At 60.1% G+C, this 50,069-nt stretch carries 49 protein-coding genes and 1 pseudogene; 26 read left to right on the forward strand and 24 right to left on the reverse strand.

Annotation, left to right across the window (positions count from 1 at the left end):
- The 17 genes and pseudogenes from U9R81_RS07170 to U9R81_RS07250 all read left to right on the forward strand — a co-directional run.
- Positions 1-209, forward strand: a pseudogene (locus U9R81_RS07170) (hypothetical protein); the annotation flags it as partial.
- Positions 210-256: 47 nt separating this feature from the next.
- A complete protein-coding gene (locus U9R81_RS07175) occupies positions 257-1,480 on the forward strand; it encodes an ArsA family ATPase (protein WP_322494818.1) in 1,224 nt (407 codons plus the stop codon).
- Between the two features lie 67 nt (positions 1,481-1,547).
- Positions 1,548-2,651 (forward strand): ArsA family ATPase, encoded by a 1,104-nt coding sequence (locus tag U9R81_RS07180; RefSeq protein ID WP_322494819.1) that lies wholly within the window; start codon positions 1,548-1,550, stop codon positions 2,649-2,651.
- A 14-nt stretch (positions 2,652-2,665) separates the two neighbouring features.
- Complete coding sequence (locus U9R81_RS07185; RefSeq protein WP_322494820.1) at positions 2,666-3,673, forward strand: alpha/beta hydrolase; 1,008 nt, start codon at positions 2,666-2,668, stop codon at positions 3,671-3,673.
- A gap of 12 nt (positions 3,674-3,685) precedes the next feature.
- Positions 3,686-4,567: a hypothetical protein gene (locus tag U9R81_RS07190; RefSeq protein ID WP_322494821.1), complete on the forward strand. Its 882-nt coding sequence runs from the start codon at positions 3,686-3,688 to the stop codon at positions 4,565-4,567.
- Positions 4,568-4,582: 15 nt separating this feature from the next.
- Positions 4,583-5,359: a hypothetical protein gene (locus U9R81_RS07195; protein ID WP_322494822.1), complete on the forward strand. Its 777-nt coding sequence runs from the start codon at positions 4,583-4,585 to the stop codon at positions 5,357-5,359.
- Positions 5,360-5,362: 3 nt separating this feature from the next.
- Positions 5,363-6,046, forward strand: a complete 684-nt coding sequence (locus U9R81_RS07200) for an esterase/lipase family protein (RefSeq protein WP_322494823.1) — start codon at positions 5,363-5,365, stop codon at positions 6,044-6,046.
- Positions 6,047-6,057: 11 nt separating this feature from the next.
- Positions 6,058-6,771, forward strand: coding sequence for an esterase/lipase family protein (locus U9R81_RS07205; RefSeq protein ID WP_066783720.1), 714 nt, complete (start codon positions 6,058-6,060; stop codon positions 6,769-6,771).
- Positions 6,772-6,804: 33 nt separating this feature from the next.
- On the forward strand, positions 6,805-7,308 hold the full coding sequence (locus tag U9R81_RS07210; protein WP_066783718.1) for a hypothetical protein: 504 nt from the start codon (positions 6,805-6,807) through the stop codon (positions 7,306-7,308).
- A gap of 32 nt (positions 7,309-7,340) precedes the next feature.
- Positions 7,341-8,405, forward strand: coding sequence for a bacteriochlorophyllide d C-20 methyltransferase BchU (bchU, locus tag U9R81_RS07215; protein ID WP_322494824.1), 1,065 nt, complete (start codon positions 7,341-7,343; stop codon positions 8,403-8,405).
- A 60-nt stretch (positions 8,406-8,465) separates the two neighbouring features.
- A complete protein-coding gene (gene bchG, locus U9R81_RS07220; RefSeq protein ID WP_322494825.1) occupies positions 8,466-9,383 on the forward strand; it encodes a (bacterio)chlorophyll synthase in 918 nt (305 codons plus the stop codon).
- A gap of 19 nt (positions 9,384-9,402) precedes the next feature.
- Positions 9,403-9,690, forward strand: a complete 288-nt coding sequence (locus U9R81_RS07225) for a hypothetical protein (RefSeq protein ID WP_322494826.1) — start codon at positions 9,403-9,405, stop codon at positions 9,688-9,690.
- Positions 9,691-9,727: 37 nt separating this feature from the next.
- Positions 9,728-10,165 carry a hypothetical protein gene (locus U9R81_RS07230; protein ID WP_066783711.1) on the forward strand — a complete coding sequence of 146 codons (438 nt, stop codon included), beginning with the start codon at positions 9,728-9,730 and terminating at the stop codon, positions 10,163-10,165.
- Between the two features lie 204 nt (positions 10,166-10,369).
- Complete coding sequence (locus U9R81_RS07235) at positions 10,370-11,539, forward strand: NAD(P)/FAD-dependent oxidoreductase (RefSeq protein WP_322494827.1); 1,170 nt, start codon at positions 10,370-10,372, stop codon at positions 11,537-11,539.
- A gap of 17 nt (positions 11,540-11,556) precedes the next feature.
- Positions 11,557-12,015: an SRPBCC family protein gene (locus U9R81_RS07240; protein ID WP_322494828.1), complete on the forward strand. Its 459-nt coding sequence runs from the start codon at positions 11,557-11,559 to the stop codon at positions 12,013-12,015.
- A 227-nt stretch (positions 12,016-12,242) separates the two neighbouring features.
- Complete coding sequence (locus tag U9R81_RS07245; protein ID WP_322494829.1) at positions 12,243-12,527, forward strand: hypothetical protein; 285 nt, start codon at positions 12,243-12,245, stop codon at positions 12,525-12,527.
- 85 nt (positions 12,528-12,612) lie between these two features.
- A complete protein-coding gene (locus U9R81_RS07250) occupies positions 12,613-13,572 on the forward strand; it encodes a peptidoglycan DD-metalloendopeptidase family protein (protein ID WP_322494830.1) in 960 nt (319 codons plus the stop codon).
- Between the two features lie 153 nt (positions 13,573-13,725).
- Here the strand turns inward: U9R81_RS07250 and U9R81_RS07255 are convergent, their stop codons facing one another.
- Positions 13,726-14,481, reverse strand: coding sequence for an ABC transporter permease (locus U9R81_RS07255; protein WP_322494831.1), 756 nt, complete (start codon positions 14,479-14,481; stop codon positions 13,726-13,728).
- 30 nt (positions 14,482-14,511) lie between these two features.
- Positions 14,512-15,546 (reverse strand): ATP-binding cassette domain-containing protein, encoded by a 1,035-nt coding sequence (locus U9R81_RS07260; RefSeq protein WP_322494832.1) that lies wholly within the window; start codon positions 15,544-15,546, stop codon positions 14,512-14,514.
- Positions 15,547-15,733: 187 nt separating this feature from the next.
- Between U9R81_RS07260 and U9R81_RS07265 the strand changes: the two genes are divergently transcribed.
- Complete coding sequence (locus U9R81_RS07265; RefSeq protein ID WP_322494833.1) at positions 15,734-17,584, forward strand: APC family permease; 1,851 nt, start codon at positions 15,734-15,736, stop codon at positions 17,582-17,584.
- 31 nt (positions 17,585-17,615) lie between these two features.
- Here U9R81_RS07265 and U9R81_RS07270 read toward each other — a convergent pair whose 3' ends face one another.
- From U9R81_RS07270 to U9R81_RS07305, 8 genes are all read right to left on the reverse strand, one after another.
- Positions 17,616-18,467 carry a PfkB family carbohydrate kinase gene (locus U9R81_RS07270; RefSeq protein ID WP_322494834.1) on the reverse strand — a complete coding sequence of 284 codons (852 nt, stop codon included), beginning with the start codon at positions 18,465-18,467 and terminating at the stop codon, positions 17,616-17,618.
- A gap of 83 nt (positions 18,468-18,550) precedes the next feature.
- Positions 18,551-19,216, reverse strand: a complete 666-nt coding sequence (gene jag / locus U9R81_RS07275) for an RNA-binding cell elongation regulator Jag/EloR (protein ID WP_322494835.1) — start codon at positions 19,214-19,216, stop codon at positions 18,551-18,553.
- Positions 19,217-19,263: 47 nt separating this feature from the next.
- A complete protein-coding gene (locus U9R81_RS07280) occupies positions 19,264-20,208 on the reverse strand; it encodes a YidC/Oxa1 family membrane protein insertase (protein ID WP_322494836.1) in 945 nt (314 codons plus the stop codon).
- Positions 20,205-20,612 (reverse strand): ribonuclease P protein component, encoded by a 408-nt coding sequence (rnpA, locus tag U9R81_RS07285; RefSeq protein WP_322494837.1) that lies wholly within the window; start codon positions 20,610-20,612, stop codon positions 20,205-20,207. The genes U9R81_RS07280 and rnpA overlap by 4 nt, the downstream gene beginning before the upstream one ends.
- Positions 20,613-20,704: 92 nt before the next feature.
- Positions 20,705-20,878 (reverse strand): 50S ribosomal protein L34, encoded by a 174-nt coding sequence (gene rpmH, locus U9R81_RS07290; RefSeq protein ID WP_066783693.1) that lies wholly within the window; start codon positions 20,876-20,878, stop codon positions 20,705-20,707.
- A 135-nt stretch (positions 20,879-21,013) separates the two neighbouring features.
- Positions 21,014-22,570: a S1 RNA-binding domain-containing protein gene (locus U9R81_RS07295; RefSeq protein WP_322494838.1), complete on the reverse strand. Its 1,557-nt coding sequence runs from the start codon at positions 22,568-22,570 to the stop codon at positions 21,014-21,016.
- An 87-nt stretch (positions 22,571-22,657) separates the two neighbouring features.
- Positions 22,658-23,647, reverse strand: a complete 990-nt coding sequence (locus tag U9R81_RS07300) for a VWA domain-containing protein (protein ID WP_322494839.1) — start codon at positions 23,645-23,647, stop codon at positions 22,658-22,660.
- Entirely contained in the window at positions 23,644-24,747 is a 1,104-nt protein-coding gene (locus U9R81_RS07305; RefSeq protein ID WP_322494840.1) for an ATP-binding protein, read from the reverse strand. The genes U9R81_RS07300 and U9R81_RS07305 overlap by 4 nt, the downstream gene beginning before the upstream one ends.
- Positions 24,748-25,143: 396 nt before the next feature.
- On the opposite strand from U9R81_RS07305, the gene U9R81_RS07310 reads away from it, so the two are divergent.
- The 4 genes from U9R81_RS07310 to U9R81_RS07325 are packed head-to-tail and all read left to right on the forward strand — an operon-like array spanning position 25,144 to position 29,948.
- Positions 25,144-26,223, forward strand: coding sequence for a rod shape-determining protein (locus tag U9R81_RS07310; protein WP_066783687.1), 1,080 nt, complete (start codon positions 25,144-25,146; stop codon positions 26,221-26,223).
- Positions 26,224-26,226: 3 nt separating this feature from the next.
- A complete protein-coding gene (mreC, locus tag U9R81_RS07315; protein WP_322494841.1) occupies positions 26,227-27,135 on the forward strand; it encodes a rod shape-determining protein MreC in 909 nt (302 codons plus the stop codon).
- The gene (gene mreD, locus U9R81_RS07320) at positions 27,108-27,635 is read left to right on the forward strand and encodes a rod shape-determining protein MreD (protein WP_322494842.1); all 528 of its coding nucleotides are present in this window, start codon (positions 27,108-27,110) and stop codon (positions 27,633-27,635) included. The genes mreC and mreD overlap by 28 nt, the downstream gene beginning before the upstream one ends.
- A gap of 9 nt (positions 27,636-27,644) precedes the next feature.
- Positions 27,645-29,948 (forward strand): penicillin-binding transpeptidase domain-containing protein, encoded by a 2,304-nt coding sequence (locus tag U9R81_RS07325; protein WP_322494843.1) that lies wholly within the window; start codon positions 27,645-27,647, stop codon positions 29,946-29,948.
- A gap of 555 nt (positions 29,949-30,503) precedes the next feature.
- Here U9R81_RS07325 and U9R81_RS07330 read toward each other — a convergent pair.
- The 12 genes from U9R81_RS07330 to U9R81_RS07385 all read right to left on the reverse strand — a co-directional run bounded on the left by U9R81_RS07330 (position 30,504) and on the right by U9R81_RS07385 (position 42,804).
- A complete protein-coding gene (locus tag U9R81_RS07330) occupies positions 30,504-30,827 on the reverse strand; it encodes a type II toxin-antitoxin system PemK/MazF family toxin (RefSeq protein ID WP_322494844.1) in 324 nt (107 codons plus the stop codon).
- Between the two features lie 24 nt (positions 30,828-30,851).
- Positions 30,852-31,115 (reverse strand): AbrB/MazE/SpoVT family DNA-binding domain-containing protein, encoded by a 264-nt coding sequence (locus U9R81_RS07335; RefSeq protein WP_322494845.1) that lies wholly within the window; start codon positions 31,113-31,115, stop codon positions 30,852-30,854.
- 90 nt (positions 31,116-31,205) lie between these two features.
- Positions 31,206-32,273: a sensor histidine kinase gene (locus tag U9R81_RS07340; RefSeq protein WP_322494846.1), complete on the reverse strand. Its 1,068-nt coding sequence runs from the start codon at positions 32,271-32,273 to the stop codon at positions 31,206-31,208.
- A 56-nt stretch (positions 32,274-32,329) separates the two neighbouring features.
- Entirely contained in the window at positions 32,330-33,016 is a 687-nt protein-coding gene (locus U9R81_RS07345) for a response regulator transcription factor (protein ID WP_322494847.1), read from the reverse strand.
- A gap of 407 nt (positions 33,017-33,423) precedes the next feature.
- Entirely contained in the window at positions 33,424-34,068 is a 645-nt protein-coding gene (locus tag U9R81_RS07350; protein ID WP_066783675.1) for a CpsD/CapB family tyrosine-protein kinase, read from the reverse strand.
- An 89-nt stretch (positions 34,069-34,157) separates the two neighbouring features.
- Positions 34,158-34,811 carry a YveK family protein gene (locus U9R81_RS07355; RefSeq protein ID WP_322494848.1) on the reverse strand — a complete coding sequence of 218 codons (654 nt, stop codon included), beginning with the start codon at positions 34,809-34,811 and terminating at the stop codon, positions 34,158-34,160.
- Complete coding sequence (locus U9R81_RS07360) at positions 34,790-35,422, reverse strand: lipopolysaccharide biosynthesis protein (RefSeq protein ID WP_322494849.1); 633 nt, start codon at positions 35,420-35,422, stop codon at positions 34,790-34,792. Before U9R81_RS07360 ends, U9R81_RS07355 begins: the two co-directional genes overlap by 22 nt.
- 111 nt (positions 35,423-35,533) lie before the next feature.
- Entirely contained in the window at positions 35,534-36,679 is a 1,146-nt protein-coding gene (locus U9R81_RS07365) for a glycosyltransferase (protein WP_322494850.1), read from the reverse strand.
- Between the two features lie 68 nt (positions 36,680-36,747).
- The gene (locus U9R81_RS07370; protein ID WP_322494851.1) at positions 36,748-38,100 is read right to left on the reverse strand and encodes an MFS transporter; all 1,353 of its coding nucleotides are present in this window, start codon (positions 38,098-38,100) and stop codon (positions 36,748-36,750) included.
- Positions 38,101-38,187: 87 nt separating this feature from the next.
- On the reverse strand, positions 38,188-39,438 hold the full coding sequence (locus U9R81_RS07375; protein WP_322494852.1) for a M24 family metallopeptidase: 1,251 nt from the start codon (positions 39,436-39,438) through the stop codon (positions 38,188-38,190).
- A gap of 62 nt (positions 39,439-39,500) precedes the next feature.
- On the reverse strand, positions 39,501-41,966 hold the full coding sequence (locus U9R81_RS07380; protein WP_322494853.1) for a PAS domain S-box protein: 2,466 nt from the start codon (positions 41,964-41,966) through the stop codon (positions 39,501-39,503).
- Between the two features lie 61 nt (positions 41,967-42,027).
- Positions 42,028-42,804, reverse strand: a complete 777-nt coding sequence (locus tag U9R81_RS07385; protein ID WP_322494854.1) for an enoyl-CoA hydratase-related protein — start codon at positions 42,802-42,804, stop codon at positions 42,028-42,030.
- A 171-nt stretch (positions 42,805-42,975) separates the two neighbouring features.
- Here U9R81_RS07385 and U9R81_RS07390 point away from each other — a divergent pair, with 171 nt between their 5' ends.
- Positions 42,976-43,683: a metal-dependent transcriptional regulator gene (locus U9R81_RS07390; protein ID WP_322494855.1), complete on the forward strand. Its 708-nt coding sequence runs from the start codon at positions 42,976-42,978 to the stop codon at positions 43,681-43,683.
- On the opposite strand, the gene U9R81_RS07395 is transcribed toward U9R81_RS07390, so the two are convergent.
- The gene (locus tag U9R81_RS07395; RefSeq protein WP_322494856.1) at positions 43,673-44,725 is read right to left on the reverse strand and encodes a CehA/McbA family metallohydrolase; all 1,053 of its coding nucleotides are present in this window, start codon (positions 44,723-44,725) and stop codon (positions 43,673-43,675) included. The two genes, U9R81_RS07390 and U9R81_RS07395, sit on opposite strands and share 11 nt — an antisense overlap.
- A 773-nt stretch (positions 44,726-45,498) precedes the next feature.
- On the opposite strand from U9R81_RS07395, the gene U9R81_RS07400 reads away from it, so the two are divergent.
- Complete coding sequence (locus tag U9R81_RS07400) at positions 45,499-46,602, forward strand: glycosyltransferase family 1 protein (protein WP_322494857.1); 1,104 nt, start codon at positions 45,499-45,501, stop codon at positions 46,600-46,602.
- A 3-nt stretch (positions 46,603-46,605) separates the two neighbouring features.
- Positions 46,606-46,956, forward strand: coding sequence for a DUF309 domain-containing protein (locus U9R81_RS07405; protein WP_322494858.1), 351 nt, complete (start codon positions 46,606-46,608; stop codon positions 46,954-46,956).
- 21 nt (positions 46,957-46,977) lie between these two features.
- On the opposite strand, the gene lon is transcribed toward U9R81_RS07405, so the two are convergent.
- Positions 46,978-49,410 (reverse strand): endopeptidase La, encoded by a 2,433-nt coding sequence (lon, locus tag U9R81_RS07410; protein WP_322494859.1) that lies wholly within the window; start codon positions 49,408-49,410, stop codon positions 46,978-46,980.
- 129 nt (positions 49,411-49,539) lie between these two features.
- On the opposite strand from lon, the gene U9R81_RS07415 reads away from it, so the two are divergent.
- Positions 49,540-50,069 (forward strand): alpha/beta fold hydrolase (locus tag U9R81_RS07415; RefSeq protein WP_322494860.1); only part of this gene is annotated, 530 nt, incomplete at its 3' end.

Below are 50,069 nucleotides of genomic sequence, written 5' to 3' on the forward strand. Positions count from 1 at the left end.
CTGAACCTACCAGCCCGCAACCGGTGCGCCGCGCGATTAGCGTGCGCCGGGCCGAACCGCCTGTCGAGGAGAATGGCTCGTCGATGCCGGTGCGCCGCGTGGTGGTCAATCGCACCGATCGCCCTGCCGCCGTCAGTGGTAGTGGCGCCGGTATGCCGGCGCGTGAGCCGCTCAATGGCCGATCGGATGATGAGCCGGAAGCGCAGTGATCGAACGTGGGCGAGGGAATCAGGTTGCAGCAGGCGAATGAGGTAGTATGACGCGAGTCATTATCTATTCCGGTAAGGGCGGTACTGGGAAGACGACGCTCTCGGCGGCGACAGCGGTGATGCTGGCGCAGTCTGGCCGCCGCACACTGGTGCTCTCGAGCGATCCGGCTCACTCGCTGGCCGATGTGATGGGGATCCCGATCAGCCGCGATCGGCCAACGCCGCTGGCTCCCCATCTCTATGGCCTCGAAGTGGATACGATCTATGAGTGGCGCCAGAATTTGGGCGGGTTTCAGCAGTTCGTGACCGCAACCTATTCGGCTCGCGGGATTGAACGCTCAACGGCTGCTGAGCTGGCCAATCAGCCCGGCCTTGATGAAATCCTCGCCTTGCAACGGGTGATGGATGAAGCGCAGAGCGGGCGCTGGGATGCGATTGTGCTTGATACCGCGCCGACCGGCAATACGTTGCGCTTGTTGGCCTACCCCGAAATGATCATTGGTGGCGAAGCCGGGAAGCGGTTGTTCCGCGTCTATCGCGGGATCGCCAATGTCGCCCGCCCGTTCCGGCGCGATTTGCCCGATGACCGCTTCTTTGAAGAGGTGGGTAAGCTGCTCGAACGGATGGATCAATTGGCCAACTTTTTGGTCAGTTCGGCAGTGTCGGTGCGGTTGGTGCTGAATCCAGAACGCTTGCCATTACTCGAAACGCGCCGGGCCTATACGTTCCTCAGCCTGTATGGCCTGCAACTCGATGCGGTGCTGGTGAATAAGATTTTGCCGCACCGCACCGATCTGGGCCCGTACTTCGATTACTGGGTCAATCTCCAACAGCAGTATCTGGCCGAGATTGATGCGAGCTTTGCGCCAACGCCGATCTTCCGCACGGTGTTGCAGGGTGGCGAACCGATCGGGGTTGAGGCGCTGTTGCATGTTGGCCGGCTGACCTTCGGCGATGTTGATCCGGGGGCGCTGCTCTACGATGAACGGCCGATCTGGCTCGAGCAGTGGAGCGAAGATGGCGAACCCGGCCAGTATGATCTCTGTTTGCGGTTGCCGTTCCTAGATGCCGGTGAGGCGATCGAAGTAAGCCATAGCAGTCCCGATTTAACGATTATGGTTGGGCGGATCGAGCGCACCATTGCCTTGCCGCGGGTATTGTACGACTGTGTGCTCGGTGAACATCGCTATGAAGATGGCGTCTTGCGGCTGGCGTTCTATGAAGCAAGCGCCGCCCGCGCCAGCGGCAAACAGCAAGTCGAGGCGGCCTAACGTGATCGCGGCTGCCTCTCCGTTGTCTATTCCGGTTGCATTGCGCGCCGGTTGCGAGCACTCTAGCATGCGCACGCTGATCTTTACTGCTCATCATCAACTTCAACAGAGCGCAGCTGCGCTCGCGACGGCTTGCCACGCCGCTCGGCGCGGTTATCGCACCTTGGTGGCTTCGAGCGGCCCCGGTCATCTAATCGGTCATCTGCTACACCAGACGCTTGGTTCGCGCCCGCTGGAACTTGAGCCAAACCTCGCGGCGATGGAGATTCATCCCCACGAGGAGGTTGCTCGCCGCTGGGAGCAGGTGCGTCCGTCGCTGCGCAGCGGGCTAGTGGCCCGCCTGCGCGATCTCGGCCCTGATGAGTTGCCGGCATTCCCCGGCATTGATGCGGTGGCGGTGATGTTGGTTGCCGAACGTGCCCGCCAGTCGGGCCGGTTCGATCTGTTAATTCTCGATGGCCCGTCACCTGACGCTCTTATCCGGGCATTGACGTTGCCTGATGTGCTGCGCTGGGCAGTGCGCCTGATCTTCGGCCTTGACCGCGGCCCCGGCAAGTCGCGCACTTCGCAAGAGCAGGCGATGATACCGGCGGCGATCGTGGCGCCGAGCGCGACCGCGCCCCTGCAAGAGTTGCGGATTGAGCTTGAGCAACAACGCGCCCGTCTCGAAACCGAGAGCGGAGCGCGGGTGCGGATGGTAGCGTTGCCGCCAGAATTGCGCCTGCCGCCGTTGCGCGCGGCGTTGACCGCTTTTGGCCTGTTTGGGTTGGCCAGCGATGAAGTGATCGTGAATGGCCAGCCCGACCAAGTCGATGACGAAAGCCGCCACGATTTCAGCCACGAGACCAGTCGGGCGCGCCCGTTGTTGCGGATTGGACAGCTGGAACTGACGCCAGCCAATCGCGATACGTGGGCCTTGCGCGGGGCGGCGCTCTACCGTGATGGTGATGTCTTCACCTCTGAACCGCCGCGCCTTGCCAGCAGCGAGCGTGATCTGCGCCTGCTGATTCCGTTCCTCGATGCCAAATCGCTCGATATTGCCGTGGCCAGCGAAGAGGTCGTCGTCCAACTCGGCCAGTTGCGCCGGCACGTGTTGTTGCCGGGGTTGGTGGATGGCGGTCGCTTACGGGCGCGGGTCGAGGGTGAATTATTGCGGTTGTGGGTAGAGTAGCGAAGGGGGCGCCTATGTCAGTGCTTGCCCAGCCGATCCCGATCGAGCGACCGCCGGCGCGGCCGATCGATGCGCCGCCAACGGCCAAGTATATTGAGTATGCCAATGAGGTGGCGACACGCCTTTCCGGCAAGTTGAGCGCCCGCGAACGGCGCCGGCTGGAAGGTGAACGCGCGCTCTTGGCCCGCGCCCGCTTTATCGAGCTGAACGGCGTCGTGCATCATTATCAAGATGTGGGGCCGCTCGATGGCGAACCGTTGCTACTCATCCACGGCTGGGATTGTTCGTCGTTTTGGTGGCATCACGTGATCGATCCGCTGGCGCAAGCCGGCTATCGGGTGGTGAGCTACGATTTGAAAGGGCACGGCTTTTCGGATAGCGACCCGCGCCAAGATTATACGGTGGCCGGGTTTAGCGCCGATGTGCAGGCGTTGTCACGCGCGCTGAATCTTGGCCCGGCCCACGTGGCTGCCTTCTCGCTCGGGGCGTTTATTGGTCTGCGCGTGGCAGCCCACCAACCTGAATTGGTGCGCTCGCTGATCTTCTTTAACTTTAGCTTGCTGCCGTATAATCAGTTTGCTTCGCAGTTTGTGCCGCGCTTGCTCGATACCGTGTTTAACGGGGTGTTGCGCCCGATCGAGCGGCGTAATTTGTGGTGGCTGCCCTTTATCTATGCCCGGCTGGTGATGGCGCAGAATACGCCGTCGGTCGGTGATATCCGGCTCGGCACGCTCGGTTTGCGCTATTGCGATCCGGCCGCAGTGCGGGTGTCGGCGACCGAATTGTCGCGTCCCGAGATTTTGGCCGCCGTGGCCGAGCAAGCCAAGACGATCCAGCAGCCGCTCTTGTTGGTGGCCGGCGCTAATGACCCGATTATGCGGCCATCTGATGGGCGCAAATTGGTGGCGCTCGCCCCCAATGGTTCATTTTTAGAAGTGCCGAAGTGCGGCCATCTGATCTTGTTTGAATTGCCCGAGCACGTCATTCAAATTATGCGCCTCTTCTTGAAAGGCGTTCGCTAGGGAGGTCGGTGTATGCAGTTGTTGCTTCGTTCCGGCGGCCAACAAATGATCATTGATATGGAGCGCGCTGATGACCGCCCGCTGTCGGTCGGCCAATATACCTACCGGCCTCGCCGGTTGGCCGGCAAGGTGCGCCGGCTGGTCGCCAAGATGTGGCCTGATATGCCCTCGTCAGTGCTCGATGAGCGCCTGACCTTCGAGGCGATGGATAACGGGCGCGAGACAGCATGGGGTGATAGTGGTAGCTTTTCACCGCGCTCTGGTTCAACCGTGCTGCTTGGGCGCTGGGATGAAGACGGCAGCGTGGGGATTGCGTTGCACGAGTTGGCCCATGAAATGCACCTGCGCCACGGCGGCTACGATGATAGCGATGGCGTGGTGCGCGAGGCGCTCGCAATGCTGGCTGAACGCGAATCTGGTCTGCGCCGCACGTTTGAGCGCGAACCATACCATTCCGCGTGCCAGTTGATTGAACAACTCGAGGAGTTGCCGGCCTTTAGCCGGATGGCGTTCAGCAAGCGGTGGGCCGAGGTGGTAAGCGTGACGTCGGCGGCTGGGTTAGCCGATCTAATTAATTACTATCTGGATCGCAGCGAGCGGTTGGGGTTGGCGCGCTGGCTTGATCGCTTGACGAAAAATGTTGATGTGCGGGATCTGTTGTTGGCCCGCTTGGCGAGCACATCGCTGCGTTACAGTCTGGATCTGCGCCGCTGCCTGATTAAGAAGTTGGTGCGGTGCAAACCGGAAACGCCAGTGGATCAACTCATGTATGTGCTTGACTCGATCGCTACGCTTGACCGGCGCTATCCCAATGATGATCTTGAACGCATCATCAATTTCTGTTTCGCGCCGTATGTGCCGCAGCGTCGCCGTCTCTTCGCCTTTGGCTCGTGATAGAGAGGAGCGCGTATGAATCGCTTCGAAGAAGAAAACCCGACTGTTCGTTGGCTGCCCGAATTTGCGCGCCGGTGGTTTGGTCTGACCAATGAAGATCCCCGTCGCAGTATCAATTCCCGGTATCAGTGGATGCCCAGTTGGTTGAAGCGTTTGTTGAATTTGGATGACACACCTGTGCCGTATGCCGGCGAAGCGGAGCCGGCTGCGCCGAGCCGGTCGTCATACGGGTATACGCCGCCGCCACGTTCGTATACACCCGGCGCGCCCTCGTTCACGCCCGGCGCGGCTTCGTATACACCCGGCGCGCCCTCGTTCACGCCGCGCAGCTTTGCGCCGGCAACCTATCGGCCGGCCAGCGAGGAGACGCCTTCCACGCCGGCCCGCCTAAGTCTCGCCGGTGATGAGTTGCCGCCAAATGTGCAGCCAATCGGCTATCTGCTGCGTTCGTATGCGCGCGGGGCCTTGCCGCCGCAGGGGCTTGAGGCCTTCACTCGCGAGACGCGCGCGACGACTGAGAAGCTGCTGAACTTCTATGGCCACTGGATCCGCTTCCAGACGGAGGAGTTTGTACGGATTGGGTGCGATCTGTTTAATGCCGCGATCGATGCCTTGCCCGGCGAGAAGGCTAAGCCTCAGCCGCAGACGATCCGGCGGATTAAGGTGGTGGCGGATAATGGCAATGGTAATGGTTCCTATCAGGCGCCGGTAACGCCGCCGAAGCCGTCATCTATGCCGCTTCCGCCGGCTGATAAACCCGAAGCCGGTTCTGAAGACAAGGATAAAGCGTAGTCTATGTCCCGTCCGGTGGTGATTATGGGCGGGTGGCTGTCGTCACCCGCCGATTACTTCGGTATGGCGCGCGTGCTGGCCTCGCCGCCATACAATCGGATCGTGTATGTGGTTGATTTCAGCCGGTTAGCGTGGGCGCGCTTGCGCGATCCCGATTTTGGGCCGGCGCTCGATGCGCTTGCAGCGACGGTGCGGATTGCGCTCGAAGAAACCGGCGCTGATAAGGTTGATTTGATCGGCCATAGCGCCGGTGGCCGGATCGCGCGCGCCTATTTGTCCGATGAGCCGTACCAAGGGGTGCGCTACGATGGCCATAAGGTGGTGGCAAGCTTAACCACCTTGGGGACGGCCCATGCCACCTCAGAGATCTGGGTGAAACAGTTTGCCGACTGGCTCGAGGCGCGCTACCCCGGCGCTGCTTTTCCGCACGTCAAGTATCGCGCTGTGGCCGGGCGGAGCGTACGTGGCCGTCGTTTCGGCAATCCCGAAGAAATGATTGCCTATCGTTCTTATGAGGTTTCGTTCGGCGATGGGAATCTGGTTGGCGATGGGATTGTGCCAACGGCAGCCTGCTATCTGGCCGGCGCCGACAACTTGATCTTAGAGGGTGCGCGCCATGCACCGTATAACGCGCCGGCGACGTGGTACGGCGCGCGGGATGTGGTGCCGCTGTGGTTTGAGGATTGATCAGGAGTGCTATGGCCCGTCCGCTGGTGATTATTGGCGGTTATCTGACCAGTCCGAGCGATTTTGCGGCACTGGCGCGGACGCTCGAGCAACCACCGTTTGGTTTTCGCGTCTTCGTGACCCCGATCGGTCGTATGCGCTGGGCTTTAACCCGCGATTGGGATTTTCGGCCGGTGTTGCGGATTGTGCGCGACACAGTGGCTCGGGCGTTGCGCGAAACCGGGGCTGAAACCGTGACCATTCTGGCCCATAGCGTCGGTGGCACAGTGGCGCGCATGTATCTTGGCGATCAGCCGTACAAGGGTGAAATCTACGGCGGCCACCGGTTCGTGCATCACTTGATCATGCTTGGTACGCCGCACCATAGCCAAGAGTTCTGGACGCGCCAGACCGTCGGGTTTACCAATCGTTGTTATCCCGGCGCGTATTATGATCATATCCGCTATACCTCGATCATTGGCCGCAGCATTCAGGCCAACCGGCAAGGACGCTGGGTCGAGCGGATGGCGTATAACAGCTACGTGCTGATCGATGGCCCTGCCGGCGCGCAGGCATGGGGTGACGGGATTACAACGCTTACCTGCGCAGCGCTCCCCGGCGCCGAGTATCTGGTCGTATCCGGCTTGCACCACTCGCCCTTCCATGGGCGGCCGTGGTACGGCGACCCCGAAGGGTTAAGAGACTGGCAACGAGTGTTGCTCGGATCATCATCAGTTGTTGTTTGAAATATCGCTGATTTGTACTATAATACAAATTGCATGAAATCATCGCACATTGACCGGTTGATTCTGTATGCTATGGCGGCTGTGTCGGGTGTATCGCTTGCGTGTTATACCGCAGTGCTCTATCTCTGCCGGCAAGAGGTGACTACGCATCATCCAGCGCGGGCAGTATTGCGCAATCGGTTAGCGAATGTCGCGCACGCACTCGATTGGCTGATGAACGTGATGGTGGCAGTGGTCGGGATTGGCCGGCTCTTTCGCGAAGAGCATTTTGGCGGGCAACACCAACCACGCTGGTTGAAGATCTATTTTATGATCACTGGCCCGTTGCCAACCATCGGTATGGTTGGGGCAATGATTACCGGCCATCGCTGGGGCGAGTCAATGCGTGATCATCCGCAGCAGCGCCGGTTGCATCGCTTCTTTGCATGGCTGGGATATGTCAGTTGGTGGCTAAGTTTTATTCCGATCTTCTTCCAGCCGTGGTTGAACCGGCAGGCGGCAGTATCTAAGCAGGGTTCAGAATCGGTTGTCTCTTAAGTAACATCGCACTTGTGCGCGAGGGGGAACGCATGACGACTTCACCTTCGGTTGAACCAACCACGGCGGGCGCTGCGGCGCTTGAGCAACAAGACCTGTTTGCTGCAACCAACCGTGCCTATGATATGGTGTTTAAGGGCACGGTAGATTTCTTCGTGATTAAGGCGGCAAAAGATTTGGGGCTGTTTGATCTGTTGGCTGCCGAACCGCGCACGCTGGCCGATCTGGCCACTTTGACCGAGACGGTGCCGCCGCGGCTGGAGAAGTTCTTGATTACGCTCGAGCAGGTCGGGTTGGCGGCGCGGCAAGATGATCGTTGGCAGCTGACTCCCTTCGCCGAGCAGTTCTTTGCCGATCCCGAACGCCATCGCAATATGACGATGGTGCCGTTCGTGGATTATATTTCTGACTTGATCGAGAATTACTACCTGCGCTTGGCTGATGTGGTGCGCGGGAAGGTTGATTTTACCAGCATTGTGCCGCATCCGCCGTGCACTCGCGAAGATAGCCTGTTCTACGAGACGTTGCACCGGTCGAATATTCAACTCTTCGTCGAGTTGTTGGTCAAGCGGGCCCGGCTGGCCGATGTGCAGATGCTGATCGATGTCGGCGGTGGGATTGGCGATATTGCTGCGGCCCTCTGCCAAGCCTTCCCCAACCTCAAGGTGACGTTGATTAACTTGCCTAGCGCGCTCGATCTGGTGCGCGAGAATGTGGCAGCCAAGGGTCTGAGCGACCGGATTACCCCGGTGGCGATCGATATGTACCGCGAGCCGTATCCTCCCGGTGATGCGGTGCTCTTCTCGCGCATTCTCTACCCGATGAATGCGCAGTTCTGCTCGATGTTGCTCAAGAAGGCCTACGATGCTTTGCCGAGCGGCGGGAAGGTGCTGATCCTCGATATGGTGATCAGCGATCCGCACCATCCAAACTACGATTATCTCACCCATTACCTGTGCGCTATCGGCATGGGCTTCTCGGTGCTTGAGTTTAAGGATCACGCGATCTACCCTGATCTCCTGCGCCAGATTGGGTTTACCGACATCACGTTCGATGAGGGGTACGAACACGTTCTGTATCAGGCCGTTAAACCGTAACTGTAAGGTTCAGCCATGTGTGACCGGTGCAGCTTCTGCCCGGCAATGCGGTAAGCAACTATGATTTCGACTGAACAGCGCGTCTCGCTCAGCCGAAAAATCCGGGCCCATATCGAGCTTGCCGATCCGGTGACGTGGATTTCGCCGGTACTGGTCTGTTTCTGTGGCGCACTGGCGTCAGGCTACGAGCGAGGCTTTGACTGGACGCGGCCCGATCACTGGTGGCTCATGCTGTTGGGCGCATTGATGACCGGCCCGCTTGGCACCGGTTTTAGCCAGAGTATTAACGATTATTTCGATCGTGAACTAGATGCGATCAACGATCCGCAACGCCCGATTCCGGCTGGGATTGTGACGCTGAATGAGGCGCGCTGGAATTGGATCGTACTCGGCACAGCCACCATGCTGGTGTCGCTGGTCTTTGGCCAGCCGTTGATCGTCTACTTCGCCTTTGTCGGTATTATGCTGTCGGTGATCTACAGCATGCCGCCGATCAAGCTGAAGAAACACTTCTGGTTGGGGCCGCCGGCTGTCGGGTTGGGGTACGTCAGTATGAGCTGGATGGCCGGCCACCTGATCTTTGCGCCGCTGACGTGGCAAAGCGTGGTGGTAGCGTTGATCAATGGCGGTTTAGCGGCTGGCTTGCTCTTCCTCAACGATATCAAGAGCGTCGAGGGTGATCGCAAGTTAGGTCTGAAATCGCTCACGGTTGCGATCGGTGTGCAGCGCACGCTGATTGTGGCTTATGCAACGATTAATGGCTTCGAGGCAATGCTGATGATATTGGCGTGGATGTGGGGTCAATACTGGGTGGCGGCGTTTATTCTGCTGGCGCTGGTAGTGCCAATCTATAATCAGGTTAAGCTCTACCGCGAACCAAACCAGCAAAATTACGTGCGTTACCTGCTGGCCTCCAACCCATTTGTGGCCTTAATCCAGATTGTCTCGGGTTTTCTGGTGGGCGGCTATTTTGGCTGACCGTTAAGGAGGTGCGAAGATGACGGAGACTGAAGGTGAGGTCCGAGTGCGCAGCGTCCCGGTGCGGCGCAGCGACAGCTTTGTCGAGTCGGTGATGGAGTTCGGTGGCGGCGTCGTTCGCCTTGGTATGGCGGTCTTTACTCTGCCCCTTGCGCTGCTGCCGTCCGAGTCGCGCCAGCACATGCGCAATGCGACCAAGGAGCTGATGTACGCCTTTGCCTCGTTGCCGCGTGATTTCGCCGACATCGCAGGCAAGAGCATCGAGAAGTGGGCGGCTGAGGGCGAAGAGAAGACTGAGGCGAAGTAACGCCGGTTGCTCTCGGTGAGCAGAGGAGGAGAGTCGTATGAGCAATGAGACGACCAACGAGCGTGATGGCTTGTTTGAGCTGGCGGCTGGCTTTGTCGGCGGGGCAACCCGGATTGGCCTGACGGTTGCTTCGGTGCCGCTGGTGCTGCTGCCGCGCAATTCGCGCCGCCGCGTGCGCCGGGCGATGGCCGAGGTAGCGATGGCTGTGGTGGCATTTCCGAAAGAGCTGGCCAATATTTCAGAGCGGGTGGTTGATGATATCGTCGCGGCTGAGCCGCCGCAGATCTCGCTGCCGAGCCCGAAGCAGGTTGGCGAGCAGGTGCGCTCGTTTACCGAGCGGCTGTCGCGCGCGGCGGAAGAGCTTGGCACGAGCTTTAGCCGCGCTGCCGGACGGGCTGCCGATGCGGTTGAGCAGGGTGCAGCCAAGGTTGATGAGTGGGTTGAGACACCGCCGAAGACGCCGCCGGCGCCGTGATCGCTCGGTGGAGTTATGGCTGACGCAGAGGCGTGGGATGCGCTGTGACGCTCCCATTCCTCTGCGTCCGTCTCTTGCTGCCAAAGGTGTGTGATCTGCGCCTGTTGTGCGGTTGACCGGCAACCGAGCCGTGGTATTCTGTAAATAGGGGATGTAGCGTGTCTACACCCGCCTGTCGTGACCAGTCCACGGAGCTTTGTGACCATGCAGATCGTTATTCTCGGCGCCGGCTATGCCGGTTTGCGCACAGCGCTCGATCTGGCCCGTTTCCGCCGTGAACAAGGGCTTGATATTACTATCCGCTTAGTTGATCAACATCCGTACCACCAGTTAATCCAGTTGTTGCATTTGACCGCAACCGCCGGGATTGCCGATCAGAAGTCGATCTATCAGCTCGATCGTTTGTTGCAGGGTCGTGATATCGAGCGGGTGGAGGGGCGCGTGACGGCAATCCATCCGCTTGAGCGCACGGTGACGCTGGCCGATGGCCGGAGCGTGCCGTACGATCGGCTGGTATTGGCACTGGGCAGCGAGACCTCTTTCAATGCACCCGGCGCCCGTGAACATGCGCTGCCCCTTCATACCTTCGCCCATGCCATCGCGTTGCGCAAACACATCGTCGCTCAATTTACCAAAGCGGCGTCGTTGACCGATCCGACCGAATTGCGGATCACGATGACGACGGCGATCGTTGGCGGCGGCTATACCGGTTGTGAGTTGGCCGGCGAGTTGGCGGCGTGGGCCGATGATCTGTGCCGGCAAACCGGCGCGCCCCGCAAGGAAGTGCGCATTGCGCTGATTGAACGCGAAGATCATTTGCTGCCGCACCTTGGTGAGTGGGCGAGCCACGAGGCTGTGCGCCGCTTGGAACGCCTCGGTGTGAATGTGTTTCTCAAAACGCCGGTAACGCAGGTCGAGCCGCAACGCTTGCGCTTTGCCGATGGCCGGATTTTGCGCGCCGGTACGATTGTCTGGGGCGCTGGCGTACGCGCACCGGCCCTCTTAGCCGAGGCCGGCTTCCCAACCGATCGGATCGGGCGGGTGCTGGTTGACCGCTATTTGCGGGTCAACGGGCAAGCGGTCGTGTTTGCCATTGGCGATTGCGCCGCCGTGTCTGATGGCCGGGGCGGGATCTTGCCACCTGCCGCATCATACGCCATCCGGCAGGGCGCCCATTTGGCTGCGGAACTGGCGGCTGAAGCGCGCGGCGAAGCGCCAAGGCCCTACGAGCCGATTGAGCTGGGCGAAGTCGTTTCATTAGGGCCGAATGATGCGATCGGGAGCGCATTAGGCGTGCCAGTGATGGGCTATCCGGCGATCATGCTGAAACGGGGGATTGAAGAGTATTACCGCGCTACCATTGAGAGCGCCTGAGCGATAGGAGCGTGATTATGATCGTGCAGGAACAGTTTGTCTCGATTAAAGCGCCGCCTGCCACCGTCGAGCGTTACTTGACCGATCCCGAATTAATGGCGCAGTGGCGCTCGCCGCTGGTGGTGCTCGATCCAATTGAGGGCGATTTGATGGCGTTGGGCAGCAAGCACAAACTGCGCCTCAAGTCGCTGGCGCTGGCCGGTGCGACTTATACCGTCACCGAGCGCGATAGCGGTCATATCTTGCTGGCGATCGATGGCCTGTGGCACGGTAAGGAGCTCTGGCGTTGGTTTGCTGATGGCGATCGCACGGTTGTGCAGAACCGGGTCGAGTACGAAGTGCCCGATCCGAGTCTGCGGGTGTTTGTCGTAGGTCTCGGCCAGATCTTTGCTTCGCTCGATATGCGCATCCAGCTTGATCGCTTGCGCATGATTATCGAAGGCAGCGGCCAACCGGCAGCGGCTCAGTCGCGTTGATGGCAGCGCGATCGCCTGCTCGCGATCGGCGCGGGGTTGGGCGATTGAAGGTGCTCGATCGTAAGGGCGGGTTTCACACCCGCCCTTCTTATCTTACGATGGACTTTTGCATAAAAGCACAGATATTGCACAAAAACTGCATCGTTTCATCCACTACAATGCAATCCGGCCCTGTGCTAGCATACAGTTGTCAGGATGGCAGGTTCGTCGGTGATGAGAGGTTGCGTATGGCGCGACAGCAACGGTTTAGCCCGCGCGATGAGGTCTATCTTGCCAGCACCAGCTTTGAAGTGTATATGGCTGCCGGCGGGGTGTTCATCGGCCTGTTTGGGTTGCTCTTTGCGATTAGCATCAAAATCAGCTTTGCATGGTTGATTTGGCCGGCGCTCTTTGTCTCAATTCTGGCCGGCTATATTACGCTCAACCGGCTTGAGAAGCGTGAACGTCAGCGCAAGCTGGCCGAGCTTGAGGCCGAGTACGCGGCGAAAGAACGGCTGGTGAACGGCGATTAAGCTGCATTTGTACGCATCTTGTCATCTTGGGCACGGCAGAGTTGTGTTATCTTCCAACTAACTGTGTTGTGCCAAGAGGAGCGAGATGCAGACACTTCGCCAGCTTCGCCGCACTCGTGATTTAACGTTTGTCGATTTGGCTCTCCTGACCGGGATTCCGGCGCGGGCCATTGCCGAAGCCGAGTATGGGATGCGTCGCCTCAGCCACGGTGAGGCTGAGGCGATTGCATTGGTGTTAGGCTTGTCACCCGCAGCGTTGTTGACACCGCCGCCGCGTCCATCGCCGCAAGCGAACGTCTTGCCGCTCGCCTTGGCCGCCGGATTGGCGGCAACGCTGGCGGCGACGCCGCTGGCAACCGGAGTCGCTCCCACCTTCCAACAGCAATGGCAGGCTTCTCTGCTTAATCAGGCCGGCGCACAGCTGATCGCAGCCATTCCTACCGTGGCCTTGCCGGCAGCAGCGCCGGCGCAACTGGTCGTGAGTGCTGCGCGTTCTGTTGCGCTGGCGACCCCCACACCTGACGCGCTGGCGCCCCTCATTGCTCCTGCGCCGCCACTTGCGCCAAACCCTACGGCGCTGCCCCAATTCTACCTCGATGAAGCTGGCCCACACGGTTGCCCAGTGCAGCCTGCGTCCGGCCAAGTTGTCATCACCCAAGGGTATGGCGTTGGCACCCACACGCCGGCCCATATTTGGGGCGCGATCGATTTGGCGGTTGACGGCGACGGCGATGGGTTGGCCGAGCCGGGGCCGAGCTGGTATGCGCCAGTGGTCGCTACCCACGATGGGTTGGTAAAGGTGACGATGAATAGCTATCCCGCCGGCCATCACGTCTGGGTGGTAGCGCCAGACAGAGTCTGGCGCACTGGCTACTCGCACTTGGTGATTGTGACGGTGATTGACGGGCAGCAGGTGCGGGCCGGCGAGGTGATCGGCTTAATGGGCAGTACTGGCTTTGCCAGTGGCCCGCACCTCGATTATCAAGTTTGGCGCGGCGACGTGAATATTGATCCGACGTCATTGGTGGGGTGTGGTGGGAAATAATCGCCGCAAAAAGACGCAGAACACACGAAAACGGATTGGCTGGTTTGTTAGCTAGTTGCGCCGGCAGTGTTGCTACACAGCAATTGGCTAATATCTGGCTTTGGGCTCAGCCTACAGTCATTTATGTTTTCTGTGTCTTTTCGTGGCCATCCTTCACGCCCGCAACGAACGCTGGAAGAGCGACAGCGCGAAGGCCATGCTCGCCGCAGCAAAAATGGCCAGCACCAGACTGCTGGCCCACAGCGGCAGGGTAGCTTCCACGCCGAACGCCAAAGCGCGCACGGCATCGATCAGATACGTTGCCGGATTGATGAGCACAATCGCTTGCATCCATCCCGGCAATACTGATAGCGGGTAGAGGGCATTTGAGGCAAATAGCAGCGGCAGGTTAAAGAGGAAGATCATACCATGATAGCCGGCGATGCTGCGTGAAATAGCCGCCACGCCGAGCGCCAGCCCGCTGAAGCCGATGGCAAAGATCGCAAGCAACACGAGCGCACCCAGCCAGCCAACCGGGTTGATCACCAAGCGCGCCCCCATGAGCAACCCAATGATTAACATTAGCGTCGCTTGAAAGAGCGCCTTGGTTGCGGTACTCGCCGCACTGCCCAACAAAATGCTCAAGCGCGGGATCGGCGCGGCCAGATACTCTTTCACAATCCCGCGCAGCCGTTCATCCAACAATACCATGCCGCCGCCAACCGCGCCGCCCAATGCGCTGAGGGCAATGATGCCCGGCAGAATAAATGACATATAATCACTGCCGCCGACATCGCTAATCATGCCGCGCATGCCAACCCCAAAGAGCACTACCCACAAGACCGATTGTAATGCCAACCCAACCAATTCTTCGGTGTGCTGGATGAATTTGCGCATGTGCCGCGTCCAGATGACATACGTGGCGTACATAGAGCGCTCCTCTAGCAGTGTGTGTAGGTATTAATCGCGCAGCGCGGCGCCGGTATAGTGCAAGAACACATCGCCGAGCGACGGGCGGGCAAGGGTGACATCTTCGACGGCGAAGCCGTTGTTGCTGATCGCATGCAGCACTGCTGGCAAACGACGGCTGCCGTTGTCGGTATAAATCAGGGCCAAGCCATCGGCTAGGTCAGTCGCGACTTGGCTCACGCCATCAATTGCAGCGGCAACCGTGGCCAGATGCTGCAAATCACCATTCCCGCGCACCCGGATGACATCAGAACCGAGCGAAGCGATCAGATCACCCGGCTTGCCTTCGACAATCAGGCGACCGTGATCGATAATGCCTACGAGGTCGGCCAAGGCCTCGGCTTCATCCATCGCGTGGGTGGTGAGCAAGATGCTCATCCCGCGGCGGCGGTTCAGATCGCGCACATAGCTCCAGATATTAACCCGATTTTGCGGATCGAGGCCCTGCGTTGGTTCGTCAAGCACCAATACCTGCGGATCAGTCATCAGACCGCGGGCCAATTCAAGCCGCCGCTTCATCCCGCCGGAATAGCTCTTGACCGACCGATCGATGGCGTCGGTCAATTGCACCAACTCAACCAATTCAGCAATCCGTTGCCGGCGCACAGCGGATGGCAAGCGATAGAGGCGACCGTGAAAATCGAGCGTCTCGCGCCCAGTCAGCAACGGATCGAGCACCATCTCTTGAAACGTCACTCCAATCCGGCGGCGAACCTCGGCGGCATCGCGCACCACATCGTAGCCGAGAATGCGCGCGCTGCCGGACGTCGGCGGGAGCAAGGTGGTGAGAATGCTGAGCAGGGTCGTTTTGCCAGCCCCGTTTGGGCCAAGCAATGCGTAGATCCGCCCAGCCGGAGCTTGGAGCGTGACATGATCGAGCGCCGTCACCGTGCCGTACCGTTTGACCAGCGCCTGTGTTTCAACAGCTTGTTCGTTCATCACCGTGCCTTTGCCATCGGGCCACAACTCTTTCAGAGCATAACGCGCCTGTGCAGCGATGTCAAGCCCGTCTGTGAGAACTGTCACAGGGATTGACTTTCACGGATGATAGTGCTATGATCGCACGGCAAGCATCAATGACGATGCGCAGGTTGATAGTTATCGACCATGCGTTCGACAGCCGACGGAACGCCGACTGCCGCGCACAGATTGCGTTCCGTCTTTCTATTGCCCAAAACCGTTTCGTTCGCACATTAGCAAGGAACCTGTGGCTATGTTTGCCCAGATCAAGCGCATTCTGGTTGGCCGGCCGATTGCCACCGAACATCAGCACCACGAACGGCTCAATAAAACGACAGCGCTGGCAGTCTTTTCATCAGATGCGCTCTCGTCGGTCTCGTATGCGACTGAAGCAATCCTCACCATTCTCATTCTCGGCGGAAGCGCGGCGCTTGGTCTATCGTTGCCGATTGCCGCCGCGATTGCATTGTTGTTGCTGATCGTTGGCCTTTCTTACCGGCAGACGATCAAAGCGTATCCGCAAGGCGGCGGCGGCTACATCGTCACGCGCGATAATCTAGGCGATCTGCTGGGTTTGGTAGCCGCCGGCGCCTTGCTGATCGACTATGTGCTAACGGTTGCGGTGAGCATCTCGGCTGGCGTTGCTGCCATCACGTCGTTAGCAACGAACTGGGGCTTTCCAGCGCTCCGCGATCATGCGGTTGAGATTGCCCTCGTCTGCATTCTGATCGTCACCATTGCCAATCTGCGCGGCGCTAAAGAGAGCGGCATGATCTTTTCCATCCCGACGTATGCGTTTATCACCGGCATTCTCTCGATGATCGCAGTCGGTATCGGCCATGATCTGGTGTTTGGCGCCAAGCCGGTAACGCATTCGATCGATCCGGATATTCCGCTTACCGGCGAGGCGATCTCGCTGTGGTTGATTTTGCGCGCCTTTGCCGCCGGTTGCACTGCCCTGACTGGAATTGAGGCGATTAGCGATGGTGTGCAAGCGTTTAAACCGCCGGAGTCGCACAATGCGGCGATCACCCTCACGTGGATGATCACGCTGTTGGTCACGATGTTTCTAGGTATTACGTGGCTGGCGCATACGCATCAAGCGGTACCGAATGAGTTCACCCACGAAACGATCGTCTCGCAGATTGCGCGCACGATTTTTGGCGTGGGGCCAGTGTATGTCTTTATTCAGGTGGCTACTGCCTTAATTTTGGTATTGGCTGCGAATACGGCCTTCGCTGACTTCCCGCGTCTTGCTTCCTTCCTCTCGCGCGATCGCTTCTTGCCCCGCCAGTTTTCCTCACGCGGCGACCGGTTGGTCTTCTCGAACGGGATTCTGGTGCTAGGGATGTTCTCGGCGCTGTTAGTAGTTATCTTTCAGGCGAATGAGATCGCGATGCTGCCGCTGTACGCGGTCGGGGTGTTTACCTCCTTCACCCTCTCGCAAGCGGGGATGGTGCGCCGCCATCTGCGTCTACGCCAATCGGGGTGGCTGCAAAGTGCCATGATCAACGGTTTCGGCGCTATCCTCACATCGATCGTGTTGGTGATCTTGATGGTCACAAAGTTCGTCCATGGCGCGTGGATGGTCATTACGGCCATTCCGATTTTGGTTTTGATGTTCCGGTCCATCAACTTGCACTATCGCCGCGTGGCCGAGCAATTGTCGTTAAGCGGCGCTATCTTGCCGCCCGAACTGCGCCGCCACACGGCGATCGTTTTGGTGAGCGGCATTCACCGTGGCGTATTGCCGGCCTTGCAATATGCACGCTCGATTGCGCCTGATAATGTGACTGCGGTGTATGTTGATCTTGACCCAGACGCGACCGAGAAATTGCGCGCGCGTTGGCGCGATTGGGGGTGCGATATTCCGCTGGTTGTGCTCGAATCGCCGTTCCGCTCGCTGATCAACCCGATTGTGCGCTACATTGAAGAGGTCGAGACGCGTTATGGCGATGATGTGATCACGGTAATCTTGCCCGAATTTGTGCCGGCGCGTTGGTGGGAACACCTGTTGCACAACCAGACCGGTTTGTTGATCAAGACGACCCTGCGATTACGCGGCAATGTGGTGACCAGCGTGCCGTACCGGTTAGAGCGGTGATGCTGCTCGTAGGGGCGCAGACCGTGCGCCCCTACGATGTTTGCGTGACGTGATCGACTGCCCGGTTATCTCTGGCCATCCGTTGGATGATCTGCGCCCGATCGGGTAATGCCGTATCACCGACCCCTTCTACGACACAGGCCGCTGCCGCGGCAGCGAAGCGGGCCGCGGCAAAGGGATCGCCTGTTTCCCACAGCCGGATGAGGAAGGCGGTGGCAAAGACATCGCCGGCGCCGGTTGGATCAGACTCTTGGGCTTGGTAGGCAGGGATATGGTGCGGCTTACCGTGCAAGAACATCGTGGCGCCGCGCGCGCCATGGGTGATAATGCCAATCGGCGCTGAGCTGGCGTAATAGGCGGCTAATTCGTCATCGCCTCCCACATCTTCGCTGCTGAGACTGAGCACATGCACGCGCTGTAGTTCTTTGGGCGCGGGTTGCCAGCGGCGCAGCCGAATGGGTGATGGCAAGTCATCGTTCCAATCGCGCAGCCATCCTTGGGCTGTAGCGCCGATCAAGGCGCTCGGAAACGCTGCGGCTAATGCAGGGGTGCATTCATGCACAACCGGGCCGAGCAAGACGATAGGGGCCGCGCGCCAGCCAAGCGGAATATCGGTCACGCTCATCGTTGGCGCGACCGCGTGGAGCCACTGGCGCCGGCCAGTGGGGGTGTAGCGGTTCTCAAAGGTTGAACTCACGCGCGTCGCAATGTTCGCCCATGCCACCCCAGCAGGAGCCGGTTCAGCGCTGGCAGTGACAATAGCCGGACGCAAGCCGAGCCGTTGCGCCAGCAGCGCAGCGAAGCGAGCGGTACCGCCAGCGGCAGTTGCGCCAGCCGGCAACAGATCGCGAGTCACGTGGCCGATAGCAACAAAATCAATCATAGGGTGTCAGCGCAGACGTGAAGGCGAGATGGGTGTAATGCGGGAAGCAACTGGGGGCCGGTGAGCCACCAGCCCCCTACCGGTTACAATTTTGCCGGATAGATCACTATCTTGCGATTCTCGCCCTCGCCGGAACTCTCGGTATAAATCGTCTTGTCGTCGCGCAGGGCAAGGTGAACGATCCGCCGCTCGTAGGCGGCCATGGGTTCCAGCATAATAGGCCGGCCGGTCTGGCGTACCCGTTCCGCCATCCGGCGGGCAAGGCTTTCGAGGGATTCTTGGCGGCGTTGGCGATAATTGCCCACATCAACCACCAACTGCGGCCATGCATGCACGCGCCGGCTCACCAACAGATTCAGCAAAAATTGGAGCGAGCGCAGCGTCTCGCCGCGGCGTCCGATCAGCAACCCCATCGCCTCTTCATCGGCGCCCTCAACGTGCAAGGTAATCGTGTCTTCCGGTTCACCCTGCGGGCCGGGCACCCGCGAGACGACAGCCGTCACATACGCATGGATATCCATGCGTTCGAGTAGATCTTCGAGAATGCGTTGGGCGATAGCGCTCACCTTCTCGATCGACGGTCGCTCTTCTTCATCTTCGACAACGGTGACGCGCACCAATGCTTCATCACCCTTCTCGCCCGGATCAAGCACTTCAATTGCCACTTCATCGCGATCGCGGCCCAGTTGGGCCAACGCCAGCTCGACAGCTTCGGCGACGGTGCGCGCGCTGATCTCGATGCGCTTCATAGACACCTCTCGGTCACTGTGACCGTCTGCTTAAACGTCTCTTGCCCTTAACGACGGCGACGCGGGTTGGGATGCTGGCGCGCTGCGCGATGCTCTTCGCCAGCGGTCTCGCTCGATTCTACCGGCGCTTCAGTCAATGGCCGCATCACCGACCAGAAATCAACCTTTGGGGTTTCGGGTTGCGCTTCAGCCGCCTGACCCGCCGTGGCCGGCGCCAACGACAATGCCGGGGCCGGGCGGTTGTCGGGGGGCAGGAAGCGTAGGTAATTGGCCAGCGACCCCCAGCCCGAGGTGAAATACTGCTGGATCACGCCAATGACGCTGCTAATGACCCAGTATAGCACGGCACCAGTCGGGAAGGTAAAGGCAATGTAGCCGAAGACGAACGGCATAATCAACATGGCCTGCGTAAACGCCTTTTGTTGCGGATCTTGCACCCGCGGCGTCGCCATTAACTGTTGCATCAACTGCAAGACGATCGAGAGCACCGGCAAGATGAGATAGACAAAGCCGGCAAAACCATTCGGGCCAAACGCCGGCATACCGAGATCCATGCCAAAAAAGGGGGCGGCAAGGATCTGGGCCAGCCGTTCGTCTTTGAGCATTTCAGCGGCGGCGGCGCTCAGGTTGACCCGCTGTTCGGGTACCATTAGGTGATACACCGCTTGGTACACGCCGAAAAAGATCGGCAATTGCAGCAAGAGCGGCAAACATCCACCGACCGGGTTAATCTTATGCTCGCGGTAGACGCGCAGCGTCTCTTCTTGGAGGCGCTGGGGATCTTTGCCGTACTTGCGCTGGATCTCCTTCAAGATCGGCTGCACCTCTTGCATACGGCGGCTCGAACGGAGCGAGCTGAGCGTCAGGGGCAGAATAACGAGGCGCGCCGCGATCGTAAAGAGCACGATGCCCAGCGCCATATTGCCGGTCAATGATGAGAAGAAGAGCAGCAATTGTTCGAGCAAACCAACAAATGCCGACCAAATGTTCATGATGATCCCCGTTCGTATTGTGGATGCGAGGTAGCCGATGTTGATGCAGTTGATTTGGATTCCGGCGCGTTCAAGAGGCAAGCCTGCCGCAGAAGTGCGGCAATATCGGCTTGTAACTGGCTAAAGGGCGCTTCAACCACTTCCGGCGAGCGAATCATAAAGACCAAATCGTAGCCGCTCTGCAATGACGGCAGCAGCAGGCGAACTGCCTCACGGACGCGCCGGCGCGCACGGTTGCGTTGGACTGCGCCGCCGATGCGCCGGCCAGCGACGAACCCGCAGCGCACTGCATTGCGCCGGCCCGGCGCGACGGTCAAGGCCAGCCACGGTGACGTAACAGTGCGACCTTCGTGGCGCACGCGGCGAAATTGTTCGGGCCGGCGGAGCCGATTTGCGCGTCGCATGGGTAAAAAACAAACGGGCTATCGGCCACAGATGGCGCAATGGCCAGCCGCTGAGGGCGACACTGTAGGCGATAACCCGTCCCATCCCGTCATTAGCGATGTCCGCGGCGCACCGCTCGCCGCTCATCACTCACCGTCAGCTTCCAGCGCCCCTTGAGACGCCGGCGGCGGAGCACTTCGCGCCCGTCTTTAGTCTCCATCCGCGCCCGAAAGCCGTGTTTGCGGCGGCGCGGGATGCGCTTCGGTTGCCATGTTCGCTTGGGCATTGTATTTACTCCTCAGAGATTATCGCTTTATTGACAAAAACTATCACCATTATACTCGTCGCGCTGGATGCATGTCAAATAGTCGCCTGCCGGCGCCATCGCCGGCAGGCCAATTCCTATCCTTACGCGACGCGCCTATTCATCGTGACCGATTTGCTGGAGGGTGCGCCGGATCGCATCGCGCTGGCGCCGGTTCGATGGGCGCTCAATCTCGTCGTCATCATCGGGGTCGCGGCGGCGGCGATCGCGGTCACGATCGCGGCGGTTGCTCGGCCCGCCGAACTTCGTCAACAGATCTTCGAGGGTCGCATTGCCCTCAAAAGCGTCTTCTTCCTCTTCGCCGACCATATACATTTCAGGGGCCGGTTGGGCATTGCGCCGTTCGCGGCGGTCACGCCGCTCGCCGCGTTCGCTGCGTTCGCTGCGTTCGCCGCGTTCGCTGCGTTCGCCACGTTCACCGCGCTCACGGGCTGCCTGCGCAGCAGCAGTGTAGCGTTCAAAGTTACTGCGGCCACCACGGGCAGGCGCGACCTCTTCCGCCGGCTCGCTCGCCTCAGAGATCGACGCTGCTTCCGGCTGCTCCTCTTCGAGGCGCATGGTCAGGCTGATCCGCTTGCTCTGCTGATCGACGCCGAGCACTTTCACCTTCACCTTATCGCCGACCTTGACCACATCTTCGACCTTAGCCACGCGGTGCGGGGCGAGCGCCGAGATATGGACGAGGCCATCGCGGCCAACGCCAATATCAACGAACGCGCCGAAGGTGGCGATACCGCTCACGGTGCCTTCGACAATCTGACCCGGCTCGAGCTGCTGCATCCGCTGGGTGCGCAGGGCTCGGCGCAGGCTCAGGCTGATGCGAGCAGCATCGCCGTCAATCTCAAGCACCTTAAACTGATAGCGCTCACCAACCTTGACCGCATCTTCCGGCTTCTCAACCCGGCCTTCAGCCAGTTCGCTGACGTGGATCAACCCATCTTTGCCGACGCCGATATCGGCGAAAGCGCCGAAGGGGGCAAAACCGGTAATCACGCCTTCGACGACATCACCGACGCGCAGGCTGACCAGCTTCTCGCGGTCGATCTCTTGGCGGCGCGGCTGTGGTTGTTGCTGCGGTTGTTGCTGCGGCTGGCGCGCGCGGCGCGGCGTTTCCGCCCGCGCAGGGTCACGCATCGTCAAGCTGATCCGGCGCGCATCGGTATCAATGCTCTTGACCCACACCTTCACCGTATCGCCGATCTGTACCAATTCCGAAGGCGTCTCAATCCGGCGATCGCTCATCTCTGAGATATGGACGAGACCGTCGCGGCCCACGCCAATATCCACAAAGACGCCGTACAACGCGATCGACGTAATCTTGCCTTCCAGTTCCATGCCGGGTTGCAAATCCTTCAACCGGCGCGGCTTTTGCGGTTGTTGTTCACCCACTGGCGTAAAACTCGCGCCAGCCGGTTCCGTCTCAGTGGATGCACCATCTCCCGCGGTGGCTGGAGCCGTTGCCGTTGGAGCATCAGCAGCCTCCCCTGCGGCGGCGGGCTGGGCCGCCTCCTGCTCAGGGATAGGCGCTACCGCCTCTGCCGGCTGAGTAAGCGCGGCGACGGCAGCCTCTGCCGCCGGAGCAGTAGCTGCCGCAAGAGGCATGTCAGGCAGCTCGCCCGCAGCGACCTCATCCCTACGTACCTGATCCGTCATTGCCTACCTTCCTCCTCACGTAAACGATTACCGAAGCTATGGTTGTGGCATCAAGCAACCACGTTGCCAGACGCGCACCGACGTATGTTACGAGCGCATTTGCTGCCGCACCGCGCGGACGAGGCCGTCATCGTGCAGGTCTTCCAACCGATAGTACACACCGCGCAAACATTCGGCCAGCCGGCGCGAGAGCCCCCGATCGAAATTCGGGTGCTCGGTATCGATCACAATTGAATGGATCTGATGCGCCGCGATCATCTCTGCGATCCGGTACGCCTCTTGCTGAGGCGGCAAGTCAGACAGTGCCACATTTGCCTGCCCGTCTGTTAATAGTACCATCAGCGGTACCACTTCTGTATCACGCCGGCGAGCGCGTTCGAGCAACTCGAAGGCGGTGATCAAACCGCGCGATAATGGCGTCTTGCCGCCGGTCGGCATCGATTGCAAGCGGCGTTGCGCCAACTCGACGCTGTTGGTCAACGGCAATAGCACGCGGGCATAATCGCGCTGAAAGCTGACCAAACCCACCTGATCGCGGCGCTGATAGGCATCGCGCAATAGCGAGAGCACAGCGGCTTTGGTGGCTTGCATGCGCTCTTCGGCGGCCATGCTCCAACTGGCATCAACCACGAAGCACACCGCATTGCGCGTGCGGCGGACTCGCACCTTTTGGCGGAGGTCAGACCGCTTAAGCAACACCTTTGGATGGCGGCGATGCGGCGTACCAATGGTATGCAGCAGCTCGGTGCGACGCTTCCGCTGATAGATCGCCGCTTCGCGCAAGGTGGCATCGAGCGCCAAATCGGTCACACGCGCGGTGCGGCGGCTGGTGATGTAGCGGCCTTGCTTGCGCGTCGTGCGCGTGCGCGAGCGGCGACCGGGAGCGTGACGCTGGAGGCGATCGGGCGTCGCTTCGAGGCGGCGCGGCTTAAAGATGTCGCCAGCTTGGTATTCAGCGCCGCCGGTTGACTTGTCGTCGGTTGGCGTAGTCGCTGCGGGTGTGCCGGTCCCGCCAACCGGAACCGTGGCGCTGCCGCTGCCGTTCTCATTGCCGCCTTCATCGTTGCCATTGCTCACATCGGTAAAGTCAGGTTTTTTTTTACTTCAGCCTGTGCGCTGACCTCTTCCACCCGCTTGCCATATTGGTCAAGGATGTTGGCCATCCGTTGCTCGTCAAGCTTGACCTCGCCGAACGGTTGGCGGCGCATGCGGTGGGGCAGGGCTAATTCGGCGGCCAGCCGGATATCTTCGGCGAGCAGCATGCGCCGGCCACTCCAAGCCGCGTGAGTCCGGGCCGTTTCAAGGATGGTCAGATCGGCGCGGTGGCCATCAACCCCCATCTCAATGCAAAGACTGGCGACGACCGCCATATCGGTGCGATCGATCCACACTTGGGGCAGCAAGGCGCGGGCAGCGGCTATCCGTTGCGCTAACGCTTCTTCCGCTTCGTGCCATTGCTGGATGAAGCCGAATGGATCGACCTCGTAGGCCATACGCCGCTCGATGACAGCCACCCGGTCATTCACATCAGTCAGGCCAACCACTTCCACCGCCAAGCCGAAGCGGTCGAGCAACTGCGGGCGCAATTCTCCCTCTTCCGGGTTCATCGTACCGACGAGGATGAAGCGGGCCGGGTGCGACACACTCACACCCTCGCGCTCGACAGTGTTCACCCCCATCGCCGCGGCGTCAAGCAGCAGATCGACGAGATGGTCATCGAGCAGATTCACCTCATCGACGTAGAGGACACCGCGATTGACTTGCGCCAGCAACCCCGGCTCAAAGCGGCGTTGGCCTTCGGTAATCGCATGTTCGAGGTCGAGCGAGCCTACCACCCGGTCTTCCGAGGCTGAAACCGGCAATTCCACCAGCCGGATCGGGCGCACCATAGTTGGCAGCGGACCCTGCGCGAGACGAGCTTGGCAAGAAGCGCACAGCGTCGCCGGCATGTCGGGATCGCAACTGTAAGGGCAATCAACCACCACTTTAATCGATGGCAACAGGCGCGTCAGCGCGCGCACCGCGGTTGATTTGGCCGTCCCCTTCTCGCCGCGAATCAGCACGCCGCCAATGCGCGGGTTGATCGCATTGAGAATCAGAGCGCGTTTGAGCCGCTCTTGGCCGACAATGGCGGAGAATGGATAGACCGGTCGTTGCGGAAGGCTTGTGATATTCACGACAACAAAAATCTTCTAGCTCAATACGAGCCAGAAGCCATAGCAGCAATGCCGCGTAATGTTGGGATGTGGCATCTTCATCATCCGGAGAGCGAACTTGACCTACGGCAATGCTTACGGCGAACACGTCCACGTGCTTGCAACGAAGCAGCATAGCAATTGTGTCATAAAGCCGCCGAAAAGTCAAATGACGCTGTGCGTGATGAGGGGGAATACGACACGGTTTCACACGGATGCGACGGATTTTAGCTACGTCTGATTATGTTTGACCAGTATGCTATAATATAGCGATTCGATCCGGGGGTTCACCGGATCATTATGGCGGTTCATTCGTTCATTGTGGTGGGTGGTGGCGGCAGCAGCGGGCTGCCGGCGGGTAAGAGGTGGAGTGTACACGTGGGTCTCAACCCCTTCAATACGATTTTTGGCGCGTTTAGCCGCGATCTCGGCATTGATCTGGGCACTGCCAACACCTTGGTGCATGTGCGCGGCAAGGGCATTGTGATTAGCGAACCATCGGTGGTGGCCATCGATACGCGCACCAAGAAGGTGCATGCGGTCGGGGCAGAAGCCAAGGCGATGGTGGGCAAGACGCCGGCCAATATCGTGGCGGTGCGGCCATTAAAAGATGGTGTGATCGCCGATTTCGATGTGGTCGAGCAGATGCTGGCCTACTTTATCAAGAAGGCGCATGCCTATGCCGCGTTGCCGCTGGTCGATCCCCGTCCGCGAGTGGTGGTCGGCGTACCATCGGGTGTGACGGAAGTCGAGAAGCGCGCGGCGCGCGAAGCGGCGTTGAATGCCAAGGCGCGCGAAGCTTACGTGGTGGAAGAGCCGATGGCGGCTGCGATTGGGGCTGGCCTGCCAGTCGAAGAGCCGATCGGGTCGATGATCGTTGATATTGGCGGCGGCACCACCGAGATCGCGGTAATTGCCCTTGGCGGCATTGTCATCAATCACTCGATCCGGATCGCCGGCGACGAGATTGACGAGGCGATCATCCAGTTTGCCCGCCGCGAATACAACCTCTTGATCGGCGAACGGATGGCTGAAAAAGCGAAGATTGCCGCCGGTTCGGCTTATCCGCTTGATGAAGAGATTAAAGTGGTGTTGCGCGGGCGCGATCTGCTGACCGGCTTGCCCAAAGCGATCGAGGTCAGCTCGGTTGAGTTGCGCGAGGGCATTGCCGGCCCGGTGAACGCAATTGTCGCCGAAGTGCGGGCTGCGCTCGAAGAGACACCGCCAGAGCTAGTGGCCGATATTATGGAGCATGGGATCATGCTGGCCGGCGGTGGCTCGTTGCTGCACGGGCTTGACAAGCGGATTGCGGCTGAGACGCGCATGCCGGTGCATATCGCGCAAGACCCGCTCTCGTGCGTGGCGCGCGGCGCCGGCAAGATGGTCGAACACTTCGATAACAGCGTCTATCAAGATATTCTGACGCGCGCGCAAACGAGCCGGCGGGTGCGGAGATAGCGCATGCGCGACTTTCTCGATGATCGGCCACTGAAATTACGCCGTGATCGCGGCGGTGATCGTCACTATTGGCGCGTGGCCGCGCTAGCAGTTGGGCTGGCGCTGATCAGCATCCTCCTGATTGTTCTTGACCGGCAAGGGATTGTGACGCCGGTGCGGTTAGCGGTGCGCGAGGCGGTGCAACCGCTGGCCGGCTGGTTGACCGAGCGCCGCGCAATGATCGAGTCGTGGTGGGCGACACCGCGTGACGTGGCGGCGTTGCAAAGCCGGATTGCCGAACTGGAAGCGGAAAATGCACGCCTCACCAGCGAAGTGCTGCGACTGGAACAGACGCGGGTTGAGAATATCTTTCTACGCCAGCAATTATCCATTACGCGCGCGTATCCATGGAAAATCCTCGGTGCTGAGGTGATAGTGCGCACGCCGGATGCGGCGCGGCGGGTGTTAACCATTGCGCGCGGGGTTGAAGATGGCGTGCAGATGGGCATGGCGGTGATTGGCCAGCAACCGGGCGGCCCGCCGGCGCTGATTGGTGTGGTTGAGTCTGTTGGGCCGCGCACTGCCGATGTGTTGATGATCACCGATATTGGCAGCCAACTTAGCGTGCGTGTGTTGCAGGCCGATGGCGCACCGTTAGGTTTGATGCAAGGTCAATGGCAACGCGGCTCGCGCTTGCGGGTGGAATTAATCGATCGCAACGAGACGATGCGAGAGGGAGAGCGGGTGGTGACCGCCGGTTTGAGCGGGGCGCTTGATCTGCCGCTCGATCTGGCGGCGATGCCGGCAGCCGTGCCGATTGGTACGATCGAGACCATACAGCAAGAGGGACAGCGCCAGATAGGTGCGATCAGGCCCTTCGTCGATCCGGATCAGGTGCACTACGTGTGGGTGATTCTCAGCCAAGACGAATAGAAGAGCGGCTGGCGCGCGAGCTGGGGCTGGCTTTGGTGTTGCTGGCGCTGGCGCTCGTACAGGTAACGCTGCTGACGGGCCTCGCGGGCTTTAGCGTTCCGATCCTGCTGGTGCTGGCAATTGCGCGCGCCTTGGTTGGCGCCGGCACTGCCGAACCAGTGCGTGGGTTGTGGTGGGCCTTTTATGGCGGGTTGGCGCTGGATGGGTTAGGCACGATGCCACTCGGTAGCCATGCCATCGCTCAACTTTTGGCGGTGGCAATTGTTGGTTTAGCTGCGCGGCGATTTGCTGTGGAACGTCCGCTCGTGCCGTTGCTGGCCGTGGCGATCGGTACCGTCATCTACGAAGGAACGCTAGCCTTGATTGCCTTGCCGGTAATCGAAGATTGGCGGAGGTATGGGCTGGTGGTAGTAGCGCCGTCGGTGCTGCTGGCTTTGATCCCAACTCTGCCAACAGTGGCGGTTGTTCACCGGTTGGTGGGTAGACAAGCGAAAGGCTGATGCCCAGTTATGGCGAGACTCATTGCGCTACGGAGTATCTTGTTGCTGGTGGTGGTCGTGCTGGTGGCACGGCTAGCGCAACTGCAACTGGTGCAAACTGATGCGCAGCGATTCGGGGCTGATATTGAAGTCACCACCCGCCGGTATCTGACCAATCAACCGCGTCGCGGAGAGATCTTCGATGCGCGCGGGGCATTACTGGCCGAGAGCGTGCCGATCTATAATCTGGCGGTGGTGCCGGGACAGTTGCCGTCGGCAAGCAGCGCGCCTGAGCAGCGGGCGTTGACGCTGGCTCGGCTGGCGCAGATTGCCGGATTGCCGGCAACCCTCATTATTGACCCGGCCAGCGCGATCGAAACGACCCCCGGCTTGCGCACCGAGTTAGCTGCATTGGGGCCGCTGCCTTCGCTCACCGCCACTGAGGCCGTTACACTCACCATTGCCCCACCCGATATTTTGCGCGCGCTCACGATCAGCCAAACCTATCGCGACGTCGCGATGTTGACTAATCCGCTTGAACAGCTTTTGCAACAGGCCAACGCGCGGAGTTACCAGCCGGTCGTGATTAAAGAGGATATTTCGCCGGAGTTGGTGTTGGCGTTGCGCGAAAATGCCAATTACCTGCCCGGCGCGCGGGTGATTGAAGGCTTCCGCCGGCGCTACCCGTTGAGCAGCGCCATTCCCTCGCTGTCGCACTTGATGGGCTACGTGGGCCGGATCAACGTCTGCGAGCTGGTGGCCGTGAACCCGGCCAGCTCGTGGTTGCGCGGGTTGGTTGATATTACCGCGAATGCGCCGATCTGTGGCTTGATGGTCAAACAGATTGACCCGGCTAGTGTTGGCTTGCCGCCCTACCTGCCGAGCGATCAGATTGGCAAAGATGGCCTTGAAGGCGCGTATGAGCAGGTGCTGCGCGGCCAGATGGGCATTGACTCGTTGCTGGTCGATGCGTTGCAGCGTCCGGTCAGCGATGTTACTACGTTGCGCCCGGTTGCCAACGGCCATGATCTCGTGCTGACGATTGATGCCCAATTTCAGGCTGAAGTCGAGCGCATCTTGCAGCGCTGGATCAATGAAGGTGAGCAGCGGCGGCAAACGGCGCGCGAGGCGCATAAGCGGGCCTATGATCCGATTGTGGCCGGCGTTGCAGTGGCGATCGATCCGCGGAATGGGCGAGTGTTGGCGATGGTAAGCCTGCCCGATTACGACAACAACATCTGGGTTGATCCGGCGCGGGCCAATGATTTGCGGGCCTTGCTCGCACCGCCGAGCGCCGAAGCGCAACGCGAGCTGCAACGGCTGGCGCCGTTTACCAATCGCGCCATCGCCGGCCAATATCCGCCCGGTTCGACACTGAAGCAGTTTGTCGGTGCGGTGGCGTTGCAACAAGGCGCGATCGCCGCCGATACCAAACTGCGCGATCCCGGCCTCTTGCGCCTGATCGAGCGGAGCGGAGCCGAGTTTATCTTACCCAACTCGGTGCGCAATCGCGATAACGGCCAGATCGATGTCCGTGACGCGCTGCGCCTCTCGTCAAACGTCTTTTTCGCCAGCGTTGCCGGCGGCAACGATCAGGCGACCAACCTCGACCAGCGCGCCTTGCGGATCACCGGGCTGGGTATTGACCAGTTGGTCGAGGGGTTGTCGTGGTTCAATTTTGGCCGCACCACCGGGATCGATTTAGTTGGCGAGGCCAGCGGGCGAGTGCCGACGCGAGCATGGAAAGCGCAGGTCTTGCGCGAAGCATGGACAACCGGCGATACCTACAATACCGCGATTGGGCAGGGCTATTTCGAAGTGACGCCGCTGCAACTAGCGGTGGCAGCCGGCGCCATCGCGACCGATGGCACCCTCTATCGACCGCATGTGGTTGACCGGATTGTCGATGAGAACGGCCAGCTTGTGCGGCAGATCCAGCCTGAACCGCTGAGCAAAGCGCCGATCGAGCCGCAACATCTGGCCACCATTCGTCAAGGTCTCTTGGCCTCGATCACCGACGGTTTGGGGATTGCAGCGCGTGAAGCCTGTTCGGGCCTGCGCATTGCCGGCAAAACCGGCACTGCCGAGTTTGGGCCGTTGCTTACTACCACCGATGGCCGGCTGGTGCGGCAGAGCCATGCGTGGTTCGTTGGCTTTGCGCCTTACGAGAACCCTGAAATCGTGGTGGCAGTGTTGGTCGAAGGCGTCGGTGACCTCAATGACGGTTCATCGACGATTGCGGTGCCGGCGGTGACACAGATTATGCAAGCGTACTTTGGCATCACGCCGCCGGAAAATCCGCCATCGATCTGCCCGGTGCTGCCGCGGTCGTAGAGCTGCGTGGGCTGGGTGACGTTTTACCGCAGGGGGCGCGGAGGGACATCACCATCTCTAGGCAGCTTTGCGGTCTTAGGTTGGCCCCCTCCTAGCCTCTCCCTTGGGTTCAAAGGCGGAAAGAACTTCTGTTTGGAACCCGGCCCTAAAGGGCCGGGCTAGGGTTACGAAGCCTGCTGCGCGGGCTGATGGCCCCCACCCCCAACCCCTCCCCCGCTGGGAGAGGGGTGAGACGACTTCCCGCCCCCCGCTGGGGGGAGGGGGAAGGTTTACCGCAGAGGACGCGGGGGATGATCGCCATCCCCAACCAACTTTGCGATCTTAGCGTTCTTTGCGTCTTTGCGTTAAGAATCTCTGCGCCTTTGCGCGCTTTGCGGCTTTGTCGTTGGCCCTCACCCCCGGCCCCCTCTCCCCCCTGCCGGCGGGAGGGGGGGGAGCGGAGGGCAGGGTGTTGAGGCATCGCAGAGCGGTCAACAGTTGTACTCAACCAAGTATTCTGTCCGCTCCGCCACCCGGAGAGGAAGGGCTAAGGCGGGGCAAAGAAGCGACTACTTGCTATTCCGAGAACAATTCGGCCAGCACAGCCAGTACCTGCTTCTGAGTGGAGCGATCAATTTGGCCCAGATAGCTCACTAAGCGGCTCTTGTCGATTGTGCGGATCTGATCGAGCGCAATCGAGGCGTCACGATCTTGGAAACGGCAGGTCAGGCGCGTTGGATAGGAACGCAGGCGGGTTGTCATTGGGGCGACAATGACCGTCTGTAGAAAGTCATTGATCTCATCGGGGGAGATGATGAGGCAAGGGCGCGTTTTTTGAATTTCAGTGCCAAGCGTTGGATCGAGTTGGACGAGGAACACGTCAAAGCGTTTGACTTGCACCACGATTACTCCACTGAAGCATGTCTACCACTCCCACTCAGTTTCCGCCCATTGGTTGAGACCGGTGTCCGGCAAGAGCAACCGGTCGTCGCCTTGAGCCGCCATATGCTGAAATGCTTCGGCCCACCCTGCGCGCGGCGGTTTGCCGCGCCGGATAATAAGGTGGTCATCGCCGACTTCAATCTCGACGAGATCGGTGAGTTGCAACTGTTCAAGCAACACTGCCGGGATGCGAAGACCACGAGAGTTGCCAATTTTGATAAGTCGGGTTTTGATAAGAGTTGCCATACGCCCCTCCTGTGATTACATTGTAATTCCGTTGAGCGGATATGTCAAGCGGATGTGTTATTGGGGGGCGCCACCTTTCCCTTCCTGCGCTTACACCGTACCAAGGGGCAGGGTGAGGGTAAACGCGCTGCCTTTGCCGAGGCCGGCGCTGTACGCAGTGATGTCGCCACCCATGGCCCAAGCCAAGTGGCGGGCGATGGTTAGGCCGATGCCGTTGCCGCCGCTGGCCCGTGAGCGCGAGGGGTCGGCGCGGTAGAAGCGTTCGAAGATGTAGGGCAGGTGTTCGGGGGCGATGCCGATGCCGGTATCTTCGACAACCACGTGTACCTGCTCGCCGGTAAGCTGCGAGCGGACGGTAATGCAGCCGCCTTCGGGGGTGTAGCGCACGGCATTGCCGATCAGGTTGAGCAAAATCTGGGCGACGCGATCAGGGTCAGCGTGGGTAAGCAGTGGCTGGTTGGTGCGTTCGCAGACGACTTGCAGGCAGCCGTCAAGCACTTGCGGTTGGAGTTGGCCAACCACACGCCGGATGACGTCGTTGATGTCGAAGGTGGTGAAGTGCAATGAAATTTGACCAGCTTCGACCCGTGAGAGGGTTTGTAGATCGTCAACTAACCGGCGTAGACGGCGTACTTCTTGCTTCATATCAAGAAAAGTATCAGCTTCCGCTGGCAGCACGCCGTCGATCAATCCTTCGAGATAACCCTCGATACCGGCTAGCGGTGTGCGCAATTCGTGGGCAACATTGCCGATCATGGCGACGCGGCGCTGTTCGATCTGTTCGAGCGCTTCAGCCATCTGGTTGAAGCTTTCGGCGACGGCGCGCAGTTCGTCGCTGGCCGGCACGTGTACCCGCTCGTCGTAACGTCCGGCGGCGATGCGCTGGCTGCTGCGGGCAATGCTGCGCAGCGAGCGCAAGATGACTTGCACGAGCAAGATGCTGGTGGTGAGGCCAGCGATGGTGGCGGCGATCGCGGCGATGGTGAGCGCTTGGATGACAGTGGCGCGTACAGTGGCAAGTTGATCAGGAGAGACAGTCTGTTCGAGCAGGGTATTGGCGGTGAGGCTAAGTGCCACCACGCCAACGACGACGACCAGCATTTGGGCGCCAATGATTTGCCAGCGGAGTTGTCGCCAAAAGTGAATCATATGTTGCATCACCAAGATTCGTAAAGCCGCGCGGCAGTGCGGCTCCTATGGGTATGGGTTGCCCTCTACGCTAATGTATCGACGAAGCGGTAGCCGACACCGCGAGCGGTACGGATGAGGTTTTCGCCGGTGAGGGCTTCGATTTTGCGCCGGACTTGGCTGACGTAGACATCAACAACGCGGTCGGTGCCGTAGAAATCGGCTCCCCACACCTTCTCGATCAGGTCTTCGCGGCTGAGGACGCGGTTGTGGTTGCGGGCGAGCGCCAATAACAGATCGAATTCGGTGGGGGTGAGTTCGAGCAATTGGCCGCCAGCGCGCGCTTCGCGAGTGTCGGGGTCGATTTCGACATGGGTGAAGCGCATGATCGAACTCTTGTCCGGTTTGCCGCGGCGCCGGCGCAAGATGGCTTCGACGCGGGCGACGAGTTCGCGCGGGCTAAACGGTTTGGTCAAATAATCGTCGGCGCCGACGCGCAGGCCGGCGACGCGATCCATCTCGTCGCTGCGCGCGGTGAGCATCAGGATGAAGACGTCGGAATGTTCGCGCAGGCGAGCAGCGAGTTCCATCCCGTCCATACCGGGTAGCATTAAGTCGAGCACGATCAGATCGGGTTGATCTTCGAGCGCCATCTGCAAGCCTTCGGGGCCGGTGGTGGCGCACAAGACGCGGTAGCCGGCGTGTTCGAGGTAGGTTTTGGCGATGTTGCGAATGCTGGCTTCGTCATCGACGACGAGGATGGTCGGTGGCATAGGGCACTCACTGTTGACGACAAGGTTCTCAATTGGCCGTTTCGCGCGGTTTGTTTGCGCTTGGGTCGTTGCGAGGGGATGCTGTGAATATACAATAGCGTGGTGTACTTCGCCCCCGCAGCAATTTCTTTTGTTAAGAGCATTATACCGGAGCGGGCTGATTCCGTGATCGGGGAGATCGCTTTGTGGTGTGAGGGGGTAGAGTATCGCTATGCCCCGAATTTGTCATTGCGAGGGGGCGCAGCCCCCGAAGCAATCTCCTGCTCAGGTGGATACCAGTGCGTCTAGGCACCCCTCCCGCGCTCGCGGGGGATTGCTTCGCCGCGCTGCGCGCGGCTCGCAATGACAAAGAGGGGCGCGGAGGCGGCTCGCAATGACACGCACGTAGGGCATAGCAACGCTATGCCCTACGTGCGCGCGTTGCTGAGAACGACACCGAGCAGGTTGGCTTTGACCTTTTCGAGCTTTTGGCGCGCTTCGCGCACCCGGTCGCGGCGCGAGCGGCCAGCTTGTACGACCAGCAAAACGCCATCGACGCGGGTCGATAGCACGAGGGCGTCGGTGTAGCTTTGCACCGGCGGCGTGTCGAAGATCACGATGTCGGCGGTTTGGCGCAGGCGGGCCAGCAGCCCTTCCATACGGCGCGAGCCGAGCAGGTCGGCGGGACGGGGAGGCAGCGGCCCGCTGGGCAGCAAGCTTAATCCTGGCACGTCGGTCGGTTGGATGGCGAGCGGCGCATCTTGATCGAGGATCGAACTCGTGAGACCTTGCTCGTTCGAGATGCCGAAGATGGTGTGCAGGGCCGGTTGGCGGAGATCGCAATCGACCAGCAAGACCCGCTGTTCGGCTTGGGCCATGGTGACGGCCAGATTCGCGGCGGTTAGGCTCTTTTCTGGCGTGGGCTCGGCAGCGGTCAGCAGTAACGTATGGATCGGCTTATCAAGACTCGAAAAGAGAATATTGGTGCGCAGGGTACGATACGCTTCGGCGGCGGCGGAGGCCGGTTCGCGCAGCGTGATCAACACCTGCTCGGGCGACGATGTCACGAGCATCACTCCTGCCTGTTTTTACAATAAACGCGAAGGCGCGAAGCGGTGGGCGGCGCAGCAAGTAGCGTGCCGCCCTTCACCTGAACATAAACTCACTTCTCGGCCAGCGGAATTGCCCCTAGGGTCGGCAGGCCGACAAAGCGTTCCACATCCTCTGGCGTTTTGAGCGTGTCGTCGAGGTATTCGAGCACAAACGCCAGCAGTACGCCTACCACTAACCCAAGGATCGCGCCGGCCAGCATGTTAATCCGGGTATTGGGCCGGATTTCGACCAGCCGGGCGGGCTGGATGCGGGTCACGTTGATGCGGGCAGTGCCTTCGAGGGTGGCGTTGATGCGGTTGACTTCGGCGACGATGCGCTCGCCGACGGCGTCGGCCAGCGCCTGCGATTGATCGAGGCGGGGCAGATCGACCTCGATCACAATCTTCTGCTCGTCAGGGCGCGGTTGAATATTGACATCGCGCATTAGGCGTTCGCCGCTGATGTCGAGGCCAATTTGCTGGCTGATCTGGTCGAGTACGCTCGGTTGCATCACCAGCTCGCGGTAGCTGTTCATCGAGTTGCGCAGTACAATGTTGAGGCCGTTGTCGGCTTGATTCGCCAGCGCCAGATAGACCGCCTGCGAGCGGAAGGTTTGCGGCAGCAACTTGCTGATCGCATACGCGCTAACCACCGCTGCGATTACGGTGAGGGCAATCACCCACCAGCGCTTGAACAGCACGTTCACATAGTCGCGGATTTCCATAAACGTTCCCCTTTAACTGGGCGCAGCCCAGCGGCGACAACCGCGAGTGCAAACCCGGCAACCAAGCCCAACGCGGCGCGGAGGGCGGCATCGAACACGATTGCGCGCCGTGACCCGATCGGCTGCGGATCGCTAACCCCATCGAGCACCACGACGTTGAGGCGAGTACCGGCCCGGCCCCAGAAGGCGAGGCCATCATTCTGCAACACGGTAATGGCCGCTTCCGCCAACGCCTGTGCGGCTGCTGGCGATGATGCTTCACCCCGCAGATCGACGGCGCGGTGGAGCGGTGTCATCCGTAGCCCCTGCTGAATGTCGGCAGTGCTGAGGATGATGTTGCGGGCCGCGAGCAGCGGCTCTACCTTGGCGGCGAAAGCTGCGCTGCTCAAGACCTGCGGGAGGTCATCGATCAGAAACTCGGTCATTTGCCAATTTTCGATCGTATCTTCGGCCCCGATAACCGGATAGGTGATCAGCAGGCGCGCGGTAGCAGCGTAGCGCGGCGGTTGTTGGAGATCGAACCAGAGACTCAACCCGCCGGCAATGAGTGCCGGCAGCAGGATAAGCAGCCAAAACCGGCGAGCGATACCAATGAGAGTGATAAGTTCCATAGTGTCGCTAGTAGTACCTCGCGCGAGATTTCAGAGGAACGCCGAGAGGTTGTCGGGCAACGTCTCTGTTCTTTGCACATCTTACTATACTTTAGGCTGGTGCGTTGCTCGTCACATCGCCGCTACGGTTTGGCGATACAGGCTCTGCTCAAACTCAAGCAGGCGTCCGGCGCGGTGGGCCGCCAATGCCTCATCGATAAAAGAGCGTATCGCGGTGAGGAAACGCTCGCGACTAAACCGTTCGGCGTGCCGGCGCAGAGCGAGCGAGTCGACTGGATCGGTGCGCGATAGGGCGACAGCGGCGGCCAGTGCAGCGGCGGCCGGCTGATAGAAGAAGCGTCCGGTCACGCCTTCGATCAACGTCTCGAGCGCGCCGCCGGCAGCGAAGGCAATCACGGGCCGGCCAACGGCCAGCACTTCCAGCGGAGTAATGCCAAAATCTTCTTCGCCGGGGAAGATAAAGGCGCGGCAGCGGGCGAACAGGTCGAGCCGGGTCGCTTCATCCACCCAACCCAAGAACTCGATGGTGGGGCCAGCCATCCGTTTGAGTCGCGCCCGATCGCGGCCATCACCAAAAATCTTGAGCGGCAGACGCAGATGGTTGAAGGCCTCGATCGCTAATTCTAGCCGCTTGTAGGGGATGAGCCGGCCACCGGCGAGGTAGAAGTCTTCGGGTTGGCTTGGCTGGTAGGGCGGCAGATCGACTGGTGGTGGAATCACCATCGCCGGTCGGCGGTAGTAGCGGGCAATCCGTCCGGCGACCTCGCGCGAATTGGCGATAAAGAGATCAACCCGATTGGCGCTGGTGGTGTCCCACATGCGCAAATAGTTGAGTAGAAACGGCAACAAGCGTGCTTGAAGGCCGCTAATCTGTTCACGAGCGACATAATCGCCGGTGCGCCATGCAAAGCGCATGGGAGTGTGGCAATAGCAAATATGCAACGCTCCCGGTCGGGGGATGATCCCTTTGGCGAAGGCGCTTGAGCTGCTGATAATCAGATCATAGTCGCGCAGATCGAACTGCTCGAAAGCGGCGGGATACAGCGGCACATAGCGGCGGAACTGGGTGCGCCATGCCGGCAAGCGCTGCATAAACGAGGTGCGAATATCCCATTGTTGGTAAGCAGCCGGCATGGCTGCCGGATCAAAGATCGACGTATAGACCGGCGCTGCCGGAAAGAGCGCGTGCAGCGCTTCGAGCACGCGCTCGGCGCCGCCATATTGGTTCAGATAATCGTGTACTAGCGCGACCCGCATAGCCAATACCTAATCCTATCCGGCTTGATGCCACTGCCGGATAGGATAGCACATTCACGCCACTGCGTTTACTTGCTGTATTGGCGATGGAGTCCGAGGCTAATCACGGTCATCAGCGCCATTGCGCCGGCGCAGACAAGGTAAGCGGTTGGAAAGTCAAAGCTGTCGGCGATGCTGGCCATGAGCGCCACGGCGATCAGTGTGCCAATACTAATCGTGATGTTAATCACGCTCTGGGCCACGCCGCGGTCGGTGGCGGCCACCTCTTCCAGCACCAAGGCGCGTAACGCGCCGCCGACCACAATGCCCAAGCCGCTGCCCATAATCAGGGTAGCGACCACAAACAGCCAGAATGGCGCTTGCGGCAGGCCCAGCAGAGCAGTGCCGACCGTCAATTGGCTATAGCCGATCACCATCGTCATCCGTCCGCCGATCCGCGGCAACCACCGTCCGGCGAACACCGATGTCACCGAGGCAAGGAAGACCAGCGGCAGCAGGAAAAAGCCGGCTTGGCTGATTGGCACGCCAAAGTTTACCGCGACCGAGGTAATGAAGATAATGCTGCCCATCGAGATGCCGGAACCGACGGCGAGCAGATAGACGACTTGCAATTGGCGGTTGGTAAAGAGTCGCGGCGGCAGCAGGGGAGCCGGTGCGCGCGTTTCGCGCCATGCCAGCACAGGAGTCAGCACCGCCACCAACAGGAAGAGCCATGGCCAGAGGGTCAACCCAAAGATGCGATCGAGCAATTGGTTAATGCCGAGCGTGGTGCTGACCAAGATCAGCACCAGCAACACCAGCCCTTGCCAGTCGAAAACGCCATTAGCCGCTTCGTGATGGGCAGTCGAGCGGGGCAAGGCGCGCCATCCGAGGAAAATGACCACCGCGGCGACCGGCAAATTGAGTAAAAAGATCCAGTGCCAATCGGCGACGGCCAGTATCAATGACGCCATGACCGGCCCAACGAGAAAGGCCATCCCCGAAGTCGCGCCAATTAAGCCCAGCGCCTTGGCCCGTTCTGCCGAGGGCAGCACATCACCGATCACGGCGCTGGCGGTGGGGGTAATGCCGCCGGCGCAGACGCCTTGCACGGCGCGTCCTAGCAACACCATCGTCAGATCGGATGCCAGCGCGATCATCAGCGAACCGATGGCAAAGCCAAAGACATTCAGCAGGTAGACACTGCGACGTCCGTAGCGATCGCTGAGACTGGCCATCAACGTCGTGCTGCTCAGCGAACAGAGGGTAAAGATAATCGAGACCAACACCACTTGGGTGTTGTCAATCGCAAATGCTGCTCGCAACGCCGGCACGATTGGGCCAATGATCGCCGAGTCGAGCGCCGACATAAAGACGCCCACGAACAACACGGTCATAATCGCGCGGCGGGTATCGGTTTCGGGCACGGCCACCGAAGTCATGCGACCTCCTTCATCGCTGATCAAGAGATAGCGGATAAAGAGTGGAAGAGCACCGCCGTTATAGCAATGCCTGCTCTGAACCCTTCGTTATTCGATCACGTGCAATTGTGTTTGCCGACCATGCAACCATACCATAGCGCCCCCGGTCAGCGCAGCATCTTCTTCGAGGGCAATGCGTACCGGTTGATTGCCCCATTCGGGCACAAGCGCCACATTATTCAATTCGATCGAGTAAACAGTCTCGTCGTACAGCGGGTAATCGCCAGCGCCGGGCACCCCTTCTTGGCGATCCCACAATCCAATCGTTGGCCCGGCAGCATGGCCATGGTAGCCAAGCGGATGCGAATAGATCGAAGGTTGCAAACCTTCAGCCAACGCGCGCGTACGGGCTGATGCTAACACCTGATTGCCGGTGCGCCCAACCTGCATCTCGTCTAACAGGATATCTTGCAACCGGTTCGCTTGGGCTAACGCGGCGACAAGCCCCGCCGGCGGCGCCGTTTCATCGCGCGCTACCACATACGCATGCTGTTGTTGGTCGGTACAGAGGCCAAGGTGGCAAAAGCCAACATCACAATGGAGCAAATCGCCGGGCCAGATCCGGTTGCGGGTTGGCGGGGCGTCAAATGGCATACCGCGAGCTTGGATGCTGACCGTTGGTTGGAACCAAGCCTGCACGCCGGCCTCGTGCATCGTTTGACGCAGCCACCACACGACATCATCGGTCGTGGTGACGCCAGGTGTGATCACGGCGCGCGAAAATGCGGCGGCGATGATCCGATGACCAAGCGCAACCAATTCCGGGTAGACCGCTAATTCGGCTGGAATACGGCGTTCGAGCCAACCGATGACAATCGCTTCGGCACTGACGCAACGTTCGGCGTAGCGAGGGCCAAGGGCGGCGCAGAGACGTTGGTATTCAGTGTAGGTCAGGCCATCAGCAAACGCAAAGGTCTGGGACATGTTAATCCCAATCCGCTGCGGATCATACTCGGCGACGAGGCGGGCTAGGCAGTCATCTTGTGACTCGGTGTCAGGACTCCAAGCCTGCTGGTAGCGATCGCCATAGCCGTAGCGATCAAGCGTCAGTTGCTCGACCGTGCCGTCAGGGCAACGGGCAAAGAGCAGAGTCGTACGGCGACGGGCATTCATCGCCGGCGCTGGCAGCAACGTCATGATGACGAGGTCTTCATTGTATTCACGGGCAGTCACAATCCACAGATCGATCTGGGCGCGTTCCATCAGTTCGGGTAACAGCAGCGTCAAGCGTTCGGCTAGCCATTGCGCGCGCAAATCGATCTGCGCGCGGAGTGAAGTCACAACGGGGGTGATGATCATAGCGCAAAATCGTCTTTCCACACAGCGCCGGGGTGGGTCATCGCTAACCTGAATCTCGACTATTATAACGCACGCGATGAAAGTGCTGCTGTCACTGTCGTAATGAGTGAGCTTAACGTAAACGGCTTAGCCAAAAAAGAGACCATACTGCTCGCTCGCAAATGAGCCGGTAATTCTTGTTGAGAGAAGCCACTCATCAGAATGATCCGCAAGGAAGGATAGCGACTGAGGATCTCGGTCGCCAGCTCATCACCCGTTTGGCCCGGCATGCTCAAGTCGATGAGGGCTAAGGCCAATTGGTGGCCGTGCTGTTCGAGCACTTGTTGCGCCTCGGCGCTACTGGCGGCTTCGTAGACGATAAATCCTAGCCGGCGCAACATCCGTTGCGCGACCATCCGTACATCAGGTTCATCATCAACGACCAAGGCCGATTGTTCATGTTGGGCCAAAGGCTGTTCAACCACTGCTTGGATCGGTTGCGACTCTGGTGGTGTCGTTGAGATGGTATCAGAAAGGGTCGTCATTGGCCAAAAGACGGTAAAGGTTGTGCCCTGATTCGGTTCGGTGTCAATGTGTAGCATACCGCGGTGGGTGCGCACAATGCCATTCACCGCCGCCAAGCCAAGACCGCGACCGGTAAATTTGGTGCTGAAAAACGGATCGAAAATGCGCGCTTTGGTGACTTCGTCCATTCCATGGCCGGTGTCTTTGACAATCAGCGCGGCGTAACGTCCGGGTGGCTGATCAGCGCCAATCTGCATGGTGGCCATCTCATCGGCGCTGACATCACGCGCCTCAGTCATAATGGTGACGGTGCCGTTACCGGTAATGGCTTCTGCGCCGTTGATGGCCAGATTCAACAATACCTGCCGGATTTGGGCAATGTTGCCTTCGATTGGTAATGGAGTTGGGGAGGTTTGGATGATCAGATCAACCCGTCTGGGTAAGATACTGTGCAGCAATGTTTGCATCTCTTCCACGACCCGGCTCAGTTCAAGCCGTTGCATGTCGGGTTGGTGGCGGCCAGTGTAGGTCAATAATTGATTGGTGAGCTCGCTGGCCCGCAACGCGGCTTGCTCGATTTGCGCCAGCAATGGATAGGCAGGGTGATCGTCGGGTAGTTCGTTGAGGGCGAGCGATACGTTGCCTAACACGCCGACGAGCAGATTATTGAAATCATGAGCAATCCCGCCGGCCATGACGCCTAAGCTCTCAAGCCGTTGGGTCTCTCGGAGTTGCTGCTCGATCCGCTCGCGTTCGCGCTCCATCCGGCGCCGTTCGGTGATATCGATCGCAATCCCGGCAATGCCGTAGATCTTCCCTTCGTGATCGAACAGTGGAAATTTGATAGTGGTAAACGCTGTCAGCCCATCAGCCGTCCAACGATCGTCATCGCGTTGAATCGGGCGGCGATGAAGCAAGACCTCACGGTCGAACGAGCGGTAGTAGTCGGCCAAGGCCGGCGCGAAGAGTTCGTCGTCTCCTTTGCCGATCATTGCCTGCGGTTCATAGCCGGCAAAGGCGGCTAAGCGCTCGTTCACCATCAGATAGTGCCCTTCGGCATCTTTAACAAAGATCAGTGCTGGTATCTGGTTGATAATGTCTTGCAGCAGGCGACGGCTGGTTTCAACCGCAGCCTCGGCAGTGCGTTGGGCGGAAATATCTTCGATCAAGCGGACGAGAAACGTGATCTTGTCCTCTTTGTCGCGCACCGCCGAACAGGTCATGCGACCGTACACAATATGGCCATCTTTATGCAGGTACCGCTTTTCGACCGTATAGCTATCGCGTTTGCCGTCGAGTAATTCTTCCCACAGCAGCAGATCGGTATTGCGATCATCGGGATGGGTGCGATGCATGATTATCGTGCCGATCAGCTCGTCGCGTTCAAATCCCAACATCGTCGCAATGGCTTGGTTGCAATCGACAATCCGGCCACTCTCTTCAATCACCACAATCCCAATGCTCAGTTGATCAAACAGCGCGGCAAAGCGCCGTTCGCGTTCGTACAGTTCGGCGGTAAGGCGTTGTTCTTCGTCGCGGATCCGCACCCAATCGGTCACGTCACGGTTCATTTCGCCGATCAGCACCAGCCGGTGCATGTGATCGTAGATCGGAAAATAGGTTGTTTCTGCCCAAAATTGTTGATCAACAACCCGGCCTTCGATCTCGGCTTCGGCAGTATCGTAGGGAGTGGGCGGCATTGCGGCGATTTGGCCGCGGCGGGCGGCCTCGAAGGCGGCGACAAAGCCGCGCTTCTGGGCCGCCGGATCGTTGTAAATGTTGTAGCGCCCGACGACTTGATCGATCGGTGTTGCCACCAATTGTTCATTGGCCCGATTCATTGCCACTGACAGCCCATCAGGCGCAAACAACACCATTGGGATGGGCAATTGGTGGAAGACCATATCGAACGGCAACTCATGAGCGGCCAAACTCGCGGTAAACTGCGCGCGGAGGATTGAGAGCTGTTGGCGTAAGATGGCGTTTTCGCGTTCGAGAGATCGCAATCGCTCGTGTATATCCATAACTGTGTCCTTATGAGCATTGCGGAAGGGTCGATCCGGTTGGTTGGCCGCCCTGAATTCGTTACCGCCCGCTAAAGTTGGGGGCGCGTTTTTCGATAAAGGCGCGCATACCCTCTTTCTGATCCTCGCTGGCGAAGAGGAGGTAGAAATTGCGCAATTCAATCGCCAACCCTTCGCGCACGGTGGTTTCGGCGGCGGCGCGTACCGCCTCTTTGGCCAATTGCACAGCCAGCGGCGATTTGGCGGCGATCGTCTGCGCCACGCGGCGCGCTTCGTCGAGCAGGGTTTCCGGCGGGCAGACCCGGTTCACTAATCCATGTGCGGCGGCCTCGTGGGCGCTGATCGTGGCGCCAGTCAAGACCATCTCCATGGCGCGGTAGGGGCCGAGGGCGCGGGTAAGGCGTTGGGTGCCGCCGGCGCCGGGAATGATGCCGATATTGATTTCAGGTTGGCCGAATTGGGCCGTCTCGCTGGCCAAAATGATGTCGCACATCATCGCCAGCTCGCAGCCGCCGCCGAGTGCGTAGCCATTAACGGCGGCAATCACCGGTTTGCGGATGGCCGCAATTCTGGCCCAACGGGCAATCATGCCGCTGGTGAGCATCTCGATCGGGGTGGCGTTGGCCATTGCCTTGATGTCGGCGCCGGCAGCGAACGCCCGCCCGGCCCCAGTGATGATGATGGCCCGGATCAAGTCATCGGCGTCATACATCTCGAGATGGCGAATGAGATTATCGATGAGCGCTGGGCTGAGGGCGTTGAGCGCCTGTGGCCGGTTGAGAGTCAGGATAGCGATAGGGCCTTCGACCGAGCTGATGACCAATGGTTCGTCGCTCATGACAGTCGCTCCTTATATGTGCAGCGGTGCGTACGTAACGACATTACAATGCACTATCATTACGTTACCTATCGTAACCCGATTGTACCACGCCCGTTGCAGGAAATAGCCGCTCTATGGTACATTGAAGCCAGCAAAATCGGGTTTCGCGCCGCCAGAAGGAGACGCGCCTTGACCCCTGTCGAAGATGCCAATCTGTCCAACCGGATTACGCCGGCCATTGAAGATTATCTGAAAGCGATCTATTTGCTGCAACAGCAGGTCGGTGCGGTGACGACGACAATGCTCGGCGAGCAGCGCGGGTCGCGCCCAGCATCGGTTACTGGGATGATCAAGAAGCTGGCCGAGATGAATCTGGTGCAGCATACGCCCTATCAAGGCGTGGTGCTGTCACCAGCCGGCGAGCGGATTGCGTTGGAGGTGATCCGGCATCATCGCTTGCTCGAACTCTACCTCGTCGAGGCGCTCGGTTATAGTTGGGACGAGGTGCATGAAGAGGCCGAGCGGCTCGAACACCACATTAGCGAGAAGCTCGAGGCGCGGATCGCCGAACGGTTGGGCTACCCGGATTTTGATCCGCATGGCGACCCGATCCCCGGCGTCGATGGGGCCTTGCCTACCACCCGCGCCATCCGGCTGGCCGATCTGCCGCTCCACCAACCGGCGCGGATTGCGCGGGTGCGTGATCAGGCCGCTGAGCGGCTGCGTTATCTGGCCGATCTCGGTCTTGTGCCCGGCGCGCGGGTGGTGGTGACGGCCAGTGCGCCGTTTGACGGGCCGTTGACGGTGCAGATTTGCGATGCCGACCCGGTGCCGCTCGATCGGCGCTTGGCCCGCACGATCGAAGTTGAGGCCGAGGAGCCGGCGGTTACGGCGTAGCGGTCACGAAGATCGGGTTGGTAAAGAGCCACGGTTTGCCGCCCCAATACGCTTCCACGCGGTAGATGCCGTCGTCGTCAACGGTTTGGCGGATGCGGCGGATGCCGCTGGTCATAACTTCGCCGTTGACGATTAAGCGGGCGTAGGCATTGGCGCCAACGTCAACCTCGACCAACAGCGGCCCGCCGGCAAGACTGATTGTATCGCCCATTTCCGCCGTTTCACCGGGCCGGCTAAGACGAAAGACGATCGATGGCGCTTCGCCATCAAGCCGGTTGGCAAAGTAACAACGTCCGGCGGTTAACGCAGCGTAGACCTGATTGGTTGCCTCTTTCGCATCACTGCTGAGCGGTTCGGCGAGCAAAATGTAGTTAGTGAGGGTGCGGAAGATCCACGGGTAGGGAAAGACTTCGATTTCGCCCCATGGCGCTTGGCGTTTGAAGCCGTGGGCATCGACGCCGCCGATGCCGAAGGTGCGCCGGCCAGCCATATTCAGCCGATCCCACCACCACAAGGTCGCCAGCGTCGGCCCGTTTAGACCCAAGCGCGGGTTGAGCACCAGCGCCAGTTTATTGCGTTCGGTCAGGCGCTCGCCCCAATCGCTCATCAAATTCCACAACTCAAGCCCAACGACGCGCCCTTTGCGCTGGCTTGGCCCATCAATCGTCCAGTCATCCCACCGGTAAATATCCTTGAACGAATTGCGGATTCGCTCGTCGGGATGGGCGATAATGCCGAAGCCGCCGCGGTCGTACACTTCATCAATGAACTGTTGCGGCGGCAGTTCGTTGCTAATCACCGTGTCAACGTTGAGGGCGAGGAAGTGGTTGTGATCAGGGGTGATTTCATAGCCGACAATGACTAACACATCGTCGTGCCAGCCGGCGAAGGGCAAGCCTTCGAGAGTGTCGTGGTCAGTGACAATCACCCAGCGCAGGCCAGCCTCACGGGCAGCGGCAATCAGGTGCGGAAAAGTGGCCGATCCGTCCGAGTAGGTGGTATGCACGTGGATGGCGCCGGGGTAGATGAAGGGATAGTTCATAGCGTACTCCGCTCGTAACATCGATACGCGGCTGTTGTAGATAGTATAGCCGCAAAGCGACACCAGCGATGCGTGGATGTCAAATGTTGGGCAAGAGTCGGGTGCTGGCTGTCATTGCGCGGGGCTCGGAGCGCCCGAAGCAATCGCCTGTTTCAGCAGAGGGGATGGGTGAGGGGTCTCTTCCCGCTGTCGGGGGCGATTGCTTCGCCTCGCTTCGCTCGGCTCGCAATGACAGAAGGGGCGGGGCAATGTAGCGCATTGCCCCTACGCGGCGATTCGCAATGACAAGAGGGGCGGGGAAAACAAGCGCCACGAAAACACACAAAAGGCATAAAAAAACCTGAGGTTGCTGGTTTGTGTCTCTTCGTGCCTATCCCCAAACCCCGTTGCGCACCCTGCGCGCCTTTGCGGTTGAACCCGCTGCGCCGTTGCTCGCTGTGCGGCTTGGCGTTGCCTCCCTCACCCCCCGGCCCCCTCTCCCGCCTGACGGCGAGCGAGGGGGAGCCGCGCAATGGGCGGGTGAGGCATGGTTGGAGCGGAACACAGCAGCGCCCCTCTCCCGCGCAGTGGGAGCGGGGCTGGGGATGAGGGGAAAACAAGCGCCACGAAAACACACAAAAGGCACAAAAAACCTGAGGTTGCTGATTGGTGTCTCTTCGTGGTATCCCCCAACCCCGTTACGCTCAAGTGTTCTGCCCGTACTTGAATGGATAGGAGCGGGGGCGTGCTTGCCAAACCTTTCCATTGCTCCAGATATGCTACTATACTCGCGTATGATCACCATTGACATCGATGCCAGCCGGGCAACGGTGGCGCAACGCACCGGCACCGAACGCTACAGTTACGAGGTGATTGCGGCCTTAGACCGGATCGCGCCGGCTGAGGTGCAATTTCGCCTCTATATCAACGGCGGGCGCGAGCGGTTGCCGCCGCTGAGCTCGCGGGCGCAGGTGCGCGATCTGCGCTTGCCGCGGCTGTGGACGCATCTGCGGCTGGGGCCGGCTAGTTGGCGCGCTCGCTCGCGGGTGTTGTTTGTGCCGGCGCATGTCGTGCCGCTGCTCCATCCGCCAACGGTGGTGACCATTCACGATGTGGGCTATCGGGTCTTTCCAGAAGCGCATACGGCGCGCCGGCGGCTCGAACTCGAAGTGACGACGCGGTGGAGCTTGTATGCGGCCCGGCGGGTGCTGGCCATTTCTCACGCTACCAAGCGCGATCTAGTCAATTGGTACGGCGTTAACCCTGACCGGATTACCGTCACGCATCTCGGTTTGAGTGCGGATTTTGGGCCGCCAACCGATCCGCACTGGGTTACGGATGTGCGCGCGCGCTATGGCTTGGCGCAACGTCCGTACCTCTTGTACATCGGGACGGTGCAGCCGCGCAAGAATCTGGCGCGAGTGATTGAGGCGCTGGCGACGGTATTGGCCGCCGGTTACGATCTGGATCTGGTGCTGGCCGGCAAGCGCGGCTGGCTGAGCGAACCGATCGAACGGCGGGCCAGCGAGTTGGGGATTGCCGATCGGGTGCGTTTTACCGGTTATGTCGCCGATGCCGATCTGCCCGTGTTGCTGGCCGGTGCGTTGGCGTTTGTCTTTCCATCGCTGTACGAAGGCTTTGGCATCCCGGTGCTGGAGGCGATGGCATGCGGCGCGCCGGTCATTACCAGCACGATCTCGTCGCTGCCGGAAGTGGCCGGCGATGCGGCGCTGCTGGTTGACCCGCTCGATCCGCATGCAATTGCCGCTGCCATCATGCGCATGCATGATGATGCAGCCCTGCGCGCTGATCTACGGCGGCGCGGTTTAGTGCGCGCGCGCCAGTTTACGTGGGAGGCGTGCGCGCGGCGGACGCTTGAGGCATTGATAGCGGAATGAGCAATGGAACATACAACTGACCAAACTCTAGCGCCCGATCCCTTTCTGGCTGGCATACAGCTCTTCAACGCCGGCGAGTATTGGCATGCCCACGAGCAATGGGAAATCTGCTGGCGGGCAGCGCAGGGGATAGAGGCCGAGTTTTACAAGGCCTTGATCCAGATCGCGGCGGCGCTGGTGAAGTGGCGGCAGGGCAACCGGCGCGGCTTGCAGCTCAATTGGGCCAAGGCGCAGCGCCGGCTGGCGCAGTTGCCGGCGGTGTACCGCGGGGTCGATTTGGCGGCGTTGGCAACGGCGATGGCGGACACCGCGGCTGATCCGGAACGCGGGGAACGGCCACGTGTAGGGGCATAGCGCCGCTATGCCCCAGCCCATTTAATCGTCATCGTCAATCCGGCGCGGGATGACGCGCGGCGCGCGGCGCGGCTCTTTCGGCGGCGGCGGGCCGAGAACGAGATCGAGCGCCTGTTCGATCCGTTCGATTAGGTGGATGGTCAATTGCCGGCGCAAGACGGCTGGAATCTCGGCCAGATCGTGCTCGTTGCGCTTGGGCAAAATGATCTGGCGAATGCCGGCCCGGTACGCGCCAAGCACCTTTTCCTTGACGCCGCCGATCGGCAAAATCCTCCCGTGCAGCGTAATCTCGCCGGTCATCGCAATATCGTGACGCACCGTGCGCCCGGTTAGCGCCGAGATCAAGGCAGTCGCGATGGTCACACCCGCCGAAGGGCCATCTTTCGGGGTAGCGCCTTCGGGAACGTGGACGTGAACATCGAGCTTATCGAAGTGGCGGCCCTCAATGCCTAATCGAGCAGCGTTGGCGCGGGCAAACGAGAGTGCCGCCTGCGCCGACTCTTGCATCACCTCGCCGAGCTGGCCGGTGAGCAGCAGATTACCTTTGCCGTCCATCAATACCACTTCCACCGGCATAATGTCGCCGCCAGCGCTAGTGTAGACCATCCCAACCGCCACTCCTACCTGATCGCGCGGATCAATTTTGCCAATCTCGAAGCGGGGCGGGCCGAGCAGTTTGGGCAAGGCCCGTGGCGTGATTTGGCGCTGGTAGCGTTTACCCTCGGCGATGCGGCGCGCGATCTTGCGGCAGATTGCGCTAATCTCACGTTCCAGATTGCGCACGCCGGCTTCGTAAGTGTAGTTGCGGATAATCGCGTGAATCGTTTCATTCCCGAACCGGATCGTCGCCGGCGGCAGGCCGCTATCGGTCATTTGGCGCGGAATGAGAAAGCGGCGAGCGATGTGCAGCTTCTCATCCTCAGTATAACCCGGCAACTCCACCAGCTCCATACGGTCGAGCAGTGCGTCAGGGATAGCGTCGGCGACATTAGCCGTGGTGATGAACAGGGTCTGGCTGAGGTCGTAAGGCAGATCGAGATAGTGATCGCTAAAGGTGCTGTTCTGTTCGGGATCGAGCACCTCAAGCAAGGCGGCTGACGGATCGCCGCGAAAATCGCTGCCCAGCTTATCAACCTCGTCGAGCATAAAGACCGGGTTGATCGTGCCGGCCACCTTCATCCGCTGCAAAATGCGTCCGGGCAACGCGCCGATATAGGTGCGGCGGTGGCCGCGGATTTCCGCCTCGTCATGCACGCCGCCAAGGCTGAGGCGGACGAAGCGGCGGCCTAATGCTTCGGCAATGCTTTGGCCGAGGCTGGTCTTGCCGACGCCGGGAGGGCCGACGAAGCAGAGGATGGGCGCGCGGCGGGCGGGGCCGGCCAGTTGGCGCACGGCGATGTACTCAAGGATGCGATCTTTGACTTTGCGCAAGCCGTAGTGGTTGCGTTCGAGCACTGCTGCGGCTGCGCGCAAATCGCGATTCTCCGGGCTCGCGTTACTCCACGGCAGTGAAATCAGCCAATCGAGATAGGTGCGCAGCATGCCGTGTTCGGGTGACATCGGCGAGATAAGATCGAGCCGGGCTAGTTCCTCCTCAAAACGGGCCATCGCATGGGCCGGCAACCCGGCGGCAGCGGCGCGTTCACGCAAGAAAGCGATCTCGCGGCGCGATGGATCCTCTTGGCCGAGTTCGCGTTGGATAGCGCGCAACTGCTCGCGCAGAAACATCTCGCGCTGGCTGCGATCAACCTCCTGCTGCACTTGGCTATGAATGCGATTTTCGAGCTCGAGGAGATCGAGCTCTTTGGTCAGCAAGATTTCGAGATGGCGCAGCCGTTGTTCGATATCAACCAATTCCAGAATCTTTTGCCGTTCTTCTACTGAGATCGGCAGCAGGGCGGCAATAATGTCAGCCAACTCGCCGGGTTCGGCGCTGTTGAGCGCGGTGAGGTAGGCATCGTCGGGCAAATTGCGCGACAGGCGGACGATCTTCTCGAATGTGGTCAAGATCGTGCGGCTGAGGGCTTCGACCATCAGCGCCGCATCTTCATCGAGCGGCGGCGTTTCGAGCGGCGCGGCTAGCACGCGCAGCGCCGGATGTTCGGCTACCACGCTGATAATCTGCATCCGTTGCCGGCCTTCGAGCACCACGCTCAACGTGCCGTCAGGTAGGCGACGCAGCCGTTGCACAATCGCTTCAACGCCGATCGAGTAAAGGTCGTTCATCCCAACCGAAAAATCTTCGGTCGGGCCGCGGGCGGCAACCGCCAGCACAACCCGATCGCTGGCGGCAGCTTGCTCTACCGCATTGATTGCGCGTTCATCATTGACGAACAGTGGCGCCAGCATTTGCGGGAATAGTACACTGTCGAGCAACGGAAGTACTGGCCGCTCGACCGGCGTTGCGCCGGTAGCAGGTGATGGCGATTGTTCGTTGGCCGGAGTCGTGGTCATAGCCTCGCTCCTGCGCAGGTTAGCAGATTGGTGGGGCAGTGCGCCTGCGCGTTGTCATGATTGTGCGTTCAGTGTAGCATATACTGGCAGGTTTGGTGTTGTTCGTTGGTTGTTGAGGGAAAGAAGCCAGTGAAGATTTCGCTCAACGATCTCACCTTGCACGTCGAGCTAGCCGGCGCTGGGCCGCCGCTGCTGTTGTTGCACGGCTTTACCGGCAACGGGCAGACGTGGCAACCGCTGGTTTTGGCCCTCGCTGCGCACCACACGTTGGTGATGATTGATCTGATCGGGCATGGCCAGAGTGACGCTCCCGCCGATCCGGCGCGGTATGCGATCGAGCAGTGCGTGGCCGATGTGCTGGCGCTGCTCGATCAGCTCGGCTTCACGCGGGTTGATCTGTGCGGCTATTCGATGGGCGGGCGGATCGGGCTGCTCTTGGCTGCCGGCGCGCCAGAACGGGTAAGGCGGCAGGTGTTGATCGGGGCCTCGCCGGGGTTGGCCGATCCGGTGGAACGGGCGGCACGCTTGGCGAGCGATGAGGCGCTGGCCGCACGGATCGAGCGTGAGGGGCTGGAATGGTTTGTCGAGTATTGGGCGGCGCAGCCGCTCTTCGCGTCGCAACGACGCTTATCGGCGGAGGTGCGCGCGGCGCAGCGGCT

Origin of the sequence: Chloroflexus sp. (assembly GCF_034435895.1) — a bacterium.
Classification (GTDB): domain Bacteria; phylum Chloroflexota; class Chloroflexia; order Chloroflexales; family Chloroflexaceae; genus Chloroflexus.

Excerpts from the sequence above, each read along its gene's own strand:
- U9R81_RS07175 (WP_322494818.1), top strand. The coding sequence starts at position 257 with ATGACGCGAGTCATTATCTATTCCGGTAAGGGCGGTACTGGGAAGACG.
- U9R81_RS07180 (WP_322494819.1), top strand. The coding sequence starts at position 1,548 with ATGCGCACGCTGATCTTTACTGCTCATCATCAACTTCAACAGAGCGCA.
- U9R81_RS07185 (WP_322494820.1), top strand. The coding sequence starts at position 2,666 with ATGTCAGTGCTTGCCCAGCCGATCCCGATCGAGCGACCGCCGGCGCGG.
- U9R81_RS07190 (WP_322494821.1), top strand. The coding sequence starts at position 3,686 with ATGCAGTTGTTGCTTCGTTCCGGCGGCCAACAAATGATCATTGATATG.
- U9R81_RS07195 (WP_322494822.1), top strand. The coding sequence starts at position 4,583 with ATGAATCGCTTCGAAGAAGAAAACCCGACTGTTCGTTGGCTGCCCGAA.
- U9R81_RS07200 (WP_322494823.1), top strand. The coding sequence starts at position 5,363 with ATGTCCCGTCCGGTGGTGATTATGGGCGGGTGGCTGTCGTCACCCGCC.
- U9R81_RS07205 (WP_066783720.1), top strand. The coding sequence starts at position 6,058 with ATGGCCCGTCCGCTGGTGATTATTGGCGGTTATCTGACCAGTCCGAGC.
- U9R81_RS07210 (WP_066783718.1), top strand. The coding sequence starts at position 6,805 with ATGAAATCATCGCACATTGACCGGTTGATTCTGTATGCTATGGCGGCT.
- bchU (WP_322494824.1), top strand. The coding sequence starts at position 7,341 with ATGACGACTTCACCTTCGGTTGAACCAACCACGGCGGGCGCTGCGGCG.
- bchG (WP_322494825.1), top strand. The coding sequence starts at position 8,466 with ATGATTTCGACTGAACAGCGCGTCTCGCTCAGCCGAAAAATCCGGGCC.
- U9R81_RS07225 (WP_322494826.1), top strand. The coding sequence starts at position 9,403 with ATGACGGAGACTGAAGGTGAGGTCCGAGTGCGCAGCGTCCCGGTGCGG.
- U9R81_RS07230 (WP_066783711.1), top strand. The coding sequence starts at position 9,728 with ATGAGCAATGAGACGACCAACGAGCGTGATGGCTTGTTTGAGCTGGCG.
- U9R81_RS07235 (WP_322494827.1), top strand. The coding sequence starts at position 10,370 with ATGCAGATCGTTATTCTCGGCGCCGGCTATGCCGGTTTGCGCACAGCG.
- U9R81_RS07240 (WP_322494828.1), top strand. The coding sequence starts at position 11,557 with ATGATCGTGCAGGAACAGTTTGTCTCGATTAAAGCGCCGCCTGCCACC.
- U9R81_RS07245 (WP_322494829.1), top strand. The coding sequence starts at position 12,243 with ATGGCGCGACAGCAACGGTTTAGCCCGCGCGATGAGGTCTATCTTGCC.
- U9R81_RS07250 (WP_322494830.1), top strand. The coding sequence starts at position 12,613 with ATGCAGACACTTCGCCAGCTTCGCCGCACTCGTGATTTAACGTTTGTC.
- U9R81_RS07255 (WP_322494831.1), bottom strand. The coding sequence starts at position 14,481 with ATGTACGCCACGTATGTCATCTGGACGCGGCACATGCGCAAATTCATC.
- U9R81_RS07265 (WP_322494833.1), top strand. The coding sequence starts at position 15,734 with ATGTTTGCCCAGATCAAGCGCATTCTGGTTGGCCGGCCGATTGCCACC.
- U9R81_RS07270 (WP_322494834.1), bottom strand. The coding sequence starts at position 18,467 with ATGATTGATTTTGTTGCTATCGGCCACGTGACTCGCGATCTGTTGCCG.
- jag (WP_322494835.1), bottom strand. The coding sequence starts at position 19,216 with ATGAAGCGCATCGAGATCAGCGCGCGCACCGTCGCCGAAGCTGTCGAG.
- U9R81_RS07280 (WP_322494836.1), bottom strand. The coding sequence starts at position 20,208 with ATGAACATTTGGTCGGCATTTGTTGGTTTGCTCGAACAATTGCTGCTC.
- rnpA (WP_322494837.1), bottom strand. The coding sequence starts at position 20,612 with ATGCGACGCGCAAATCGGCTCCGCCGGCCCGAACAATTTCGCCGCGTG.
- rpmH (WP_066783693.1), bottom strand. The coding sequence starts at position 20,878 with ATGCCCAAGCGAACATGGCAACCGAAGCGCATCCCGCGCCGCCGCAAA.
- U9R81_RS07295 (WP_322494838.1), bottom strand. The coding sequence starts at position 22,570 with ATGACGGATCAGGTACGTAGGGATGAGGTCGCTGCGGGCGAGCTGCCT.
- mreC (WP_322494841.1), top strand. The coding sequence starts at position 26,227 with ATGCGCGACTTTCTCGATGATCGGCCACTGAAATTACGCCGTGATCGC.
- U9R81_RS07325 (WP_322494843.1), top strand. The coding sequence starts at position 27,645 with ATGGCGAGACTCATTGCGCTACGGAGTATCTTGTTGCTGGTGGTGGTC.
- U9R81_RS07335 (WP_322494845.1), bottom strand. The coding sequence starts at position 31,115 with ATGGCAACTCTTATCAAAACCCGACTTATCAAAATTGGCAACTCTCGT.
- U9R81_RS07340 (WP_322494846.1), bottom strand. The coding sequence starts at position 32,273 with ATGCAACATATGATTCACTTTTGGCGACAACTCCGCTGGCAAATCATT.
- U9R81_RS07345 (WP_322494847.1), bottom strand. The coding sequence starts at position 33,016 with ATGCCACCGACCATCCTCGTCGTCGATGACGAAGCCAGCATTCGCAAC.
- U9R81_RS07350 (WP_066783675.1), bottom strand. The coding sequence starts at position 34,068 with ATGCTCGTGACATCGTCGCCCGAGCAGGTGTTGATCACGCTGCGCGAA.
- U9R81_RS07355 (WP_322494848.1), bottom strand. The coding sequence starts at position 34,811 with ATGGAAATCCGCGACTATGTGAACGTGCTGTTCAAGCGCTGGTGGGTG.
- U9R81_RS07360 (WP_322494849.1), bottom strand. The coding sequence starts at position 35,422 with ATGGAACTTATCACTCTCATTGGTATCGCTCGCCGGTTTTGGCTGCTT.
- U9R81_RS07365 (WP_322494850.1), bottom strand. The coding sequence starts at position 36,679 with ATGCGGGTCGCGCTAGTACACGATTATCTGAACCAATATGGCGGCGCC.
- U9R81_RS07370 (WP_322494851.1), bottom strand. The coding sequence starts at position 38,100 with ATGACTTCGGTGGCCGTGCCCGAAACCGATACCCGCCGCGCGATTATG.
- U9R81_RS07375 (WP_322494852.1), bottom strand. The coding sequence starts at position 39,438 with ATGATCATCACCCCCGTTGTGACTTCACTCCGCGCGCAGATCGATTTG.
- U9R81_RS07380 (WP_322494853.1), bottom strand. The coding sequence starts at position 41,966 with ATGGATATACACGAGCGATTGCGATCTCTCGAACGCGAAAACGCCATC.
- U9R81_RS07385 (WP_322494854.1), bottom strand. The coding sequence starts at position 42,804 with ATGAGCGACGAACCATTGGTCATCAGCTCGGTCGAAGGCCCTATCGCT.
- U9R81_RS07395 (WP_322494856.1), bottom strand. The coding sequence starts at position 44,725 with ATGAACTATCCCTTCATCTACCCCGGCGCCATCCACGTGCATACCACC.
- U9R81_RS07400 (WP_322494857.1), top strand. The coding sequence starts at position 45,499 with ATGATCACCATTGACATCGATGCCAGCCGGGCAACGGTGGCGCAACGC.
- U9R81_RS07405 (WP_322494858.1), top strand. The coding sequence starts at position 46,606 with ATGGAACATACAACTGACCAAACTCTAGCGCCCGATCCCTTTCTGGCT.
- lon (WP_322494859.1), bottom strand. The coding sequence starts at position 49,410 with ATGACCACGACTCCGGCCAACGAACAATCGCCATCACCTGCTACCGGC.